Origin of the sequence: Novosphingobium rhizosphaerae, from assembly GCF_050920675.1 — a bacterium.
In the GTDB taxonomy this organism is placed as follows: domain Bacteria; phylum Pseudomonadota; class Alphaproteobacteria; order Sphingomonadales; family Sphingomonadaceae; genus Novosphingobium; species Novosphingobium rhizosphaerae.
In genome coordinates, this window is record NZ_CP137861.1 from 3,658,117 (window position 1) to 3,715,787 (window position 57,671).

Genomic DNA, 57,671 nt, shown 5'->3' on the forward strand with positions numbered 1-57,671 from the left:
GCGCGATCAGAACAGCGCCACCCGCCTTGCCACAGGCCGCTTCCTCACGTTCGACAACCAGGTGGATGCCACGACCGGCACGGTCAAGGCCAAGGCGCGCTTTGCCAATGCCGGCAACATGTTGTTCCCCGGTGCTTTCGTGAATGTCTCCATGCTGGTGCAGACGCTGCATGACGTGGTCACCGTGCCGGTCAGCGCGGTGCGCCACGGCAGCCAGGGCGATTTTGTCTTCGTGGTAAAGCCTGACAACACGGTGAAGCTCACCGTCGTCAAAGTCGGGCCCACGGCGGGTGATCGCCTTGCCATCCTGTCGGGCCTAGATGCCGGCACGCCGGTGGTGATCGAAGGCGCCGATGGCCTGGAAGACGGCGCCAGCATCAACAAGGGCGGCAAGCGCGGCGGCGCGGGCGGTAACGGCGGCAATCGCGGCGGCGGCAACGGCCAGCATCATCGCCGCGCCAATTCTGGCGCCAATTCCGGCAACGCGGGATGAACACGCCCGCGCCTGACGCGCCCGCCCCTGCCCAGCCCGGCGGGCCATCCCGCCTGTTCATCCTGCGCCCGGTGGCAACCACCCTGCTGATGGTGGCGATCCTGCTGGCGGGCTTGGTGGCCTATCGCATGCTGCCGCTCTCGGCCCTGCCGGAAGTGGATTATCCCACGATCCAGGTGACCACGCTCTACCCCGGCGCCAGCCCCGATGTGATGGCGCTGACCGTTACTTCCCCGCTTGAGCGGCAGTTCGGCCAGATGCCGGGTTTGACGCGCATGACCTCGGCCTCCTCGGCCGGGGCATCGGTGATCACCATGCAGTTCCGGCTCGACCTCTCGCTCGACATTGCCGAGCAGGAAGTCCAGGCGGCGATCAATGCGGCCAATACTTTGCTGCCCACCGACCTGCCGGCCCCGCCGATCTATGCCAAGGTCAACCCGGCCGACGCCCCAATCCTGAGCCTTGGCATCACTTCGAAAAGCCGGCCGCTGGGCGAAGTGCAAGGCATTGTCGAACGCCAGTTCAGCAACAAGATTTCCCAGGTTTCGGGCGTCGGCCTTGTCTCCATGTCGGGCGGGCAGCGCCCGGCCGTGCGCATCCAGGCCAATGTGCCCGCACTCGCCGCGCGCGGCCTGTCGCTGGAATCGATCCGCAGCGCGATTGCCAATGCCAACGCCAATGCCGCCAAGGGCAGTTTCGACGGGCCGACCAAAAGCTGGACGATCGATGCCAACGACCAGCTATCCGACGTGGCCAGCTATCGCAACCTGGTGGTGGCCTTTGCCAATGGTGCGCCGGTGCGGCTTTCCGACGTGGCCAACGTGGTCCAGGCCACCGAGAACACGCGTCTTGCTTCGTGGATGAATGGGCAGCCGGCCGTGGTGCTCGACGTGCAGCGCCAGCCCGGCGCCAACGTGATCGGCACGGTCGATGCGATCAAGGCCTCGCTGCCCGAACTGGAAGCGCAACTGCCGGCCGACGTGCACGTCACGCTGCTGACCGATCGCACCGCCGGCATTCGCTCATCCGTGGCTGACGTGCGGATGGAACTGGTTCTGGCGGTGGTGCTCGTCACGCTGGTGATCTTCCTGTTCCTGGGTTCGCTGCGCGCCACGGTGGTGGCGTCTATCGCCGTGCCGCTCTCGCTCGTGGGCGCCTTTGCGGCGATGTATTTCCTGAATTTCTCGATCAACAATCTCACGCTGATGGCACTGACCATCGCGTCGGGCTTCGTGGTCGACGATGCCATCGTCGTCCTGGAAAACATCGCCCGCCATATCGAGCTGGGCATGAAGCCGTTCGAGGCCGCGCTGAAAGGCGCCAGCGAGATCGGCTTTACCATCATCTCGCTCACCGTTTCGCTGATCGCGGTGCTGATCCCGCTGTTGTTCATGGGCGACGTGGTCGGCCGCCTGTTTCGCGAATTTGCCGTGACGCTGGCCGTCACCATCCTGATTTCCGCGCTGGTCGCGCTCACGCTGGTGCCGATGCTCTCGGCCCGCTGGCTCAAGCCCGAACATGAAGAACGCCAGTATCGCATCACCCGCGCCACCCGCGGCTGGTTCGATAACCTGGCCACCCGCTACGTGTCGGCGCTCGATTGGGTCATGGCGCGCAGCGGACTGACCATGGCGGTGTTCGCCGCCACCCTGGTCATCACCGGGGTGCTGTTCTGGGTGATCCCCAAGGATCTGTTTCCCGAGCAGGATACCGGGCAGATCGCGGTCACGACCGTTGCCGGCCAGGACATCGGCTATACCCGGATGAGCGCGCTGCAACAGCAGGTGGCGCAGGCGCTGCTGGCCGATCCGGCCGTGGACAGCCTGAGTTCCTCGGTGGGGGTGGACGGGCAGAACCCCACGCTCTCGCAAGGGCGCATGGTGGTGAACCTGAAAAGCGAAAGCGACCGGGGCAACCTTTCCAGCGTGATCGACAGCCTCACCCAGGCGACCAGCGGCATCGTGGGGGTGAAAACTTATTTCCGCCCGGTGCAGGACCTGACGATCGACACGTCAACCGGGGTCAACGCCTATCGCTTTTCGCTGCAAGGCGCAGACGAGGACCTGGTCAACCAGTGGGGCGAGAAGCTCGCCGGGGCTCTCAAGAACGATGCCCATCTGCAAAACGTCACGTCCAACGTGATGGGCGGCGGCCAGGCGGTGACGGTGGACATCAACCGCGACATCGCCGGGCGGCTCGGGCTGTCGGTGCTGACGATCGACAATGCGCTGTATGACGCCTTCGGCCAGCGCATCGTGTCCACGATCTATACCCAGTCCAGCCAGAACCGCGTGATCCTCGAAGCGCAGCCCGGCTCGGTCACCAGCCCGCAGGCGCTGGGCGAATTGCGCATTCCGCTAAGCAACGGCACCACAGTGCCGCTGTCCACCGTCGCGGCCATCCACACCGGCCCAACTGCCCTTGTCGTCAGCCGCGAGGCACAGTTCCCCGCCGCCACGATCGGCTTCGACCTGGCGCCGGGCGTCTCGCTGGGCAAGGCGGTTTCCGTGATCGAACGGGCCGAGCAGACCATCGGCATGCCGGCCGCCATCACCACCAATTTCTCGGGCGCGGCGTCGGCGTTCAAGTCCTCGCTCTCGAACGAATTGTGGCTGATCCTGGCCGCGATCGTCGTGGTCTATATCGTGCTGGGCGTGCTCTATGAAAGCTTCGTCCATCCCATCACGATCCTGTCCACCCTGCCCTCGGCCGGCATCGGCGCGCTGCTCGGCTTGTGGCTCACCGGATCGGGCCTTGGGGTGATCGGCATCATCGGCATCGTGCTGCTGATCGGCATCGTCAAGAAGAACGCGATCATGATGATCGACTTCGCGCTGGAAGCCATGCGCGAGGAAGGCGCCGATCCGGACCATGCCATCCGCCAGGCTGCGCACTTGCGCTTCCGCCCGATCATGATGACCACCTTTGCCGCGCTGTTTGCCGCGCTGCCGCTGATCTTTGGCGGGGGCATGGGCCATGAACTGCGCCAGCCGCTGGGCATCGCCATTGCCGGCGGCCTGATCTTCAGCCAGGTGCTCACCCTGTTCACCACGCCGGTGATCTTCCTGGGCCTGGAACGCTGGCGCGAGCGGCGCGAGAAGCACCGCGCCAACCCTGCGCCGCGCCCGGCATGACCATTTCCGCGCCTTTTATCCGGCGCCCGGTCGGCACGCTGCTCCTCACCATCGGCTTGATGCTGGCGGGCGTGGCGGCCTTCTTCAACCTGCCTGTAGCGCCGCTGCCGGCGGTGGATTTCCCCACGATCATGGTTCAGGCCAACCTGCCTGGCGCCAGCCCCGAAACCATGGCGTCGACCGTGGCGGCGCCGCTGGAACGGCATCTGGGCACGATTGCCGGGGTAACGGAAATGACCTCCCGCTCGGGCGTCGGGTCAAGCCAGATCACGCTGCAGTTCGATCTGTCGCGCAACATCGATGGCGCCGCGCGCGATGTGCAGGCCGCGATCAACGCCGCACGCGCCGATCTGCCCGCCACGCTCAAAAGCAATCCCAGCTATCGCAAGGCCAACCCCGCCGAAGCGCCGGTGCTGATCCTGGCGCTCACCTCGGACACGCGCAGCCCTTCGGAAATCTATGATGCCGTGTCCAACGTGGTGCAGCAGAAACTGCTCCAGGTGCAGGGCGTGGGCAATGTGGAACTGGGCGGCGCGGCGCTGCCGTCGGTGCGGATCGAGGTCAATCCGCTGGCCCTTTCGCGCGCCGGCATTGCATTGGAAGACGTGCGCACCGCACTGCAATCGGAAAGCGCCAATCGCCCGCGGGGCATACTCGATACCGGCAATGGCAGTTTCCAGGTCTATTCCAACCAGGCCGGGCGCCATGCGGCCGATTATCGCGATACGGTCATCGCCTGGCGCAATGGCGCGGCGGTCCGCCTGTCCGACATTGCCAACGTCACCGATGGCCCCGAAGATGTGCGCACCATGGGGCTGTTCAACGGCAAGCGCGCGGTGCCCATCCTGATCAGCCGCCAGCCCGGCGCCAATATCGTGGAAACGGTGGATGCGCTCAAGGCGCAGTTGCCCGCGCTCAGGGCGGCGCTGCCGCCCGACATTCATCTGTCGATCGGCTCCGATCGCACCGCCACGATCCGCGCCTCGCTGCACGAAGTGGAAGTGACGCTGCTGATCGCCACGCTGCTGGTCGTGCTGGTGGTGGGACTGTTCCTGCAATCCTGGCGCGCCACGCTGATCCCGGCGGCCGCCGTGGTCGCCTCGCTGCTCGGCACGCTGGGGGTGATGTACCTGGCGGGCTTCTCGCTCGACAATCTCTCGCTCATGGCGCTCACCGTCGCCACCGGGTTCGTGGTGGACGATGCCATCGTCGTGGTCGAAAACATCAGCCGCCATGTGGAAGAAGGCATGGCACCCATCCCCGCTGCGCTGCGCGGCGCGCGCGAGGTGGGCTTTACCGTCATGTCCATCTCGGTCAGCCTGGTGGCGGTGTTCGTGCCGCTGATCTTCATGGGCGGCCTCGTCGGGCGGCTGTTCCGCGAATTTGCCCTGACCATGTCGGTCGCCGTGGCGATCAGCCTGGTCGTGTCGCTTACCACCACGCCGATGCTCGCCGCGCGCCTGCTCGATGGCCAGGAAAGCAAGAGCTGGGTGATGCGCAAGGCGCGCGCCTGGGTCGAATGGTCCGAAGCGCGCTATGCCCGCAATCTCGATTGGGCGCTGGCCCATCGCGGCCTGGTCATGCTGGTGCTGGTGCTGACCGTGGCGCTCAATGTCTGGCTCATCGCCATCGCGCCCAAGGGCTTTTTCCCGCAGCAGGATACCGGCGGCCTGATGGGCGGCGTGCGCGCCGACCAGTCGATTTCCTTTGCCGATCTCCAGGACAAGCTCACCCGCATCACCCGCATCGTGAAATCCGATCCGGCGGTCGATACCGTGGTCTCGTTCGCCGGCGGATCGCGCGCGGGCGGCGGGTTCCTGTTCGCCACGCTCAAGGATCGTTCGCAGCGTCCGCCCGCCACCGAAGTGATCGCCCGGCTGCGGCCCAAGCTCGCGCGCGTGCGCGGGGTCAGCCTGTTCCTCAATCCGGTCCAGGATCTCCAGGCCGGTGGGCGGCAGACCAACAGCTCCTATCAATACGTGCTCAAGGCCGATCACGCCGATGTGCTCCAGGCCGCCGGGCAAAAGCTGGTCGACGCGCTCAAGACCCATGGCGACCTGATCACCGACGTCGATATCGACCAGCAGGATGCCGGCGCCGATGCCTTTGTCGAAGTAGACCGCGATGCCGCCGCGCGGCTGGGCATCCCGATGCAGACGGTGGACGCCACGCTTTATGACGCGTTCGGCCAGCGGCAGGTGGCCAATATCTATTCCGGCCTCAACCAGTATCACGTGGTGATGGAGGCCGATCGCCAGTTCAATGGTTCGCCAGAGGCGTTGAACAACATCTACCTGCCCGTGGGCAATGCGATCAGTTCGGCCAGCTCGGCCGCCAATCTCACCGGATCGGGCGGTGCAGCGGCCGGCGGCGCCCTGGTCGCGAGCGGCAGCGCCGTCAGCACAAGCGCCCGCACGATGACGCCGCTTTCAGCCATCGCCCGCTGGAACACCGGCTCCACCGATGCCTCGGTCAGCCATTCCGATGGCGAACCTTCGGCCACGATCTCGTTCAACCTGCCGCCGGGCGTTTCGTTGGGCCAGGCCTCGCAGCTTATCGCGCAAGTGCAGGCAAGCCTTGCCCTGCCCGCCACCGTGCACGGCGAATTCGGCGGCACGGCCAAGGTCTTTGCCCAGTCCACTGCCAGCATGCCGCTGTTGATCGTGGCCGCGCTGGTGGCGATCTACATCGTGCTGGGCATGCTCTATGAAAGCGCGATCCACCCGCTCACCGCGCTCTCCACCATCCCCTCGGCCGGGGTGGGGGCAATGATCGCGCTGATCGCCAGCGGCGGGCAGTTCGACATCATCGCCCTGATCGGGATCATCCTGCTGATCGGCATCGTGAAGAAGAACGCGATCATGATCATCGATTTCGCGCTGGAGGCCGAGCGCAACGAGGGCCTTGCCCCGGTGGACGCCGTGCGCGAGGCCTGCCTCAAGCGCTTCCGCCCGATCCTGATGACCACGCTGGCTGCCGCGCTCGGCGCCTTGCCGCTCGCCATCGGCTTTGGCGACGGGGCCGAACTGCGCCGGCCGCTGGGCATCGCCATCTTCGGCGGTCTTGTCGCCAGCCAGGTGCTGACCCTGATGACCACCCCGGTGGTCTATCTCGCCCTCGACCGCTTCCGCCGCCGCCCCCGCCCCCGCCGTGCGGCGCCGCCGGCCCCCATCCAAGGAGTACCCGCCTGATGCGCGCGCCTTCTTCCCGCCTTTCCGCGCTCGTCATTCCCGGCCTGCTGCTTACCGGCTGCTCGATGGCGCCGGCCTATCGCGTGCCCACCAGCGTGGCGATCCCGGCGCAGTTCAAGGAAGAGCCAGGCTGGGCCGTGGCCACGCCATCGGATGCGCTGGCCCGCGGCGCCTGGTGGGACTTGTTCCGCGATCCCGTGCTCGATGATCTGGAGCGGCGCGTTGCGGTCACCAACCAGAACGTGGCGAGCTATCGCGCCGCGTACCAGGCCGCGCGCGGCCTCGTCCAGGTGCAGCGCTCCGCCCTGTTTCCCTCGCTCACCGGTTCGGTCAGCGGCACCCGCTCGCAAACCTTCGAGGGTGAAACCGTGACCGGCGGCACCGGCGCGACCACCACCAACACCGGCGCTGCGGTTTCGCGCTATTCGCTGTCCATCGGCGCCAGTTGGGAGCCCGACCTGTGGGGTCGCCTCGGCAACACGCTGAGCCAGGCCAAAGCCAGTGCCCAGGCCAGCGAGGGCGACCTCGCCAACGCCACGCTTTCCGCCCAGGGCGAACTCGCCACGAACTATGTGCAGCTTCGCGGCATCGATGCACAGCGGGTGCTGCTCGATCGCACCGTGGCCGATTATACCCGCGCGCTGACCATCGCCACCAACAAATACAATGCGGGCACCGTTGCGCATTCCGACGTGTTCGAGGCGCAGACCACGCTGAGCAATGCCCAGGCCACGCGCGCCGATCTCGATCGCCAGCGCGCCGTGCTGGAACACGCCATTGCCGTCCTGGTGGGGGAAAATCCCTCCACGTTCGCGCTGGCGCCGGTCGAATGGCAGCCGGTCGTGCCCGAAATCCCGGCGCAAGTGCCCGCCGCCCTGCTGCAACGCCGGCCCGATATCGCCGCGGCCGAACGCCGCGTCGCTGCCGCCAATGCCAATGTCGGCATCCAGAAGGCCGCCTATTTCCCCCAGGTCACGCTGTCGGGCAGCGTGGGCACCAACAGCAGCGTGATCGACCAGCTGTTTCGCGCGGCCACCAGCCTGTGGTCGCTGGGCGTGAGTGGCGCGATGACCCTGCTCGATTTCGGCGCCCGCCACGGCGCGGTGGTGCAGGCGCGCGCGCAGTATGACCAGACCGTGGCCACCTATCGCCAGACCGTGCTCACCGCGTTCCAGCAGGTGGAAGACAATCTGGCCGGCACGCGGGTGCTGGCCCAGGTGGCGCAGCGCCGGACGGAAGCGACCGCTTCGGCAAGCAAGGCCGAAACCATCGCCAACAACCAGTACCGCAATGGCCTGGTCGATTATGCCTCGGTCATCACCGCGCAGACCGCGGCGCTTTCGGCGCGGCAGACGGAAATCCAGGCGGTGATCGATCGCCAGACCGCCGCCATTTCCCTGGCCCAGGCCGTGGGCGGCCGGTGGACCGATCAGCCGCCCCCGTCAGTGCCCCCCGCGCCCGCGTCAGCGCAGGAATAGCTTTCCGCCAGCGCCGGATCACCCCCGCGATACCGGGCGTAAGACGGCCAGGGGCAGAGCGGCCGCGCCGCCGTGCCCGCGCTGCGCGTGGCCACCACGCCAGCGGGCGCCTTGCCCTGTTCCACCCAATCGACCACGGCGCCCAGCAGATCGAACCGGTCGAACGCATCGCCGCCGCGGCAATGGGCCATGCCCGGCACCATGTAGAACCGGCTGCCCTGCGCCCAGGCCGCGCCGTTGCTCTTCCCCGCCCGCTGCCAGTAATCGAGCGTGTCGAGCGCGGAGAACCACGGGTCGCTGACACCATGGTAAAACAGCACCTTGCCCTGATGGCCCAGGAACGTGCCGAGGTCGGTCCAGCCATCGGTATCGGTCAGCGCCTGCATCCAATCGGCCCGGATCACGGCAGCGCGGGCATCGAGATCGATCGCCAGGTCACGATTGGGTGGCCCCAGGATATCGCTCCGCCCGTCGGCGATATAACCGGAAATCGGCCCTGCCGTATCGACCACGCCGGTATCGAACGGCACCGGGGCATAGAGCGGATGGCCGGCCGCGTCGCGTGGCCCGGCAAAGGCGCGGGTGAGCGCATTCACCTGGCCCGCGCTCAGGCATCCGCTCTGCTGGCCTTCCCGGCACTGCAGCGCGGCCGGGCGAAAGTGACACTGCGCCACGGCCATGATCATGCCATCGGCCCGCCCGTCCAGCGCATCGCATTGCGCCAGCAAGCCGTCACGGATCGTCTTGCGATCGGCCGGGGAAAAGGCCTTGTCGGGCATGGGCAGCCCCTGCGGATCGCGCGGCGCGGCCTGGTTGAACATGACCTTGGCATAAGACGTGCCCAGGTTGGAAAAGCCGGTGCGCATGGCCGGCGCGCCGATCACCAGGCCATCGAACAGCGTGGGATAGCGTTCCATGGCCAGCATCGTCTCGCGCCCGCCGGTGGAGCAGCCCGCCATGTAGCTGCGTGAGGGCGCCCGCCCATAGAACCGCGCGGCAATCGCCTTGCCCAGTTGCGCCACGGCCGGCACGGCGGCTTGCGCGAAATCGAGCGTGGCGCGCTGGTCGGCACGGAATGCGGCATCGAACACGGCGCCCTGGTGTCCGCTGTCATGGCTGGCCACGGCAAAGCCACGCGCCAGTGCCGGCACCGTGCCGGCCGCGTCGCTGCCCACTGCCGGCCGCACCATGCCGTTGAGCCCGCCCCCGCCCTGCAAGAGAAAGCGGCCGTTCCAGGCAAGCGGAAGGTTGACTTCGAAACGGATGCCATAGGGCTTCCCATGGGCGCCCGTGCGCGGATCGATCACGCCGGTCACCTGGCAATGGGCGGGCAATGCGGGCATCGTCTCGCCTTGCACCGCGGGCGCGGCGGCACTGGCCGGCACCAATCGCGCCGCCAGGATCTGCACGGGGCGGCCGCCGTCGGCTGGCGCAAACCGTGCGCCGGCCAGCGCGGGGCAGCGCTTGGCCAGGGCCGTCGTTGGCGCGCCATGGGCCAAAGCCACGCCTGGCACTGCCAGCATGGCCATCAGCATGGCAGGCCGTGCGGCCATCAGGCCCATTCGCTTGGCCATTCCCTATCTCCCGGTCATCCCAACCTTCACGTTTGTTAGGATTTCCCTGGCTTCATTTCATAAAAGGCCGTGGCCTTCAATCCCTTCGCCACTTTGCACCCGGCATGCCCGCCCGGCTCGTGTCTGCGCACGGCGTCAGGTACTCAGCCGATCGAGCAATTGGTGCAATGCAATATATCGGATCGCAAGCACATGCCGCCATTTTGGCAAGCAATTGCTTTTTGGCCCCAAACGTCTATGGTTTGGTCCGGGACCGCTTCTTTCGACTGGCAGAAAGTTTCATTTGGCACCGCAATAACACGGCGCCAACAACACGGGGGCCGCCATGCACATCGATTGGACGGAGCGCGCCTGGCTGGAATGGTCCGCACCCGACGCCGATCCAGGTGAGGATGGCCTGTCACCGTTCCCAAGCCCGACTTTCACGAGGGTGGAAAGCGTGCGCCCTGAACCCTTGGCCAAAATCGTCCGGCTGATGCTGCGCTGGGACCTGGATACCCGCAGAAGTTTTCGCGTCGTCACCGAAAAGGGCCTGGTGCTCAATGCCAGCAGCCTGGAAGAGACAGTCAAGGATGGACGGTTTCCCTTTCCCGTGCCGGCCATGCCAATCCCGATCGCGCCGCTTTCGCCCGGCGATTAGCGCGCTCTAAGCGTCAGGACGGATCGGCATCGGCCTGCGCGGCCGGATGTGCCATGGCAAAGGCGGCAAGGCCCGCGCAGCGGGCGTCGATCGCCACCAGACGGGGATAGGCGCCCAGGCCCACGCCAAACCGGCGCGCAGCGTAAATCTGCGGCACCAGGCAGCAATCGGCAAGGCCGGGCGCATCGCCAAAGGCGAAGGCCCCACCCCATTGTGCCACCATGGTTTCCAAGGCGGCGAACCCATCGCCCATCCAGCGTGCCAGCCACGCCGCAACCTGCGCCTCATCGGCACCCAGATCGCCGCGCAAGGCCTTGAGCACGCGCAAGTTGCCCAACGGATGGACGTCGCAGGCAATCACCTGGGCCATGGCCCGCACCCGCGCCCGCCCCAAGGGATCGGCCGGCAACAGCGCGGGCTGGGCCTGGGTTTCCTCCAGCCATTCGATGATCGCCAGCGATTGGGTAAGCGGCGCTTCCTGGCCCTCCCCCGTGTCCAGCGCCGGTACCAGGCCTTGCGGATTGCACGCGCGATAGGCCGCTGCGGCTTGCGCACCAGTGCGCAGATCGTGCGCCACGGTGGCATAGGGCAAGCCCTTGAGCGCCAGCGCGATGCGCACGCGCCATGCCGCGCTGGATCGCCAATAACCGTGCAGCGTCAGGTCAGGCATGGCGCGCCGCCGCGATCCGGCCCACGCACGGGCCAAAGCCGATCGTGGCATAACCGTCCCGCTCGGCCCGCGCGTGCAGCGCCAGTTCGTCCCCGTCCTCCAGAAACGTGCGGGTTTCCCCGCCGGGCAGGGCCAGCGGCGCCTTGCCCCCCTGGCTCAGTTCCATCAGGCTGCCTGCGCTGTCTGGCGTGGGCCCCGAAAGCGTGCCGGTGCCCAGCAGATCGCCCGCGTGCAGATCGCAGCCGTTCGAGGCATGGTGCGCCACGATCTGCGCGGGTGTCCAATACATCGCGTCAAACGCGTTGCCCTGGCTCAGCCGATGCGGCGCCAGCCCCGCCGCGCGCATCGCGGCGGTGTGCAGCGTGGTTTCCAGCGTGATCGACAGCGCGCCCTCCCAACCTTCGCGCAGATAGGGCAAAGGCTGCGGATCGCCGTCGGGCCGGGGCGCAGCGGCCATGCGAAACGGCGCCAGCGCCTGCGCGGTGATCACCCAGGGCGATACCGTGGTGGCAAAGTTCTTGGCCAGGAACGGCCCCAGCGGCTGGTATTCCCAGGCCTGGATATCGCGCGCAGACCAATCGTTGAGCAGGCACAGCCCGCCGATCCGGTCCCAGGCCGTGTCGATCGGCACCGGCTCGCCCAGCGCATTGTCCCCGGCGATCCACAGGCCCAGTTCCAGCTCGTGGTCCAGCCGGCGGCACGGCGCATGCACCGGCGCTGGCGCATCGGGCGCCTTGAGCTGGCCCCACGGCCGCGTCACCGGCGTGCCCGAAACCCGCACGGAAGAGGCGCGCCCGTGATATCCGATCGGCACGTGCTTGTAGTTGGGCAGCAGCGGATTGTCCGGCCGGAACAGCTTGCCGATGGCCGTGGCGTGGTGAATGCCCACGTAGAAATCGGTGTAATCGCCGATGGCAAAGGGCAGATGCAGCGCCACGTCCTCGCTGCGATGGAGGTGCGGCGTCACTTTCAGCCGGCACCGCTCGCTCGACAGCAGCGCAAACAGCGCATGGCGCAGCGCCACCCGCTCCGCCTCGTCCAACGCAAACAGCGCGTTGAGCGTGGGCTGGGCCAGCGCCGTGGCCAAGCCCAGCGGCAAAGCGCCATCGGCGGCAAGGCCCGCCAGGTCGAGCACATGGTCACCGATTGCCGTGCCGATGCGCCGGGGCTCGCCCTCGCCCAGGGAAAACACGCCAAGCGGCAAGTTCTGCACCGGGAAATCGGGATGGCCGGCAGCGCCCTCCACCCAGCTTTGCGCGCGGGGATCGTGGGTATGGTCGATCACGCCTGCGGCTCCTCGCCAGGCTGCTCGTGCAACCAAGCAGCGTGGCGCGGCGCACGGCGGGTCTGCGCCCATTCTTCCAGCATGGCCGGGGCCACCTCGCGCGCCTTGGCCACTTGTTCGTCCGTGCCGATGTCACACGCCAGTTCCAGCCGATGCCCATTGGGATCGAAGAAATAGATCGACTTGAACAGCCCGTGCCAGGTGGGGCCAAGCACATCGATGCCCTGCGCCTCGATATGCGCCTTGGCGCTCAGCAGCGCGGCCTCGTCCGCCACCTTGAACGCCAGATGCTGCACCCACGCGGGCGTGGCCGGATCGCGGCCCATCTCGGGCTGGTTGGGCAACTCGAAGAAAGCCAGCACATTGCCGCCCCCGGCATCGAGAAACACGTGCATGTAGGGATCGAACGCGCCGGTGGACGGCACGTGATCCTCGGCAAAGGCAGTGGTATAGGCCATGCCCAGCACGCGGGCATACCATTCCACGGTTTCCTTGGCATCGCGGCAGCGATAGGCCGCGTGGTGCACCCCGCCCAGCAGCGGGGCCTGGGTCTGGGCCATGGCCATCAGGCGTCCTCCCCCACTTTCAGCACGCCACGGCGCAGCTGGTCGCGCTCCATGCTTTCGAACAGGGCGGTGAAATTGCCTTCGCCAAAGCCCTCGTCCTTCTTGCGCTGGATGAATTCGAAGAACACCGGCCCGACCTGCGTTTCGGAAAAGATCTGCAGCAGCAGGCGCGGATCGCCCTGCAAGGTCGAGCCATCGAGCAGGATGCCGCGCTTTTGCAATTCGTCCACCGGCTCGCCATGGCCGGGCAGGCGTTCTTCCAGCATCTCGTAATAGGTGGCCGGCGGCGCGCTCATGAACGGGGTGCCGCTGACCTTGAGCGTGTCCCATCCGGCAATCAGGTCATCACAGGCAAAGGCGATGTGCTGGATGCCCTCGCCGTTGTAGGCGCGCAGGAATTCCTCGATCTGGCCGCCGCCCTTCTGCGATTCCTCGTTCAAGGGAATGCGGATCTTGCCATCGGGCGCGGTCATCGCCCGGCTGGTAAGGCCGGTATATTCGCCCTTGATGTCGAAATAGCGGATCTCGCGGAAGCCGAAGACGCGCTCGTAGAAGCTGGCCCAGTGCGCCATGCGCCCGCCATAGACGTTGTGTGTGAGGTGATCGATGGTGTGGAAGCCCGCGCCCTTGGGCTGGCGGTCCACGCCGGGCAGATACACGAAATCGATATCGTAGATCGAAAGATCGCCGAACTGCCCACCGTGATAGCGGTCGACCAAATAGATGATCGACCCGCCAATGCCGCGAATGGCGGGAATGCGCAGTTCCATCGGCCCGGTCTGCACTTCCACCGGCTCGGCCCCGCGGTCGAGCGCCGCGGCATAGGCCTTGGCCGCATCGCGCACGCGCCAGCCCATGCCGCAGGCCGAAGGGCCATGCTCGGCGGCGAAATAGGCGGCCGGGCTGCGGGTCTCATAGTTGGCGATCAGGTTGATGCCGCCCTGGCGCCACAGTTCCACATCCTTGCTGCGGTGGTTGGCGATGTGGGTAAATCCCATGCGCGCAAACACCGGGCCAAGGCTGCCGCGTTCGGCGCTGGCAAACTCGATGAACTCGAACCCATCAAGGCCCAGGGGATTGTCGAAAAGATCGGTCGATGCGGCCATGGCGCGTGTCTCTCCACCAGCAGGTGCCGGCCATCAACAGCGGCCGGCTTGACCCTGGCAGTCTACTCCAAAGCCGATGCACGTTCCGCGCGAAGTTACGAGAGAAAACCCCTAAATATGCGTGACTGACGCAGAGAAGCGCCATTCTACGCGTCAACCGCGCGGCAAGGGCAAGGCCGTGGTGCGCTTGATCCGGTCGAGCACGATGGACGAGCGCAAGTTCGCGACGTCACCATGGCCCAGGATCTCGTCGTTGATCAGGCGGGTGAACGCGGCAAGATCGATGGCGACGATGCGCAGGAGGTAGTCGGCGTCTCCGGTCAAGGCGCAGCAATCGACCACGGCGGTGAGCCCCGCGATGCGTTCGTGAAAGCCGCCCACCGCCTCGCGCGCATAAGATGCCATCGTCACCGTGACATAGGCTTCCACGCCCAGCCCCAGTGCCGCTTCGTCCAGCAAGGCCACCTGGCCCCGGATCACCCCCGTTTCGCGCAGGCGCGCAATGCGGCGCGAACATTGCGAGGGAGACAGGTGCACGGCCTCGGCCAAGTCGGCATGGCTGGCCGAGGCATCGGCCTGAAGCTGCGCAAGAATGCGAAGGTCTGTGCGATCCATGCGCCAATCGTGCATCAGGCGCGCAAGTTATGCAACTACCGAGCCGGCCCGAACCGCGCGACGAGTTCATAGGCGCCGGCCACGAAAACCTGGCGCACGAAGGTGACGCTGTCTGCCCCGCGCCAGGTGTGACGCGCCACCACCAGGCAAGGCGATCCGGCGGGAATGCCCAGCGCCTTGGCCTGTTCGCGGCTAGCGGCAAGCGCGCCGATGCGATTTTCCGCCTCGGTCCAGGGGATATGGCGCAAGAGCCAGCCACCGGGGGGATCGGCGGTAAAATCCACATCCGCCATCCCCGGCACCAGCGCCAGGTTGGTCACGCGCTCTTCCACGGCAAGCGGCGCGCCATCGGCCAGGTGCAGGCCTGAAAGCCGCAGGATCGGCCCAACGTCACCCAGTTCGGCCGCCGCCTCGCGGTCGCTGGCGGTGTCCCCCAGGCTGCGCGAAAGCAGGCGAAAGCCATAGACCTGCCCGCGCCCCTGCACTTCGAGCGCGAGGTCGGGAATGTCGAGCACCATCGAGACCGTGCGCGGCCGCGCCACGAACGTGCCCGCCCGCTTGCGCCGTTCCAGCAGGCCGCTTTCGGCAAGGCGCGAGAGCGCCTTGTTCACCGTCATCCGCGCGCAGCCATAATGCGCCATGAGTTCGAGTTCGGACGGGATGCGCTCGCCCGGACGAAGTTCGCCCGCCATGACGCGCGCCTCGATTTCCTGGCGGATGCGCTCGTGCATCGGCAGGGCGGCGGGCAATGGGGGCGTGGATGCGGTCATTGCCCCAGCACAGAGAGGGCCAGGGCGGCGCTGTCAAGATGCGAGGGCCGCTGGCCGCGCCGGGCTGCGCGCCATGGGCAGCGTCAGCAGCAGTGCCAGGGCGCAGCCGGCAAAGCCGACCAGGCCAACCCCGGCAAACGATCCGGTGGCATCGGCCAGTACGCCAGCGGCCAGCGCCCCCACCGATTGGGCCAGCAGCCAGGTGGCCGTCATCATCACCGCCAGCCGGCCGTCGGGCGCTTCGTCATAGGCCAGGCCCAACAGCATGGGATAGGCAATGAACCAGCTGGCGTTGAACACCACCAGGGCCACGGCAAAGACCCAGGCCAGGCTGGCCGTGGTAAGCAAAGCACAGGAAACCGCACAGGCCACCAACCCGCCCGCCAGCAGGGCCCGGCGCGGCAGCCGGGTGATCACCACGGCAAGCGCGGCATTGCCCAGCGCGCTGGCGATCGTGGCCAGCGATTGGTAGCGGCCAAACGTGGTGGCCGCCAGGCCAATGGCGTGGCCGGCGCGTTCCATGAACGGCCAGATCGACAGGCTTCCCCCGGCAAACAGGCCCATGGCGAGCAAGAGACGCCAGCCCGCCCGCGTCATCGGCTGGCGCGCCGCCATTGCAGCGTGGCCGGCGCGCGCCGCACCCGGCAGCGCCATGGCGCCCAGGCCCAGAACCGCCGAAAGCAAGGCCAGCGCGGCAAACATCGCGGCCAGGCCATGATGCGCGGAAACTTCGGGCAAGACGATGTTGACCACGGCAAACAGCACCGTCTGGCAGGCGATGCCAACCGAAATCGCCCGTGCCGGATGCGCCGTCTGCCCCGCTGCCAGGTTCACCGCGCCGTTCATCAGGCCAAAGCCGAAGCCGGTGACCAGCCGTCCGGCCAGGAGCAGCGGCAGGTTGCCCCCCAGCCCCGACAGCGCCTGCGCCAAGACCACCAGCACAGTGCTGGCCAGCGCAAGGCGGCGTGGCCCCCCGACCACGCCGCCCCCGCCGCCCCAGCGCGCCACGCCCAGCATGGCCGCGCCATAGGCGAGCGTTTCCAGCATGGCGAACAGCCCCATCGCGCTGGCGGAAAAACCGTAGGCGTCGATCAATCCACCCACGAGATAGGTGGTGAAATTGTTGCCGATATGCGCCGCTGCCGTGCCGGCGCCAATCGCTGCCAGAGTGAGGCCGGCGCGTGGTGCCTCCGGGCCCGGCGGGGCAGTTGCGGGGCCCTTGTCGGTCTGCTGCACCATGCCTGCCCCCATTGCCCCGTCCCCCCCTTGCGATCAATCGAAGCGCACGCGCGGGAAACGGGCAACCGCTTCCAGCAATTCCAGGTCCATGTGCGCGCGGATATATTCGCGTGACGCATCGCGCGGCACCTGGTGATCCCAATGGGTCAGCGTGCCGGTGGCATTGGCCTGGGCCACCAGATGGCGCCGGCGCTGGCTGGCCACGACTTGCGCAGCGATGGTGGGCAGGTCCCAGCGCGCGGCCACTTCCTCGCGCAGGCTGGCCACCAATGCGGCATGCGCCGGATCGTTGGCCAGGTTGCGGGTTTCGTCGCGGTCTTGCGCCAGGTTGTAAAGCTGGTCGGGATCGGCGGGGCAATGGATGAACTTCCAGTCCCCGCGCCGGATCATCACCACCGGCGCGATCGCCCCTTCGCCCAGGTATTCGGCCAAGGCCTCGTCATGGCCCTGCTCGCCCTGCAGGTGCGGCACCAGGCTCTGCCCGTCGACCGGGGCGGCATCGGCCGGCGGCAGGCCAGCGAGATCGAGCAAGGTGGGCAGGATGTCGAGTGTCGAGACAGCTGCATCCACCCGCGCTGGGGTAAAGCGCGCCGGGGCATGGACCAAGAGCGGAACACGTGCGGCGTTCTCGAAGAAGTTCATTTTGTACCACAGCCCACGCTCGCCCAGCATCTCGCCATGATCGCCGCAGACCAGCACCACGGTATTACTGGCCAGCCCGGTTTCCTCCAGCGTGTCGAGGATCAGGCCGAACTGCTCGTCGACGAAGCTGATCGCCCCGAAATAGGCGCGGCGCGCGGCGCGCACCTGGTCCTCGGTCACCGGCATCAGATCGGTGCCGCAAACATGGCGCAGGCGCTGCGCGTGGGGATCGTCGGCCACGTCGGCGCGCCCCAGGCGAGGCATGGGAATGTCGACGCCTTCATACAGATCCCAGTAGCGGCGGTGGATGGCAAAGGGATCGTGCGGATGGGTGAGCGAGGCAACCAGGAAAAACGGCCGTGCCGCCGGATCGCGGGCGATGTCGAACAGCTTGCGCCGCGTGGTAAAGACCACTTCTTCGTCGAAATCGATCTGGTTGGTGCGCACCGTGGGCCCGGCGGTGACCACCGAGTCCATCGAATGATACCAGGTGGGGCGGTGTTCGGGCCGCGTCCAATCCGGGGTCCAGCCATAGTCGGCAGGATAGATGTCGGTCGTCAGCCGCTCTTCAAACCCGTGCAACTGGTCAGCGCCCACGAAGTGCATCTTGCCCGACAGGATCGTGTGCCACCCGCCGGCACGCAGATAGTGGGCGATCGTGGGTGTGTCGCCGGCAAAATCGGCCGCATTGTCATACGCGCCGATGCGCGAGGGCAATTGGCTGGCCAAGAGCGAAAAGCGCGATGGCGCGCACAACGGGCTGGGGCAATAGGCATTGGCGAACACCACCCCGCGTTCGGCCAGCGCCGCCATCCGCGGGGCGTGCACCGGCCATTGCCCCAGGAACGGCAGCGCATCGGCCATCAACTGGTCTGCCATGAGAACGAGGAAGTTCGGCTTTTCGGTCATGCCCCGCAATCCACCCTGGCAAATCGGAAGGCATAAGCTAGAACGAAGGCAAAGCGGCGGGGAAGCCGCTGTCTGCTTAAGGGGGCATAAGTGGAGCTTTCGCCTGGGACCTATGCACGGCTGCCGCTCCGCGGCCTTCTGGTGTTCGAAGCGGCAGCCCGGCGGGGGACCTTTTCGGGCGCTGCGCGCGAACTGGCCATGACCCAGGCCGCAATCAGCCAGCATATCGGCCACCTGGAGGCCGAACTGGGCGTATCCCTGTTCGAACGCCATCATCGCGGCGTGGAACTGACCGCGGCGGGAGAGCGGCTTTTGCCCCGCGTGGAAGAAGGGCTGCAAGCGCTGGCCACCGGCGTTGCCAGCGCATCGCGCCACCGCGCCACGCGGACGGTCACGATCCTGACCGATTTCGGCTTTGCCGCCTGGTGGCTGATGCCGCGCATCGCGGAATTGACCGACCTGATGCCCGAGGTGGAAATCCGCCTTACCACCTCGCAGGGCACCACCGATGCCCTGGGCAGCGACTTCGACCTGGCCGTGCTGTTCGGCAATGGCCAATGGCCCGGATGCCGCGCGCACCGCCTGTTTGCCGAAGAAGTCCATCCGGTCTGCGCGCCAAGCTATCTGGCGCAGCGCCCCCTGCCCCCGGCCCTGCCCCTGGCCCCGGCCGATATCGCCCAGATGCGCCTGCTCCACTTGCGTGGTGGCGGCCCCACCCGCTGGTTCGACTGGCCAGACTGGTTTGCCGGCATGGGCGTGCCCGCACCTGCCGCGCGCCAGGACTTGGCATTCAACAACTATCAGATCGTGCTACAGGCCGCGATGCTCGGACAAGGCGTCGCGCTGGGCTGGGCCCCGCTGATCGACGACCTGGTCAGGGCGGGCAGCCTGGTACGGCTGACCGAACGCCCCTTGTCGAGCCCGCGGGGCTATCACCTGGTCGAGCCACTCACCCGGCCACAACTGACCGACACCGCGCGCGTCAATGCCTGGCTGCGCCAGACCGCCCGCGCCTAGCGCCCGCTCAGCAGCGTCCACGCCCTGTTTGCAGGGTCAGCCCATGTGCGCCAGCAAGGGATCAAGGTCGCAAGTGACGAAGCTCGCGAAATTGTCGGCAATGCCATAGGGCACCAGCAGGCGCCGCCCCAACGCCAGACTGCCGCAACTGTAGACGACATTGGGCACATAGCCATCGCGCTGTTCCGGGCCAGGGCGCAACAGCGGCAGGTTGGCCCGCGCCAGCACGCGCGAGGGGTCATCGCGATCGAGCAGCACGGCGCCGATCGTGTAATTGCGCACCGGCCCGACACCGTGGGTCATGAGCAGCCAGCCCTCGTCGATCTCGATCGGTGATCCGCAATTGCCCATCTGTACGAATTCCCACACATATTGCGGGCAAACGATCTTCTCGGCCTCGTCCCAGTGCCACAGGCTATCGGATCGCATCAGCCAGATGTTCTCGTTGTCCTGCCGGCCGATCATGGCATAGCGGCCACCCACTTTCCGGGGGAACAGCGCCATGCCCTTGTTCACCGCCACCCGCCCGGTCAGCGTGCGCATGTCGAACCGGCGGAAATCGCGGGTAGAGAGCATCTGCGTGCGGCCGGTCACGCCATCGAACGCGGTGAACGTGCCGTGATAGCAGATGCTGCCATCGTCCTGGGCAAACTGCACGAGCCGCAGGTCTTCCAGCCCGCGGGCCTGTGCCGCCGTGAGCGGAAAGAGCACGGCTTCGGACACATCCTGCACGCCATCGAAGTGCAGCCGCAGGGCATTGCCGTCTTCATCCTGCGCGTCGATCCGCGGGGACGCAGCCAGCCGCGCGGGGGAATCGATGGTCACTTGCGCCACGCCATCCCAGTCTCCGGTGCGGAACGTGATTGACGACACGTGCCCTTCACCGATCCCGCGCAACGCGCAGATGAAACGCATGCCCCCATCGGGCGCGCCCTCCTGCCGGGGCGCCGGCACGATCGACGGGTTGAACAGGGCGGCGGCCTCGAAGGCATATTCCTGCAGGAACATGCCACCGATCAACAGCCGGCGGTCCACTTCCAGCCGCGCGGCTTGCGGCGCGATCGCGATGATCTCTGCCGCGCGCCGCTCCAGCGTGCCCAGCACGTTGCGGTGCCGCGCATCGAGCAATTCCTTCATATAGGCCAAGGCCTGGGTCACGGCCGCATCGTCGAGGCCGATCACCCGGTCCACGATCGCGCGCACGCGGTCGCCCGGCTCGCTGGAATAGTCTTGCGGATAGGCCAGCTCGAACGGGCGCAGCACGGTTCGCGTGGCATCGGGCATCAGCCTGACATGCGCGCGCTGCCAGAATTCCACGATCGGCGGCGGCAATACGGCGGCGGCCACCCTGGCCCGCAGCGCCGTGGCATCGATGGGTAGCTCGGCATCGGGCATCGGGCATCCTTTCCGGCAGGGGCACCCCGGGTGCCCATCATTGCCGAACAAACGCCGCGCCAGGCATCAGGCTCCTGCACAAAAAGGCAAAATCGTCTCGGCCCACCGCGTCGTGCGAAACCAGGGGCGGGATGGTTCGTTGCCTGATCCGTAATTCGCCTGCCCGATCCCCCTCCCTGCCACGACGGGAAACCCTGCCATGCCCGATACCATCGACCACAGCCCGGAACGCCTGGCGCCCGACGTTCTGGCCATCGACACGATCCGCACCCTGGCGATGGATGCCGTGCAAAAGGCCAATTCCGGGCATCCCGGCACCCCGATGGCCCTGGCGCCGGTGGCCTATGCACTGTGGCACGATGTCTTGCGCACCGATCCGGCGTGCCCCGATTGGCCCAACCGCGATCGCTTCGTGCTCTCGGTTGGCCACGCCTCGATGCTGCTCTATGCCGTGTTGCACCTGGCCGGCGTGGAAGAAATCGACGCGCAGGGCGCCAAGACCGGCAAGCCCGCCGTCAGCCTGGAAGATATCGAGAATTTCCGCCAGTTGGGCTCCAAGACGCCCGGCCACCCGGAATATCGCATGACCACGGGGGTGGAAACCACCACCGGCCCGCTCGGCCAGGGGGTGGCCAATGCGGTGGGCATGGCCATGGCCGAGCAGGCCCTGGCCGCGCATTTCAACCGTGAAGGCTTCCCCCTGTTCGACCATGCCGTCTATGCCCTGTGCGGCGATGGCGACATGATGGAGGGCATCTCGGGCGAAGCGGCCTCGCTCGCCGGGCATCTGCGCCTGTCCAACTTGTGCTGGATCTATGACAGCAACACGATCTCGATCGAGGGATCGACCGACCTTGCCTTTACCGAAGACGTGGGCGCGCGGTTCCAGGCCTATGGCTGGCAAGTGCTGCACGTGGACGATGCCAACGATCTGGGCGCCTTGCACGGCGCGCTGGCGCAGTTCCAGGCCACCACCGACCGCCCCACGCTGATCGTGGTGCGCTCGGTCATCGGCTGGGGCAGCCCGCGCGCGGGCAGCGCCAAGGCCCATGGCGAGCCGTTGGGCGAGGACGGCGTGCGCGCCACCAAGGCCGCCTATGGCTGGCCACAGGACAAGTCGTTCTTCGTGCCCGATGGGGTCAAGGAAAGCTTTTCCGCCGCCGTTGCCGGGCGCGGCCGCCCGCTGCGCGAAGCGTGGGAAGCCCTGTTCGAACGCTATCGTGCGGTCTACCCCGCGCTCGCGGCAGAGTTCGACCTGCTGCGTGCCGGGCGCCTGCCCGAAGGCTGGCAGGATGCCCTGCCCAGCTTTGCGCCCGATGCCAAGGGCCTCGCCTCGCGCGAGGCGGGCGGCAAAGTGCTCAACGCCCTGGCCCCGCATATTCCGGCGCTGATCGGCGGCGCGGCCGACCTTTCCCCCTCCACCAAGACCGAGATCACCGGCGTCGCTTCGTTTTCCGTGGCCGATCGCGGCGGGCGCAACCTGCATTTCGGCGTGCGCGAGCATGCCATGGGGGCGATCGCCAATGGGCTCGCGCTGTCGTACCTGCGGCCCTACACCGCCACGTTCCTGGTCTTTGCCGATTACATGCGCGCGCCCATCCGCCTGGCCGCGATCATGGAATTGCCCACGGTCTTCGTGTTCACCCACGATTCCATTGGCGTGGGCGAGGATGGGCCAACCCACCAGCCGATCGAGCACCTGGCCACGCTGCGGGCCATTCCCGGCCTCGACACGATCCGCCCTGGCGATGCCAACGAAGTGAGCGTGGCCTGGCGGCTGGCGCTCGAAAGCACGCATACGCCGACGGCGCTGATCCTTTCGCGCCAGGCCATCCCCACGCTCGATCGCAGCAACCTTGCCAGTGCCGAAGGCGTGGTGCGCGGCGCCTATGTGCTGGGTGATTGCGAGGGTGAGCCAGAGGTCATCCTGATCGGCACCGGATCGGAACTGCCGCTCGTCGTCTCCGCCTGGGAAGAGCTGAAAAACCAGGGATTGCGTGCGCGGGTCGTGTCGATGCCCAGTTGGCACCGCTTCGAAGCGCAGGACGCCGCCTATCGCGAAAGCGTGCTGCCCCATGCCGTCAGGGCCCGCGTGGCGGTCGAACAGGGCGGCGCGCTAGGCTGGGATCGCTATGTCGGCCTCGACGGCGCCACCGTGACCATGGCCACGTTCGGTGCGTCTGCCCCGCTCGCCAAACTTCAGGAAAAGTTCGGCTACACCCGTGACAACGTGATCAAGCTGGCGCACGAGGCGATCGCGCGGGGCCGCTGAAATCTGCCGTGTGGCCACCCTCTACAGGATTTCGACAGGAGATTGCTTGCATGCATGTTGCCATCATCGGCCTGGGCCGCATGGGCGCCGGTATCGCCCGGCGCCTGATGCGCGCCGGCCATGAAATCATTGCCTTCGACGTTTCGGAAAAGGCCGTCGCCGCCCTGGTCGAGCAAGGCGCCAAAGGCGCGACGTCGCTGGCCGACGCCGCCGGACAGTTCGACGGGCAACGCGTGTTCTGGGTGATGCTGCCCGCTGGCGAGATCACCGAACAGACGATCGCCCAGCTTGCCGATCTGGCCCAGAGCGGCGACATCGTGATCGATGGCGGCAACAGCTTTTTCAAGGATGACGTTCGCCGCGCCAAGGCCTTGGCCGAAAAGGGCATCCATTATGTCGACGTGGGCACGTCGGGCGGGGTCTGGGGTTTTGACCGCGGCTTCAGCATGATGGTGGGCGGCGCGGCCGAAGCAGTGGCCACGATCGATCCGATTCTCGAAGCCCTGGCGCCGGGCATCGGCACGATCGAGCGCACGGCCGGCCGCGATGAACAAGCCGATCCGCGCCCCGAAAAGGGCTATCTTCACGCGGGCCCGGCCGGGGCCGGCCACTTCGTCAAGATGGTGCACAACGGCATCGAATACGGCATGATGGCGGCCTTTGCCGAAGGGTTCGATATCCTGAAAAGCAGGGCGTCGGACACGCTGCCCGAAGACGAGCGCTTCGATCTCAACCTGCCCGACATTGCCGAGACCTGGCGCCGCGGCAGCGTCGTTGCCTCGTGGCTGCTCGATCTCACGGCCGATGCCCTGGCGCGCGACCATGCGCTCGATGGCTTTGCCGGCAATGTTGCGGATTCGGGCGAAGGCCGCTGGACGGTGGAAGCGGCGATGGAACAGGCCGCCCCGGCCTATGTGCTCTCCGCCGCGCTGTTCGCCCGCTATCGCAGCCGCAACGAAACCACGTTTGGCGACAAGGTGCTCTCCGCCATGCGCTATGGCTTTGGCGGCCACGTCGAGGTGAAATGAACCGGTTGCGCCGCCAAGCGCAACCAGGATGCAATCCGGTCTTGATTTTACGCATCTGAATTGCACGGACGGCGGAAATGGCCGTCGTCTTTGCACCCTCCTGCGCCCCGCGCGCTGCTATGCTGCACACGGATTTGCCAGCAGGAGGGATTTTCGGGATGCACGCGCGCCAGATCGGCCAGGACCAGGACACCATCGCCCAACCGCGACGCTGGGCCGATTGGGCCATCGCCCGGATCGAGGCGGACTATGCCCGATCGGCTGATACCCACCTGATCCCGCTCGATCTGCCCGCGCTGCCCGGCATTGCCATCTACCTCAAGGATGAAAGCAGCCATCCCACCGGCAGCCTCAAGCACCGCCTCGCGCGCTCGCTGTTCCTCCACGCCTTGTGCAGCGGCTGGATCGGCGAAGGCACCCCGGTGGTAGAAGCCTCGTCGGGTTCAACCGCCGTATCCGAAGCCTATTTCGCACGAATGCTTGGCCTGCCGTTCGTGGCGGTGATCCCGGCCACCACGGCCGCCGAAAAGATCGCCGCGATCGAAGCCCTGGGCGGCCAATGCCATAAAGTGGACCAGCCCGGCGCCGTCTATGGCGCAGCGCAGGCCCTCGCGGCCGCGCGCGGCGGGCACTACATGGACCAGTTCACCTTTGCCGAGCGTGCCACCGATTGGCGCGGCAACAACAACATCGCCGAAAGCATCTTTGCCCAGATGGCGCGCGAGCCCGCGCCGGTTCCCACCTGGATCGTCTGTGGCGCGGGCACCGGCGGCACCTCGGCCACACTGGGCCGCTTCGTGCGCTATCACCGCCATGCCACGCGAATCTGCGTGGCCGATCCGGCGGGATCGGTGTTCCATCGCCACTGGCACGACCGCACGATCCTGCGCAAGGACGGCGCATGCAGCGTGATCGAGGGGATCGGCCGCCCGCGCGTCGAACCCTCGTTCGTGCCCGCCGTGATCGACCGGATGGAAGTGGTGGAGGATGCGGCCTCGATCGCCGCGGCCCGCGTGCTCTCCCGCCATCTGGGCCGCCGGGTGGGCGGATCGACCGGCACCAACCTGGTTGCCTGCGCGCGCCTTGCCAGCCAGATGGCGCAGGCCGGGCAACAGGGCTCGATCGTCACGATCCTGTGCGATTCCGGCGAACGCTATGCTTCGACGTGCTTCAACGATGAATGGCTGGCCGGTCGCAACCTCGACATCGCCGCCGAGGCAGCGCGCATGACGGAGTTTCTCGCCACCGGGCGATATTGATGGTAGCGCAACCACGGCAGATTTCCTATCTGCCATGCGGCAAAGGCGATAAGGGCGGTGCCCGTGGCGCGCCCCATCACAGCCGCGATTGCCATTGAAACTGCGAAGGAGCATGCGCCCATGGACGGTGCCTATCTGATCGGCGGCGAAAGCCGCACCAGCACCGAAACCTTCACCGGGATCGAGGCCGCCACCGGCCATGCCCTGGAAGGCGATTTCTCGATCACGCCGCTGGCCGATATCGCCCAGGCGTGCGCCCTGGCCGCCGCCGCGTTCGATACCTATCGCGAAACCGCGCCCGAAATTCGCGCCTCTTTCCTCGAAGCGATCGCCACCGCGCTCGAAGCACGGGCTGAGGCGATCATCGCCCGCGCCATGCTTGAAACCGGCCTGCCGCAGGGCCGCCTGGCGGGCGAACTGGGCCGCACCACGGGCCAGTTGCGCCTGTTTGCCACGGTCGTGCGCGAAGGGGCCTGGGCCGGCGCGGTGATCGAAGCCGCGCTACCCGATCGCCAGCCCCTGCCCCGCCCGGCTCTCGCCGCGCGGCAGATCCCGCTTGGCCCGGTGGCCGTATTCGGTGCCTCCAACTTCCCCCTGGCGTTCAGCGTGGCCGGTGGTGACACCGCCTCGGCCCTCGCCGCCGGCTGTCCGGTGGTGGTCAAGGCCCATCCCGCGCACCCCGGCACCTCGCGCCTGGCGGGCGAAGCCATTGCCGAGGCCGTGGCCAAGAGCGGGCTGCCCGGTGGGGTGTTCAGCCTGGTCCAGGGGCCGGGCAACGATATCGGCACCGCGCTGGTGGCTGATCCGGCGATCAAGGCGGTGGGCTTTACCGGCTCGCGCCGGGGCGGCGTGGCGCTGATGGGCGTGGCCGCGGCGCGCGCCGAGCCGATCCCGGTCTATGCAGAAATGTCGTCGATCAACCCGGTTCTGCTGTTCCCCGCCGCGCTCGCCGCGCGCGCGGAAGACCTGGGCAAGGCCTATGTCGGCTCGCTCAGCCTGTTTGCCGGGCAGTTCTGCACCAATCCGGGCCTGGTCATCGCGCTCGACAGCCCCGATCTCGAACGCTTCCTCGCCGCCGCAGCGCAGGCGCTGGCCGGTGTTGCGCCCCAGGTCATGCTGACCGGCGCGATTGCCGCCGCCTATGCCCAGGGCATCGAAACCCTGGCCAGCAGCGATGGCGTGAACGTCGTGGCCGCCGGTGCCGCCGGCAATGCGCAAACCGGCGCGGCGCGCCTGCTCACCGTGGATGCTGCGCGGCTGCTGGCCGGTTCCCGGTTGACCGAGGAAGTGTTCGGCCCCTCCTCGCTGGTGGTGCGCGCGCAGAGCACTGACGAGATCGCCCAATTGCTCGAAGCCCTCGAAGGCCAACTCACAGCCACGCTGCACCTCGATGAAGCGGACCACGCTTTGGCCGCGCCGCTGATCCCGGTGCTGGAGCGCAAGGTGGGACGCATCCTTGCCAATGGCTGGCCCACGGGCGTGGAAGTAAGCCGCTCGATGGTTCACGGCGGCCCTTATCCGGCCACCAGCGACGGGCGTTCCACTTCGGTCGGCGCCATGGCCATCCACCGCTTCCTGCGCCCGGTGTGCTACCAGGCGCTGCCCGATGCACTGCTGCCCGCCGCGCTGCAGGCAGCCAATCCGCAAGGCCTGCCGCGGCAGTCTTTCGCCTGACTTTTCCCGCGCCCGCCGGCACGATCGCCGGCGGGCGCATCTTCCCAAGCGCGACCAATGGCGTAAGGACGGGCCATGACGTTCACCGACATCGCCCGTCGCGCCTATGACCACAATTTCCGGCTCGATCCGATCGTACGCAGCCTGCTCGATACGGATTTCTACAAGCTGCTGATGTTGCAGATGATCCGGCATGTGCATCCGGACGTTGCCACCACGTTTTCGCTGATCAACCGAACCACGCGGGTGCGCCTGGCCGATGTGATCGACGAAGGCGAACTGCGCGCCCAGCTCGATCATGCGCGCACCGTGCGGTTCACCAAGAAGGAACTGATCTGGCTGGCCGGCAACAGCTTCTATGGCCGCCAGCAGATGTTCGCGCCGGATTTCATCGCCTGGCTCGCCGATTTCCAGTTGCCGGAATACGCGCTTCACCGCCGCGACGGACAGTACGAACTGCATTTCGCCGGGCCCTGGACGCACACCACGATGTGGGAAATCCCGGCGCTGGCGATCATCAACGAACTGCGTTCGCGCGCCGCCCTGCGCGACAAGGGCAAGTTCGCGCTCGATGTCACCTATGCCCGCGCCAAGGCCAAGCTGTGGAACAAGGTGGAGCGCTTGCGCACCCTGCCCGATCTGGTCCTCTCGGATTTCGGCACGCGGCGGCGCCACGGCTTCCTGTGGCAGCGCTGGTGCGTGGAAGCGCTGAAGGAAGGCCTGGGCGATCGCTTCATCGGCACGTCCAACGTGCTCCTGGCCATGGATGCCGATCTGGAGGCGATCGGCACCAACGCACACGAATTGCCCATGGTGGCCGCTGCCCTGGCCAAGGATGATGCGGAACTGGCCCAGGCGCCCTATCGCGTGCTGGAAGAATGGCGCCAGCACTACAACGGCAACCTGCTCATCGCCCTGCCCGATGCGTTTGGCACCACGGCGTTCCTGGCCCATGCCCCCGATTGGCTGGCAGGGTGGACCGGCTTCCGGCCCGACAGCGCCCCGCCCATTCCGGCCGGTGAGCAGATCATCGCCTGGTGGCGTGCCCACGGCGTCGATCCGCGCCAACGCCTGCTGATCTTTTCGGATGGCATGGACGTGGACACGATCGAGCAGACCTATCGCCATTTCCACGGGCGGGTGCGGATGAGCTTTGGCTGGGGCACCAATCTTACCAACGATTTCCGCGGTTGCGCGCCCGATGGAGACGCCGCGCTCGAACCGATCTCGCTGGTCTGCAAGGTCACCAGCGCCAATGGCCACCCGGCGGTCAAGCTGTCGGACAATCCCGCCAAGGCCACCGGCACCCGGCACGAGATTGCCCGCTATCTCCGCGTCTTCGGGGCAGAGGGCCAGGTGGCCCAGGCCGTCACGGTCTAGGTCGTGAACTCATAAATGGCGCCCCCGAGGTTTGAGGCCAAAGGCCCCGTCGCGAGGAGAAAGCGCGCAGGAATATCTTACATATTTCAAGTGCTTTCGACGCTGCCAAGGGGCCTTTGGGTCAAATCCCGGAGGGACGCCAAAATGGCTTCCATCTCAGCCCAAAGTGCCCTTGCAAAGGCTACCAGCCTTCGCGGCGGTCACTTTGGCCCGATATGTTCGCCATTTTGGCGCCTCGGGGGCGCCATTTATGAGTTCACGACCTAGCCATCGCCTGCGCCAGCGCGGCCAGGGCCGCATCGCTCGATTGCGCCACGTTCCAGCGCATGAACGCGCCCGCGCTCTGACTGGGGCTGAACACGTTGCCGGGCGCTAGCACCACGCCCAGGTCCAGGCAGCGTTGCGCCAGAACCGCGCTGTCCATCCCGGCGGGCAGGCGGCACCACAGGGTAAAGCCGGCGCCTTCGTCAGGGCGCGTCTCGATGCCCAGCCGGGCCAGTGCCTGCGCGGTGTGTCGCCGCGCGCGCGACAGGCGGCGGCGCAACTGCTCGACATGGCGACGATAGGCGCCCTGGCCCAGCACCAGGCCGATCGCGGCGGTGACCAGCGGGCTTGGCCCGCCAAACCCCGTCGCCAATTGCAGATCGGCCAGCGCGGCAATCCATTCGCCCCGCGCGGCGATATAGCCGCAGCGCACCGAGGCCGAAATCGTCTTGGAAAAGCTGCCCACGCGGATCACGCCCGATAGCCCGTCGAGCGCGGCCATGGTCGGGCGACCGGGGGCGAAATCGGCAAAGATGTCATCCTCCACGATCACCATGCCGTGCGCAGCGGCAATGCCGGGCAGGCGGTGCGCCGTGGGCAGCGACAGGCTGCCGCCGGTGGGATTGTGCAGGCTGGAATTGGTGAGATAGAGGCGCGGCCGTTCCGCGGCGACCACGGCGGCAAAGGCATCGGCATCGGGGCCGCCCGGGCCAAACGGCACGCTCACCGCGCGCACGGCATGGGCTGCCACCAGCGCCTGGTAATTGAAATAGCACGGGTCATCGAGCAGCACGGTATCGCCTGGGCGCAGCAGCAGACGGCAGATCAGGTCCACCGCCGCCGATCCCGAGGCGGTCAGCAGGATGCGATCGGGATCGCAGACCATGCCTTCGGCGGCAAAGCGCAAGGCGATCTGGCGGCGCAACGCCGGGTCGCCGGCAGTGGTGCCGTAATGCACCAGGTTGGCAGGGTCGCGCATCGCCTCGCGCAGCGCGCGCTGGAGTGCCGCCTGGGGCATCCACTCCGCCGGCAGCCAGCCGCAACCGGGCATCGCCACTGCGCCGCCGCCCTGGTCCAGCGACTCGCGCGAAACCCAGAAAGGGTCGATCGCATGGTCGCGCACCGGCGCGCGCGCCGATGGGCTTTGCGGCGCGCTGGCCAGGTGGCTGACGAAAAAGCCCGAGCGCGGCACCGCCTGGATCACGCCATCGGCCACCAGCCGGTCATAGGCCTCTACCACGGTTGCGGGCGACACGCCAAAGCTGGCCGCGCTTTGCCGCACCGAAGGCAGGCGATCGCCCGCGCACAGCAGGCGTGCGGCAATGCGGCTGCGTATGCCCGCAATCACACTGTCGATGCGCGTAGTCGTGGCCAACTGTATCACCCCTTTGACCGGTACAGAATAGCATCACTGTACCACCCTGTATCTGGCCGCACCAGCCCGTTTTCGCGAAACCGGCGCGCATCTGCAAAACACAGGGATGCAAACGATGGATGCAAGACAACGCGGCTGGGCCAACGGCATGCTCGCCGTGGCGATGTTTGCCGGATCGATGCCGGCCACGCGCCTGGCGATCATCGGCATTGCCCCGCTCTTGCTGACCAGCGCACGCGCCCTCATTGCCGGGCTGATCGGCGGCGCCCTGCTGCTGCTCGGCCGCCAGCCTCTGCCACAAGGTGGGCAATGGCGCGCGCTGGTGGTCGTCGCGGGCGGCTGCGTGCTCGGCTTTCCGCTGCTTTCCGCCCTCGCGCTCGAACATATCTCGGCCGCGCGCTCGCTGGTCTTCACCGGCCTGCTGCCGCTCAGCACCGCCACGTTTGGCGTGTTGCGCGCGCAAGAGCGCCCCTCCCCGGCATTCTGGGCCTTCGCCGCGCTGGGTGCGGCGGCCGTGGCCGGTTTTGCCCTGTCGCGCGGGGCGGCGGGCTCTGCCCTGGGCGATGGGCTGATGCTGGCGGCGGTGATCGTCTGCGGCCTGGGCTATGCCGAAGGCGCCGTGCTGACCCGCGCGTTGGGCGGCTGGCAGGTGATCTGCTGGGCCCTGGTGCTGAGCCTGCCCGCCGCGCTGCTCGGCACGCTGGCGCTGCACCCTGCCGCTGGCCTCGCAGGTGTGGGTTGGCAAAGCTGGGCGGGCCTTGCCTATGTCTCGCTGATCTCGATGCTGGTGGGCTTCATATTCTGGTATCGCGGCCTCGATCTGGGCGGCATTGCCAGCGTGGGCCAGCTGCAATTGCTGCAACCATTCCTCGGCCTGGGCCTCGCGGCGCTGGTCTTGGGCGAAAGCGTGAGCCCGGCCGCCTTGCCGGTGATGGCGGTGGTGGCAGCCAGTGCGCTGGGCGCCCGCCGCTTCGCCTGAACGCGCCCCGCCCATTGCGGCAATAACGGTATCCCAGGATCATTGCGGCCTGTTGCGCGTTCGAACCGGACAATCCCCCCAAGACGAGGCTTGCTTCCGGCCATGGCCACCAATCTGGCGACCGCCCAACTCACCGCGCCTGACAGCACGGCAAACGTCAATGGCACGCAGCATGCGCTGCCGACCGACCCCCGCCGCACCCTGCTTGATTGGCTGCGCGACGATCTTGGCCTGACCGGCACGAAGAAGGGCTGCGACCATGGCCAGTGCGGTGCCTGCACCGTGCTGGTCGATGGCCGGCGGATCAACTCCTGCCTGTCGCTCGCTGCATTGCACGGGGGCGACACGATCGAAACGATCGAGGGGATCGGCCAAGGGAGCGAATGGCCCGATGTGCTGGCCCCTTTGCAGCGCGCCTTCGTGACGCACGATGGGTTCCAGTGCGGCTATTGCACGCCAGGCCAGATCTGTTCGGCCAAGGCGCTGATCGAGGAACTTGCCCAGGGCTGGCCCAGCGCGGTCAGCGCCGACGTGGCTGCCCATCCCACCCCCACGCCCGATGAACTGCGCGAGCGGATGAGCGGCAACCTGTGCCGCTGCGGCGCCTATGCCAATATCATTGCCGCGCTGGAAGACGTCATCGCGGCGGAGGACGTGGCATGAAGGCCTTCACGCTCGACCACGCTCCCAGCGCCGACACCGCACTCGCCGCGATGGGCCAGGGCGCCACGGCGATTGCCGGTGGCACCAACCTGGTGGACCTGATGAAATTGCAGGTCGCCACGCCCGAACGGCTGGTCTCGATCCGCCGCACCGGGCTGGACACCATCGGCTATGACGGTGATGGCCTGCGCATCGGCGCGCTCGTCACCAATGCCGATTGCGCGGCCGACATGCGCGTGCGCCAGGATTGGCCGCTGCTCTCGCAGGCGATCCTTGCCGGCGCCAGCCCGCAATTGCGCAACCGCGCCACCACCGGCGGCAATTTGTGCCAGCGCACCCGCTGCGGCTATTTCACCGACACCACGCAAGCCTGCAACAAGCGGGAGCCTGGAACCGGCTGCGCCGCGCGCGAAGGGTTCAACCGCATCCACGCCGTGCTGGGCACCAGCGACGCCTGCATCGCCACGTATCCTGGTGACATGGCCGTGGCGCTGCTCGCGCTCGACGCGGTGGTGCTCACCCAAGGGCCCTTCGGCCTGCGCCAGATCCCGCTGGCCATGTTCCACCGCGAGCCGGGCGAAGACCCCAGCCGCGACAATGTGCTGCAACCGGGCGAGTTGATCACCGCGGTCAAGCTGCCCGCGCCCACCGGCGGCCGCCAGGTCTACCGCAAGGTGCGCGATCGCGCGTCCTATGCCTTTGCCCTGGTTTCGGTGGCCGTGGACCTGACGATGGAACACGGGCGTATCGCCCGCTGCGCGCTGGCCTTCGGCAGCCTTGGCACGGTGCCGTGGCGCGATCCGGCGGTGGAAGCCGTGCTGGTGGGCGAGGCCCCCTCGCCCGCGCTGTTCGCCCAGGCCGCCGATGTCTTGCTGCGCGATGCGCGTGGCTTTGGCGCCAACGACTTCAAGATTCCCCTTGCCGCGCGCGCCCTTGCCGCGACGCTGGCGCAAGCGACGAAGGGTTGAGCTGATGCACCTGCCCCTTTCCGACATGTACAACCAGCCCGACGAGCGCAACCGGCTCGACCACATGCGCCAGGGCGTGATCGGCAAGCCGCTCGATCGCCCCGAAGGGCCGCTCAAGGTCAGCGGCACGGCCACTTACGCTGCGGAATGGCGCATCGCCGGCTGTGTCGACGGCGTTCTCGTCCTCGCCTCGATCGCGCAGGGCCAGGTCAGCGCGATCCATCGCGACGACGTTCTGGCGCGCGAAGGCGTGCTGGCCGTGATCGCCGATCCGGCGATGACGCGCCGCTCTGCCCAGGGCATGGCCGCCAAGGCACCGCAACAGGACGCCGCACGCGTCGAATATTTCGGCCAGCCGGTGGCCCTGGTCGTGGCGCAAACCTTTGAACAGGCGCGCGACGCGGCGCTGGCGCTGCGTATCGACTATACCGATGCCAGCGATCCCGCACCCTTCGATCCGCACACCCCCGGCGTGAAGGTGGAAGCACCGTCCGACAGCAAGCCGGTGGAGGGCGGAGACCTCGACCAGGCGATGGAGACGGCCGCGTTCAGCATCGACGTGGAATACGATACGCCCGGCCACGCCAGCGCCGCGATGGAGCCGCATGCGACCATCGCGCAATGGCAGGGCGACAATCTGATCCTGCACGGCAGCTATCAGATGCTGGCATACAACGTGAAGGAAATCGCCGATTGCCTGGGCATTGCGGCGGACAAGGTGCGGATCATCGCGCCTTATGTCGGTGGCGGCTTTGGATCGAAGCTGGGCATCACGCACGAAGCCGTCTCGGCCGCGATCGCCGCGCGCGAACTGGGCCGCCCGGTGCGCGTGGTAATGACCCGGCAGCAGGTGTTCCAGACCGTGATGCGCCGTTCCGAAACGCGCCAGCGCGTGCGGCTGGCGGCTGATCCCGCCGGCCGGTTGATCGGCTTGGGGCATGAGGCGCTGGTATCCAACCTGCCGGGCGAAAAGTTTGCCGAACCCGTCACCCAGGCCACGGAATTCCTTTATGGCGGCGAAAACCGCCTGCTCAAGGTGGAGGTGGCACGCATCAGCCGCCTTACCGCCGGCTCTGTCCGCGCGCCGGGCGAAGCGGTCGGCATGCAAGTGCTGGAAGCGGCGATGGACGAACTGGCCGAGAAGATCGGCATCGATCCCATCGACTTGCGCAAGCGCAACCTGCCCGCCACCGTGCCGGTTGAAGGCACGCCCTATTCCTCGCGGATGTTGACCCAGGCGTTGGAAGAAGGCGCAAAAGCCTTTGGCTGGAGCGCGCGGCAAACCCGGCCGTGCCAGACCCGCGAGGGTGAATGGTGGATCGGCATGGGCATGGCCAGCGCCGCCCGTGTCAACATGATGGTGCCTGCCCAGGCACGCGTCACCCTGCGGGCCGATGGCAGCGCGCTGGTGGAAACCGACCAGACCGACATCGGCACCGGCACATATGCCATCCTGGGCCAGATTGCGGGCGAAATGCTGGGCCTGCCGATCGCGCAAGTGACTGTGAAGCTCGGCGATACCGCCTTTCCCGCCGGCGCGGGTTCGGGGGGCAGCTTCGGCGCGATCTCCACCGGCTCTGCCGTGATGCGCGCGTGCGAGGCCATCCGCGAAACGCTGGCCAAGCGCCTGGGCTGCGACGAAACCGACCTTGCCCTCAAGGATGGCAGCGCCAGTGCGCCGGGCGGCGAAAGCCGCGCCTTGCCCGATCTGCTCGATGGGCACGACTTGGTCGAAACCGGCTCGATCAAACCGGGCAAGACCGCCAAGGAATTTTCACAGGCAAGCTACGGCGCATTCTTTGCCGAAGTGGCCGTCCACGCCTTTACCGGCGAAGTGCGGGTGCGCCGCATGACCGGCGCTTTCGGCTTTGGCCGCGTGCTCAACGCCAAGACCGCCCGCTCGCAATGCCTGGGCGGGATGGTCTGGGGTATCGGCAGCGCCTTGACCGAGGAACTCGCCTTCGACACGCGCGATGGCCACCTGGTCAACCATGACCTCGCCGAATACCACGTGCCGGTCCATGCCGACGTGCCGGCGATCGAGGTGATCCTGCTGGAAGAGCGCGATGCGGCGGCCAGCCCGCTCCAGGCCAAGGGCGTGGGCGAACTGGGCATCTGCGGCGCGGCCGGGGCGATTGCCAACGCGGTCTACAACGCCTGTGGCGTACGCGTGTGCAGCTTCCCCCTCACGCTCGACAAGATCATCCCCGCCCTGCCCGATCCCTTTGCATCCGCCGTCTGAAAGGAAGGCTTTCGTGCTTACAGCCCCCATCCGCTATTCGCCCGATCTCGAACACGTGCAGGACAACGAAGCGGAAACCGACGCTTCCCTGGAAAAGTCGTTCGACCACATCCTGCACACCACCGCCAAGGATTATGGCCGGCCGGTGCGCGCCGTTCATGCCAAGGCCCATGGCCTGTTCGAAGGCACGTTTACCATCGACGCGCATTTGCCGCCGGAACTGGCCCAGGGTCTGTTCGCCACGCCGGGCAGCTATCGCGCCTCCTTCCGTGTCTCCACCAATCCGGGCGATATCCTGGATGACAATGTCGTGCTGCCGCGCGGCCTTGCGCTGAAGGTGGAAGGTGTGCCGGGCGAATTCGTGGCCGAGGCCGAAGGCGACGCGCAGGACTTCCTGATGGTCAACAGCCCGGTGTTTGCCGCGCCCAGCGCCGACAAGTTTGCCGGGAAGCTCAAGCTGCTCGCCGCAACGACCGACCGCGCGCCTGGTGCCAAGGTTGCGCTGTCCACGGTGCTCGGCTTCATCAACAGCGCCTTGGGCAAGGTCGGCCTGGAATCGGGCGCACTGGCCGCCATGGGTGGCGCGCCGCAGGTGCATCCCCTGGGGGAAACCTATTTTTCCACCACGCCGTTCCGCTTTGGCGATCACGTCGCCAAGTTTCGCCTGCGCCCGCTGTCACCGGCGCTGACGGCGCTGACCGGCCAGGTGATCGACACCAAAGGCCGGCCCGATGGCCTGCGCGAAACCATTCGCCAGGACGCCGCAGGCCTCACCGGCGAATGGGCATTCGAAGTGCAGTTGCTGCGCGATCTCGGGCAGCAGCCGGTCGAGGATGCCAGCGTGGAATGGCCCGAAGAGGTTTCGCCGTTCGTGCAGGTCGCCACGCTGCGCATGGAGCCGCAGGATAGCTGGAGCGCCGACAAGGTGCAGCGCATCGATGAAACGCTGCACTTCTCGCCCTGGAACGCCCTGGCCGCCCACCGCCCGCTCGGCGGCATCAACCGCGCTCGCCGCCGCGCCTATCGCCAGTCGTCCACTTTCCGCGTGGCCATGCAGCAAGGCTGCCCGGTGGCGCACGCGGAGGAAGCGGCCAACTGAGTTGAAAGCCCGCCGGTCAGGCCTCGACCCTGACCGGCACCCCCTTTGACGCCGGCGTGTCAGACAGCTTTTCCCGCAGGCCCAGCGGCACCAGCGCGTTGAGTTCGGGGAAATAGCCCGCCACCGTGCCGGCCGGCAGGTCATAGGGCACGACTTTCAGGCCGCCCACCGCGCGGCGCGTTGCCGTATCGGTGGCCGTCACCAGCGTGATCCGCTGCCCTTCAGCCAGTCCCAGCCGGGCAATCTCGCCCGGCGCCATCAATGCGATGGTGCGCTCGCCCGAAAGACCGCGCAGCCGGTCGTTCATGCCATAGACCGTGGTGTTGAACTGGTCGTTGGACCGCAGCGTGACAAGGCGCAGCGTATCGGCCGCTTCATCCTGTGGCCCTGCATTGAGCACGCTGGGATCGGTGAATTCCGCCTTGCCGCTCTGCGTGTGCCACACGCGGCGGCGCGCGTCGTTGCCCCGGAAAAAGCCGCCCGGCTCGTGCATCCGGCGGTCCATCTCGGCAAATTCCTTGGGAAAGGTCTGCGCGATCAATTCGCGGATGCGCGTGTAATCGGCGCGCCATTCGTCCCACAGCCAGCGCGGGTGGAACGGCAGGGTGGCCTTGGCCAGTTCGCACAGGATTGCCGTCTCGCTCATTACATGCGCGCTCGCCGGCTTGCGCCGGCCCATCGAGCTGTAGATGTGGCTGAAGCTGTCCTCGATGCTGACGAACTGGTTGCCGCTTTCCTGGATATCCTCTTCCGAGCGCACCAGGCAGGGCAAGATCCAGCTTTCCTTGCCCGGCAGCAGGTGCGTGTGGTTGAGGCGCGTGGCGATGTGCACCGTCAGGTCCATCTCCCGCCAGGCTGCGTGCACGGGCCCGTAGTCGGGCACCGCCATGGCCAGGTTGCCGCCCAGGCCCAGGTAGACGCGGTTCTTGCCCGCCAGCAGCGCTTCCAGGAATTTGGCGGTGTTGTGGCCATCTTCCTGCGGTGTTTCCAGGCCCAGCACTTCGCGGTACTTTTCCACCGGGGCGAGCGAAACCTTTTCGGTAATGCCCACGGTGCGCTGGCCCTGCACGTTGGAATGGCCGCGAATGGGCGAACAGCCCGCCCCCGGCCGGCCGATATTGCCGCGCAGCAACAGCAGGTTGACGAGCAGGCCAATCGCCTCGCTGCCATGCACCTGTTGCGTCAGGCCCATGCCGTAGATGCCCATCACCGCCTTGGCATCGGCATAGACGTCGCCCGCCGCTTCCATCTCGGCCCGCGTCACGCCGCTTGCCGCCTCCAGCGCGTCCCAGCCGGTGGCTTCCACTTTGGCGCGGAACGCCTCGAAACCATGCGAATGTTGCGCAATAAAATCTTGGTCCAGCATCCCTTCCTCGCGCTCGGCGCGCGCCAGCACATGCTTGCACACGCCCATCAGCGCGGCGATGTCACCGCCGGGGCGAACTTGCAGGTAGAGATGGCTCAACCGGGTCGCCTTGCCGGTGAGCATTTCGACCGGGCTTTGCGGGTTGATGAACTCGACCAGCCCGGCTTCTTTGAGCGGGTTGAACGTCACGATCTTGCAACCGCGCTTCACCGCCTGCTGCAAGGGATGCAGGATGCGCGGGGAATTGGTGCCGGGGTTCTGGCCGAGGTAAAAGATCGCGTCGCACTGCTCCAAGTCTTCCAACTGGCAGGTGCCGACCGGTGAACCGATCACTTTCTTGAGCCCCACCGACGTGGTCTCGTGGCACATGTTCGAACTGTCGGGTAGGTTGTTGTGCCCTAGCATCCGCGCGAAAGCGGCAAACAGATAGCTCGGTTCGAGCGCTGCCTTGCCGCTGGCATAGAATGTCATGGCATCTGGCGGCGTCTGCTTCAGCCGGCTGCCGATAGCGGCAAATGCCTCGTCCCACGTGGCGCGGACATAGCGATCGCTGGCAGGGTCATAGCGAAGCGGCTCGGTCAGCCGGCCTTCGCGCTCCAGTTCGTTGGCGCTCAATCCCCACAGTTCGCTGACCGTGTGCTGTTCAAAGAACGCCGGGGTGCAGCGCGCGCTGGTCAGGTCCCACAGCGTCGCCTTCGCGCCGTTCTCGCAAAACTCGAAAGCCGCCGGATTGGGCGGCTTGATCCAGGCGCAAGAGGTGCAGGCCGTGCCATCGGGCTTGTTGAGATGGCGCAACGTGTCCAGCGCACCTGGCCCGGCGGCTTGGGATAGCTCGGTCGCGACAATGCCCTCCAGCGATCCCCATCCCCCGGCCGCTTCGGGCACCTTAATCGCTTGTGCCGCTGCTTCCGGGGTCTGGCGCTGGGTCATTGTCGGCGTGTCCTGTATGGTTCGGCTTATGCTATACGTTCGTCACCCCGGACTTGATCCGGGGTGACGGATTTCATGCAGCGGACGGGCCCGGCATCACGCCAGCGCGCGCACCTTGGGCTCGCGGGCGAAATGGCGCACCGGGCCCACCTTGAGCAGGTCTTCGTTGGGCACCACGCCTTCGTCCTTCTCCACCCCGGCCTTGTCGAGGATAACTTGCGTGCCGGGGCAATGGGCAATGGTCTTGCAATGGCCATAGGCGTCCATGAACCACTGCACCGCGGCACCCTGCTGCGCCAGCTTGGCCGCTGCTTCGGGCATCAACACCGATGCCACGGCATCGAACATGACCGAGGGCGTACCGTCCAGCTGGCCATCCGCCTTTAGCGTCCCGCCCTTGACCGCGATGCCGCCAACCTTGGGCGCCACCAGGACCACCGCGCCGCCGGCCTTCTCGATCCCTTGCTTTAGCGTGTCGATCGTTGCCTTGTCCGAACCTTCGGCAAACAGGATGCCCACCTTGCGGCCTTCGAAGGTGTTCTTGGCCTGCTTCTGGATCGACAGCGCGTCGGACGGCTTCATCGCCACCGGCTTGCGGGCCGCAGGGGCCTTTTCCGGCAGGTCCACCGCCAGGCCATCGGCCACGCGCTGCGCCAGTGTCTCGTCCACATTGCGCAGCCGCGACAGTACGCGTGCCCGCACATGGTCGAGGCTCACCTTCGACAGTTCGAACACCAGCGCCGAGGCGATGTGCGCCTGCTCGCTTTGCGTCTGCGAATGGAAGAACAGCGCAGCTTGACTATAGTGATCGGCAAACAGCTCGGCGCGGACCCGCACCTTTTCCGTGGGATCGTTGCATTCGCCGTTTTCGCGGAACGAGGTGAAGCCGGTTTCGGGGCTGGCACGCGGGCCGCTGTCCTCACCCGCTTCGTTGAGTGAGTTGGGCTCGTAATTGGCGCGGCCGGTCGGCACCAGCGTCTGCATCAGGCCATCGCGCTGCATGTTGTGGAACGGGCACTTGGGCGCGTTGACCGGGATCTGGTGGAAATTGGTCGTGCCGAGGCGCGATTTCTGCGTGTCGAGGTACGAGAACAGCCGGCCCTGAAGCAGCGGATCGTTGGAAAAATCGATGCCCGGCAAGACGTTCGATGGCAGGAACGCAACCTGCTCGGTCTCGGCAAAGAAATTGTCCACGTTGCGGTTGAGCGTCATGCGGCCCACGATCTGCACCGGCACGTCTTCCTCGGGCACCAGCTTGGTCGCGTCGAGCACGTCATAGGGTTGCTTGGCGGCGAATGCCTCGTCGAACACCTGCACGCCCAGGTCCCAGGCCGGGAATGCGCCGCGCTCGATCGCTTCGAACAAGTCGCGGCGATGGAAATCGGGATCGGCCCCGGCAATCTTCACCGCCTCGTCCCAGATCAGCGATTCCAGGCCCTGCACCGGCTTCCAGTGGAACTTGACGAAGTGGCCTTCGCCCTTGGCATTGACCAGGCGGAAGGTGTGGACGCCAAAGCCCTCCATCGTGCGCAACGTGCGCGGAATGGCGCGGTCGCTCATCGCCCACATGATCATGTTGATGGATTCGGGCATCAGCCCGACGAAATCCCAGAACGTGTCATGCGCGCTGGCGGCCTGGGGATAGCCGCGATCGGCTTCCATCTTCACCGAGTGGACGAGGTCGGGAAACTTGATCGCATCCTGGATGAAGAACACCGGGATGTTGTTGCCCACCAAGTCCCAGTTGCCTTCCTCGGTATAGAACTTCACGGCAAAGCCGCGCACGTCGCGCGGGGTGTCCACCGATCCGGCGCCGCCGGCCACGGTGGAAAAGCGCACGAACACCGGGCAGGTCTTGCCCACTTCCTGGAACAGGCCGGCCTTGGTCAGTTCAGGAATCGCCTTGGTCACTTCGAACACACCATGCGCGCCCGATCCGCGCGCGTGAACGATCCGCTCGGGAATGCGCTCGTGATCGAAATGGAAGATCTTTTCGCGCAGGATGAAGTCTTCCAACAGCGCAGGCCCACGCTCTCCGGCCTTCAGGCTGTTCTGGTTGTCCGCCAGGCGATGGCCGAAATTGTCGGTGAGGTAGGCGGCCGGTCCGCCCTGCTGCACGTCCTGGTGCGTTTCGCCCGAATTGCCGGGCTCTGTCGCGTAATCGGCCTGGCCTGCGCCGGGCTGGTGATCACGCAGGGCGTTGTCCAGCGCAGGCGAATGTTCGGCGGGGGTCGACGGAGTCTGGGGCTTGCGTGCCATGGGAATGGGTCCTTGTGCCATTGGCGCCGCCCTGCGCAGCGCGCAAGCGGACACCCGGACCTGGCACCGATGCGCCCTGCCCGGAGATGCGAACGAAAAATGAAACGGTTTCGTTCAGTTATTGGCCGCGCGTGCAAGCGGCACGCGCGGCCCAGGAAATCAATAAGCCTGCTGTTGGCGGGCCTGCCGCTTGGCCAGGTGGCGCTTCACCAGCCAGCCGCCGGTTGCCGCAGCCACCATGCCCATCGGGCCCAGACGGCGCAGCGCCGTGGCCGCAGCCACGCCCAGCAGCGCGCCACCGCCTTCGCTCAGCCCGGGGGTACGTTCGGCGATCTTCTTGCCGATCACTGCAGATACGATCTTGCCAATCACGATGCGCCCTTTCGCTATGGGGAAATCACGGGCCTTAACGATTGCCGGCGGGCATCGTTCCATGGTGCCAAGCGTGCTAAGGTCTTCGCACATCGCCAAATCCTGTGGCACGGCGCTCGCCCCCCACGCGCATCAGGCCGGCGCGGAAAGGCTGGCGCCTATCGCCTGGGCGATGGGCGTTGCAGGCTCCTTGCCCAACAGCGCAACCAGCCGTGCATTGTCCAGCCGCACGGGGTGGCGCCAGAACTGCGCCACTTCGGCCACCTCGCGCGGGAAGCCACCCAGCGGCGCGGCCATCCGCATGAGCCACCAAGGAAACGCCCGTTCGGCAAGGTCTGGCTGCGCCAGTGCGGCCCGCACGTGCTGGGCCATCTGGCGGCCATCGTGGTCCCAAAACCCGCCGAATTGCAGGGTTTCGGCCGCGGCCAGTTTCCCTTCGGGCAATTCCAGCAGGCGGGCAAAGGTTTCGGCCAGATCGGGCAGATAGGCCCAGGTATGGCCAATGCCGGCGCGGCCCGGCTGGGTGATCACGCGGTAGGGCGGCTTGGCCAGCGCCTGGGAAAACCAGCTTTGAGCAGCACCGGGCCCAAAGAAATCCCCCGCCCGCAGGACGATGCTGCTCACGTCGGGCGCGGCGGCGGCCAGGCGGCGTTCCATTTCCACACGGATCGCGCCCTTGCGGCCGCGCGGATGCTGCGGCGTGGCAGCGTCGATCACCGGGGTTGCCGCCGCATCATAGTTGTAGATCGTACCGGGCAAGAGCAGGCGCGCGCCGTGGCGCCGTGCCGCTGCAAGGCTGGCATCGAGCATTGGCAGAACCAGGGTTTCCCAGTTGCGATAGCCCGGCGGGTTGACGCCGTGGAGCAGCGCCGCCGCGCCTTGCGCTGCGTCCATCACATCGTCGGCGCGCAGCGCATCGCCCTTAAGCCATTGCGGCGCCGCCCCCTGGCCCCACTGGGCTGCCGCCCGGCCGGTATCGCGCACCAGCGCCCGCACCGCCCAGCCCCGCGCCAGCATCGTGCGCGCAACCGCGCCGCCGATGCCGCCGGTGGCGCCCAAAATCAGGATGGTCTTGGTCATGGTCATGATCCTTCATTGTCGAAGGCCCAGACCTAGGCCCTGCATTGCATATCGAAAATTGACAGGAAGCTGCAAGCAGCTCATCATTTTTCAATGAACATGCGCACACTTGATTGGGACAGTCACCAGGCGTTCCTGGCCGTGATCGATACGGGCAGCCTATCGGCGGCGGCGCGCGCGCTGGGGTTGGCGCAGCCGACCGTACGCTTTCGCATCGATGCCCTGGAAAGGTCACTGGGCCAGCCGCTGTTCATTCGCGCCGCGGGGGGCATGGTGCCCACGGCGCAAGCCCTGGCCTTGGCCGAACCGGCGCGGCAGATGGCCCATGCCGCCCAGGCTTTTCACCGCGCCGCCAGCGGGGCGCCGGGGGAGATTGCCGGAACCGTGCGGCTGAGCGTGGCTGATTTCATCGGGATTGCCGTGCTGCCTGCGATGCTGGAACCCTTGCTGGCACGCCATCGCGCGCTCGATATCGAACTGGCGCTCAGCAACCAGTCGGCAGACCTGCTGCACCAAGAAGCCGACATTGCCATCCGCATGGTCCGCCCGAGCCAAGGTGCCCTGCGCGCGCAGCATGTCGGGCAGATCGCCCTGGGCCTGTTTGCGGCGCCTGCCTATGTCGCGGCCCATGGCCTGCCCGCCAGCCCGGCCGAACTTGTCGATCACCGCCTGATCGGCCCGGATCGCGCCAGCGCAGACCTGGCCCTGGCCGGCCGCCTGGCCGAATTCGTCGGCCGGCCGGTGCGCTTTGCCATACGCACCGACAGCCACCCGACCCAGCGCGCCGCCGTGGCCGCCGGCCTGGGGATCGGCGTAATCCAGGTGCCGGTGGGCCGGCAAGACCTGGTGCGCGTGTTCCCGCAGATCACCGTGGCCCATCTCGATGCCTGGGTGGTGACGCACGAAGACTTGCGCCATGCGCCGCGGATTGACGCGGTCTTTGCCCATCTGGTGGCGCAGATGCGCCGGTATTGCGCCGAAGGGTAAGCGAACAGCCGCCGCTGTCGTGGCGCAAAAGACCCGCCAAACCGGCTCGCAGGACTTTCGGCTCAGGCTCTCAGGCCAGCCAGTGGCGGGCCAGCGCGCAGTGCAGGCGAATGCCGGTTTCGAGCACGGCGTCGTTGAAATCGTAGTGCGGATTGTGCAACGGCGCGGGATGGTCGCCCACGCCCTGGCCCAGCCAGATATAGGCGCCGGGCCGCTGTTGCAGCATGAACGAAAAGTCTTCCGAAGTGGCCGCCGGTTCGGGCGCCAGTTCGGCATGGGCCACCGTGGCGGCCACGGCCAGGGCATCGGCAGCAGCGACCGGATCGTTGATCGTGGCCGGGTAATAGCGATCATAGGCAAGGTCGCACCGCACTTCGAACGCCGTGGCGATACCTGCCGCAATGGCCTGGATGCGCGCCTCGATCCGCGCCTGCACCTGCGGATCGAACGTGCGCACGGTGCCCCCCACCACGACATCGGACGGGATCACGTTATGCGCTTCGCCGCCGTGGATTTCGGTGACCGAGAGCACCGCTGCCTGCACGGGGGGCACTGCGCGTGATACGATGGTGTTGAGCTGTTGCACCAGGGCCGCTGCGGCCAGGATCGCATCGGGGGTATCCTGCGGGATGGCGGCATGCCCGCCCTTGCCCGTGATCACCACGCGAAACTTGTCGGCCGCGCCCATGATCGCGCCCGGCCGGGTGGCGATGGTGCCTGCGGGCAAACCCGGCCAATTGTGCAGGGCATAGACGCGATCGCAGGGGAAACGTTCGAACAGTCCTTCCTCGATCATCGCCCGCGCCCCGCCCTGCCCTTCTTCGGCCGGCTGGAAGATGAAATGGACGGTGCCGGCAAAATCGGGTTCGGCCGCCAGCACCCGCGCCGCGCCCAGCAGCATGGCGACATGGCCATCATGCCCGCAGCCGTGGAACGTGCCCGGCACGCGGCTGGCCCAAGGCAGATTGGTCTGCTCGGTAATCGGCAGCGCGTCCATGTCGGCGCGCAGGCCCACCGTGCGCGGGCCCGGCCGCGTCCCCTTGAGCACGCCCACCAGGCCGGTGCCGCCGATGCCCTCGTGCACGGCCAGGCCCAAGGCGCGCAGTTCCTCGGCGATGCGCGCCGCGGTGCGATGTTCGCAAAAGCCAAGCTCGGGATGCTGGTGAATGTCGCGGCGCAGGGCAACCAGGTCGGGCAGGATGGCGGCAATATCGGTCATGGTGGGGCTCCCTTGGCCGGCAATCAGCCGTGCTGCCCGAACGGATGCATGATGAACAACGGCGGCGTCACGGCTTGGGGCGGATCGGCACCGGCGCGTTGCAGATGTCCACCCCGCCCGCAGGGCGAATGTAGAACGGATCGCGCCGGTTGGCGCGGGCATCGACATAGCGGGCAAAGCTGTCGCTGCTGGTGGACAGGTATTGCCACGTCGGCAGGCCCGGCACCTCGCTGCCCAGGCGCACGCGCACGATCGGCGTGCGCTCTTTTGCCTGGCGATAGAAGCCCATCTCGCCTTTGCCACGCGGCAGGCTGGACAGCCACTCCATGCCGGAAATCACCCGCCCCACCACCGCGATATTGCGATCGAGCTGGCGCGGCGCGTCGCCGATCACCGCATAGAGTTCAGCCCCCGTGCCGCTGTCGGGCGGCATGTCGCGCCCCACGCCGACCGTGCCATAGCAATGCACCGGCCAGGTTTCCGGCGATGCGCCCGGCCCCGCCGCGATCGGCCAGCCCTGGTAGAACCGGCCCGACGCGGCATAGATGCCATCGGTCAGGCGCGGCCCTTCCAACCCCGGCGCAGCACCGGCCGCCAAGGTGTAGGCACTCTGTGGCACACTTTGCAGCCCCGCCGGCAAAGCCCGCGCGCGCGCCTTGTCCTCAGCAAAGGGATCACCCCATTGCACCACATAGCCGTCCTGCACGCGGTTGATTGCCGTGCCATCCCACCAATGCGCGGCGGCCAGCTTGCGGATATTGCCCACCCAGCCTTGCGACCAGGGCGCGGGCAAAAGCTGGATCACCACCCGCCGCGCGGCGCCATCCCGGCCCGGTGCCAGATCCATAACCAGCAGTTGATCGGCCGCGATCGCCACCCAATCCGCAGCCGGCGCCGCCGCGACGATCTGCGCGGGGCTGGGCGCCGAACTGGGCGCGGCAACAGGCGCAGCAGCCTGTCCCTGTGCAAAACCGGGGGCGGCAACAACCAGCGCAAGCGCGGCAACGGGGCGTATCCACATTTTGCTGTTGTGATCGCCAAACCGCCCTTGCGCAACCCCACACAGCCCGCTAGTGCGCGCCTTCCAGTGCACGCGGAGCGGTGGCCGAGTGGTCGAAGGCGCTCGCCTGGAAAGTGAGTATACGTCAAAAGCGTATCGAGGGTTCGAATCCCTCCCGCTCCGCCAGCTCCCTGTTTGCAGGGGTTCCCAGAAGTCCACTGGGATTGACAAAACCCTTATAAAATCGAGGATTTCCCGCTTCGGCTCGTTCCTACCGGTTCGTGCCCCTCCGCTGGTCGTGGGGTATGAAAACGGGGTATCGGGTCTCAGAAATGGGTATCCGGACGCCATGTTGAACGACGCCAAAATCCGCGCTGCGAAGCCCGGGCCAAAGGCCTGCAAGCTTGCGGATGCGCACCAGCCCTAATCTGTATGTTTCGCCCCAGGGCGCGACCCGTTAATCGATATCAGCCGATATAGCGAATTTGCCCTCGAAGGGGTACCGAACCTGCGGCGAACCGGTTGACTGCAACATCGAGCCAATGCGCAGCAGTTCAATAATTGAACGCATTGTAGGAATTGCGCTTGAAGATCGACGTTACGGAGTTGAGCAGCACCGCCAGCTTGCCCACCTGCACCGAAGGCGAGGTCGCGACATAAACGAGGTCCTGGTCGTGCATCTGGAAGTTCTGGGCCAGCAGCATGCCTTCGGCCGAGCGGAAATCGATGTGATAGACCACCGGCACGCTGTCTCCCAGCGTCAGGTAATCGGGCAAGGGCGTCGTGCGCAGCTTGGCGGCAACCTCGGTGCGTTCATAGCGCAGGACATAGATGCCATAAGGATCGGCCTGTCGGTCGGCCAACCCGCCGCCGTTGCCGATCGCCTCGGCCAGCGTGAGCCGCGCCTTGCCGAAGAACACTTCGCTCTGCTTGTTGGTGGCGCCCAGCACCACCACGCTTTGCGGTTCGTGATCCAGGGTGACGAGATCACCCGGCCGCAGGAAGATGTTCTGCGCCGGATCGCGCAAGACCGCCGCCATGCGCAGCGAGCGCACCTGCCCGCCGCGCGTCAATTGCACCAGCATGTCGCGCGCCTTGCCCGTGGTGCCGCCGGCCACGGCCACGGCATCGAGCAGGCGCGTGCCGCTGATCGCCAGCGGGAAGCGGCCCGGCTTGGCCACGTCGCCGGTCACGGTCACGGCGTTCTCGGTGGTCTGCACCACCTGGACGAGGGCCTGGGTTTCGTTGGCCTTGCCGCGCAGGGCCTGGATGATCGCGGCCTGCACTTGCCGGGGCGTGCGGCCCACCACGCGGATTTCGCCGGCAAAGGGCACGATGATCGTGCCGGATTGGTCCACCGTCTGGTTGGGCACGGTGGCCGATTGCGCGCCAGCGAGGCCCGGCTGCGCCTGGCTGACCGGCAGGGGGCCTAGCAGGCCGCTGCCGAATTCCCACAGCGTGACCGAAACCGTATCGCCCACGCGGATGGTGTTCTGCGGCGGGGCTTCGGGCGTGGCCATCGGCGTCAGGTCATCGCCGCTTTTGGTGGCCAGCGCGGTCAGCACGATGCGGTCGACCGGGACGGACAGGAAGGGTGGCGCATCACTCGTGCCTTCCCGGGCGATCGAGGGTGCCGATGGCCCCTGCGAAGGCATGGCAGCGCAGGCCGTCAGGGCAGCGGCCATCGCGGCCGCACCGGCCAGGCGTGCGGCGCGCTTGGCGAAACCGGGGTGATCGATCGTGTTCACGGCAAACCTCGGAAATGGGCAGGCAAGAAGGACGGACATGATCAGGCGCGCTGCAGGCCGGGGCGCAGCCGCGCCACTTCGGCGCTGGGCCGGCGCGGGCCGCCTGGCGGTGGCGCCGGCGGCGGGCTTTCCCGCAGCTTCCACAGCTTCAGGTTCTGCAGCCGCTCGGTCTGCGCCGGGTTGCCCGGCTCCACCTGGGCCAGGATGCGTTCGGCCTCGTCGTGGCGCTCGGTCGCGCGCAGCATCTCGGCATAGTCGAGCAGCGTCTTGGGCTCATCGTCGGCCAGAGCGATGGCGGCCTGGAACAGGCTGTCGGCCTCGTCCACCAGGCCGCGCGCGGCGCAGGCCACGGCCAGGCGGCGGAACGGCTCGGGCGTGCGCACGCTGAATTCGCTCCACGCCCGCGCCGCGCCGCGTGCCCCTTCCAGGTCATCGGCGGCAATCAGCGCGTCGAGCTTCATCGACCAATAGGTGTTCTTCACCGCGCGGCGCTTGGGCTCGCGTTCCAGCAGCAGCAGCGCCCGCTTGGCATTGCCCGCCGCCATCGCCACCCGCGCGCGCGCCAGCGTGATCTCGTCGCCCGGCACATGGCCGCGCAGGAACGGCAGGGTCTTGGCCAAAAGGTCCATGCGGTTGAGCCGGCCCGCTGCGGTGAACAGCGCCACGGCGAAATCGGCGTTTTCGGCAATCAGGTCGGGCCGCTCGCCCAATGTGGCGATCACCGCCTGGGGATTTTCCGCCATGGCCTCGCGGATCGCTTCGGCGTCCAGCGTTTCGGCGCCGACATAGCCACGCACCATGCGGCTGGTGTTCAATTCGATCACCGCCTTGGTCGGGTGCACCTGGTCCGGCTCCAGCGCATGGCTGCGTTCCGACAGCGTCACGCTTTCATAGCTGGGGTAATAGTCCACGAAATCATGGGTCAGCGTGATCGCTTCGGCCACGGTACGCAGCACGGCCTTGGAATAGGCATTGGCCACCATCACGTCTTCGTCGCGGAACGTGGCACCCAGCGGCACGGGCGAGACCGTGAGAATCACCCGCACATCGGGGTGGCCATGGCGCCGGATCAGGTCCACCGTCTCGCGCATGGCGGCCATGACTTCGTCGTGGCTCAGCACATGCAGTTGGAACCGGTCGGGAAAGGCGCGGATCATCGAACGGCGCGGCGCGGTGTTGAGATAGATGCCGGTCTGCTTGTCGAACCAGCATTCCGCCAGGCCCAGCGTGATGATCACCACCCGGCAGGTGCGCAGCGACTGGTAGGCCTTGAGGATCGCCCGCCGCCGCGCCTGCACCACATCGAGCGCGGTGGGCTTGAGCGCGTGGTTGAGATGCACGTCGATCCACTTGCCATCATAGATTTCGAAAAAGGCCTGGTCGGGCGCAAAGGCATGCGCGGGATCGAGCGCCCAGCGAATCTCGTTGAGAATGGCCGGCGCGCCATAGTTGTTGAGGATGTTGTGCCCGATCTTGGCGAATTCCGGATCGGCGCGGATGATATCGCGCGTCGGGATCACGAAGCCCTGGTTTTCCAGCACCTTTTCGATGTTGCGGGCAAAGCACGAACCGATCGTGAAGATCCGCTCGCCCGCGGCAAAGCGGAACGTCGGCGTGAAGCCGGGCCGCGCCAGCGGCTCCAGGCGATTGCCCAGTTCGCCGCGCTGCGGCCAGGAAGAAGCGGCATTGGCCTTGACGTTGACCATCGCGTCATCGCCGGAAAGAACCAGCAGCGGCATCACACTCTCCTAAAAAGCACGCTTTTGCGGCGGTTGGCCAAAGGCCACGATGGCGGTCTTGATCGCCACGTCGGTGTTGCAGGCGCCGCCCTGCACCGCCCGGTTGCGCCACAACATCGCGCCGGCCAGCCGGTCTTGCACGATGGCGCGGTGAACAAAGGCGGCATCGGCGGGGGTGGTCTGGTTGAGATCGAACAAGGCCAGGATACGCCGACCATCCACCGGGCCGCCCTGGCGCAGGATGTCCATCTGCCGGGCATAGCTGGCAGGCAGGCTGCCTTGCGCATTGCGGCCCCACAGCCAGATCGTGGTGAAATCGAACGTGGCCACCACATCGTGGGCCACAGCGCCGGTAATCCCGGTCCACTTCTGGCTGGGCGCATCGAGCGGGTTGATCATCACCCCCGCCTGTCGCCCGGCGCCGTGGACCAGCGCGGCAAAGCGGCGCAGGAATTGCAGGGAATCCTGCGGCGTGCGCCCATCGCCCACTTCGTAATCCAGGAATACCCCGCGCGCCTTGGCCGGCAGGCGCCCATCGGCCAGCACGCACCGGTCTGCCGGCCCCACCGCGCCCACGTCGGGCTGGCGGCCCTGGGCAATCGTGGCGATACCGCCTTCGCGGGCAAAGGCTTGCGCCGCGTCGTCCTGGCCCAAGAGGTGCGCAGTCTGGGCCAGCGTGCAGGCATTGGCCCGCGCCACGCTGGTAAACGGCGTGCGCTGCTGGCGCAGGGCGCCGGCCGATGGCTGGAAATTGGGCTTGCGCGGCAACTGCCGCCCGGCCGCGTTGAACAGCGGCGCGGTGGAGCGGTTGCCCCACTGGAAATACCAGCCACCCACATTGGGCGCAGCGCCGGCCAGCTTGCCCAGTTGCATGGTGGCCGCGTCAGTCAGCGGATAGGCCGGGTAATCGCGCGCGCCGGCAGAAGGTGGCGGCGCCTGCTGAAACAGGCGGAAAGACAGGCGCGCACTGTCCCGCGCACCGAAACAGCCCTGAGCAGCCGCCTGCCCGGCACGGGGCAGCAGCACGGCGCCGGCAACCACGGCCAGCACCAGCCCCACCCCGCCAAACCAGGCCACCTTGCGCGTCACGAAGCCGTGGCGCCTTCGGCAGGCGCCGCAGCGGCCGGCGCGATTTCGGACGCGTCGGCGGATACCGCCGGAACGCTGCCGTCGAACGCGGCCAGCGCATCGGCGATGCTGTCGAAAAATACCGCGCCATCGCCGATCAGCACGATCCCGCAGTCGCACAGCTGCTCGGCAATACGCGGCTGGCGCGTGGCCACGATCGCGCCGGCCTCGCGGGTGCGCGCTTCGAACAGGCGTGCGCACAGTTCGCGCACCTCGGGCTGCGGCGGCCCGATCACATTGTCGAACAGATAGCAGTCGAACGGCAGCGTATACGTCAGCACATAGCTGAAGCCGATGCGGGTCTGCACCGAAAGCTCGCGCAAGGGGCGGTCGAGCTCCGCCTCCAGCCCGCACATCGTGGCCAGGAAATCGACCACTTCATCGGGATCGGCACCATAGATGCGCGCCGCAAAGGTGGCGTTCTGGCGCACCGTGGCTGTCTGGCGAAAGCCGCGCTGGAACCCGGCGGGAAACGAAAGCTGCGCCTGGCGCTCGATCTGCCCCTGGGTCGGGGTTTCGATTCCGGCCAGCAGGTTGAGCAAGGTGGTCTTGCCGCTGCCGGTGGCACCCAGCAGGGCCACGCGGCGGTTGGTCGGAATGGCCAGGTCCAGCCCCTGGAAGATCGGCCTGCCCTTGGCATAGGCAAAGCCCAGTCCATCCACGCGGATCATCGTGTCATTCCTTTTCTTCAAGATAGCGCCGCGTGCCCGCTTCGAGCAGCAGGCCGAGCGTGAGCAGCACCAGCGCCACCATCACTAGGTAGAACCGGTCGGACAGCGCATGGGGATAGAACGGATAGAAGGCCTGGCGCAGCCAGTTGACCCCATGCATCACCGGGTTCAGCCCGAAATAGAAGCGTTGCGCCGGTGGCAGATAGGCGGCCACGAAATAGGGGCCGGAAAAGTGCAGCGACGCGCGCGCCACCGCCGGCCAGATAACATCCCACACCGGCACCAGTCGCGCGAACACGGCGTTGAAGATTCCCACCGCCAACCCCAGCACGAACAGCGTGGCCAGGGCGCCGATGGCGGTGACCGGATCATAGGGGATCGCCGCTTCCACCCCGCCGAACCAGTAGAGCGAAAAGAAGAACAGCGCCGCCACGGCCGCGCTGCTTACCACGTGCAGCACCGCATGGACCATCAGGTGGTCGAGCGGGCGCTCGATTGGAAAGCGGTTGCGCTGCGCCATGGCATTGAGCGGCTGGCGAATGCGCAGCGAGGTGTGGATGAACAGGTAGATTGGAAACACGCCGGTGCCCAGGAACAGCAGCAGGCTGTGACCATAGGGCGGCGTGCGGCTGAGCGCCGAAAACAGCACGCCGATGGTCGCCACGATCACCAGCGGCTCGATGCCGGCGGCGATATAGCCCAGGGCAAAGCTGTGCCCATGGCGGGTTTCTGCCTCGCGATAGAGCAGCGCGGAAAAGACATTGATCTGGTTGCGCCAGGCCAGGCGCACGGCAGACCAATGGCCTGCCGCGCTGCCCCCCGTGCTGCCAATCTGATTGGGAAAGGCGCGCGCGCCGCTGGTCACCGACCATGCTCCATGATCGAATTGCGCACCAGGAGGCCGATCAACCAGACCATGCCGGCAATCACCGTCACCAGCAGCAGATCAGCCCAGCGATCCGGCCCGCTCGGGCTTTCGCCCACGCGCGGCTTGACATAGGTGGTGAGGTAAAGCCGCTGCGCATCGGCCATGGCCTGGGCATTGCTGAGCGCGGCCTGCGCGTTGGACATGACCGCGAGCGAGGCCTGCAACTGTCCCTGAAGGTCGGCAAAGCGGTTCGACTGCACCGAATTGGCCACGTCCACCGAAGATGCCAGCGCGCGTTCGTTGGCGGCCAACTGTTCGCGCAGCATGCGGATCTGCGGCGCATCCGGGTTATGCAGTTGCGCCATCAGCACCTGGATCTGCGCCTGGATCTGCGCGATGTTGGTGCGGGTGTTCACCGAAAGGTCAGTGTTGGCGCGGAACACCCCGCTGGACGGGCTGTCGATGCCCTTGCGCTGTGCCGAAAGCCCGGCAATGTCGCGGCGCAGCTGCGTCACCTGCTGGCTGGCGCGTTCCACCTGCTGCTTGGCAAAGCGCACGGTATCCTGCTGCGATTGCTGGCCAATCTGGTTCACCAGATCGTTCGATTGCTGCAACAGCGCGTTGGCGATGGCATAGCTGTCTTGCGCGGTATAGGCCTTGACCCGTACCACGGCGAGGCCGGTGGTCACGTCATAGTCGGAAAAGACCATGCGTTTCCAATAGCGGGCCAGCCGTTCGGCCGAAGCCCCCTCGCCCACGCGGGCAAAGGGATCGGACGGCTTGTTGTACATCGCCTTCAGGTTGACCTTGCGATCGAGATCGACCGCCGCCTGCTGGCTGCGCACGTAATCGGCCACGGTGAAGTTGTCGAGCAGGTCGGTCCCCGGCGTGGGATTGCCGCCGAACAGTGCGGAAAGCGACGCACCGCCCGAAGCAACCGTTCCCGCCTGGCCCACCGGCACGCGCACGCTGAAGCGGAATTCGGTGGTATATTGATCGGGCGCCAGCGCGAGCAGATAGATCGCGCCAAGCACGACCGGCGCCACGAACGACACGCCGAACCAGATGCGCCGGCCCAGCGACTTGCGCACACGGCGGCGCGGCAGGCGGAAACGCTCCCGTGCCTCGTCCCCGGTATCGGGAATGCCGCTAGGGGTTTCGGGGCGGGTGAAGAACACGCCCTTGTCCGGATTTGGTCTGGCCGGACCGGGTCTGTCGATACCTGGCTCCTGAATGCCGGGGTCGGCAGCACCCGGTTCGGCGCGGAATTCGCGGGCCGAGCGCAGCGGGGCCTGGGCCGGCGCACCGGCTGGCCAATCCACGCGGCGGCGCGGCAGGCGCGCGGCCAGATCATCCGGCGTGGCGGGTGCCGGATCGGCCCCGCCGGTGGAATCGCCATCCATTTCGTCAAATTCCCTCAACATGGTCCCGCTCGCCCGTCACATCGCGATCGGCATGGGCACCGCATCGTCCGTGTTGACCAGCATCAGCGTGGGCGTGGCGCGCCCATCGCTGCGCGCCTCGGTCTTGGCCTTCTGCCATTGCGACACGCAGGGAATCTTGCTGCGGTCACAGCGGTCGGCATAGCGGCGGGCGATCTCGGCCACTTCGGCGGCCAGACCCTCGCGCAGGAACGTGGGCTTGAGGCCCAGGCGCAGGAACGAGGCGTTGCACACGTTGAGATCGTTTTCCGCCGCCTCGACGCGCGGGTTCGGCACGTGCTGGTAATCCACCCCGGTCATGGCCGAAACCATGCGGGCCAGATCGATCAACCGATGGGTTTCGGTCATCTGGTTCATGATCGCCACGCGCTCGCCCTTTTCGGGCGGGTTGGCGATGGCCAGTTCGATGCAGCGCACGGTATCCTGGATATGGATGAAGGCGCGGGTCTGGCCGCCGGTGCCGTGCACGGTCAGCGGATAGTCGATCGCCGCCTGCATCAGGAAGCGGTTGAGCACGGTGCCATAGTCGCCATCGTAATCGAACCGGTTGATCAGGCGCGGATCGCGCGAGGTCTGCACAGTCTGCGTGCCCCACACGATGCCCTGGTGCAGATCGGTGATGCGGCTGGCGTAGTTGCGGTTATAATACCAGAAGAACAGCGCGTCCTGCGCCTTGGTCATGTGATAGACACTGCCGGGATGCGCGGGATAGAGCACTTCGATCTGCTGCTCGCCTGCCGGCGTTTCCACCTTCACCGGCAGATAGCCTTCGGGAATGGTCATGCCCGCCGTGCCATAGCCATAGACGCCCATGGTGCCCAAATGCACCAGGTGCACGTCCAGCCCGGATTCGATGATCGCGGCCAAGACATCGTGCGTGCCATTCAGGTTGTTGCGCACGGTATAGCGCCGCTCGCGCGCACCCTTCATCGAATAAGGCGCGGCGCGCTGTTCGGCAAAATGCACGATGGCGCGTGGCCGTTCGCGGCGGATCACGTCGAGCAGGCTGGCGTAATCATCGCCCACGGTCAGATGCTCGAAGCGGATGCGCCGGCCGCTCACGTCGCGCCAGGCCTGCAGGCGCACGTCGATCGGCTGGATCGGTGTCAACGAGCCGGTGCCCAGATCGATGTCGATCTTGCGGCGCGAAAGATTGTCGACGATGACGACGTTATAGCCGATGTCGGACAGATGCAGCGCCGTTGGCCAGCCGCAAAAGCCGTCACCACCCAGGATGATGACCGTTTCCATGTGCGATCCCGAAGCTGAAGGATGCGGCGGGCGCAGTGGCCCGGACGAAGAACCGCTCAGGCAACAGCCTGGCGGTCGTGCCGGCGCACCACGCGCAGGCCTTCGAGCAGCGCACCCAGGATCCAGCGCTGTTCCACTGGCGTGGCGGTATCCTTGTAGAACGCCAGCACTTCGCGCACCGTGGTGGGGAATGCGGCAACCTGCGCCTTGATGCGCTGGCTTTCGCCTTCGGTGATCAAGTCGAACACGTTCTCGACTTCCTCGATCTCGTCGGGCTTAAGCTGCTCAAGCACGTCCTCGGGCAGGGTCAGGTCATGCTTCTTGACCTTGCCCAACACTTCGCGCGGGCCGTTGTCGGCCTGGCGCGCAATCTTGATCGTCCGCGAATCGTCGATGAACAGCAGCATATGACCTTGCCCCCACACGGCGCCCCTAGAACATTCCCCGTCCTGCAGGCGCACCAAATCGAATGAACGCAGCTAATCATGCCGCGAAATCGCGCAGCCTGAAAAACCACATGAAATTTTCATGGAAAGACTCGCCAAATTCCTAAATCCATCAAATCATTACGATTCAATGGATTGGCTTTGATTGCGAATCCTCCACCCCTCGTCTTCCGGCTTATATTAATTACTCATTATTACAGCGCCGCTACATTATACCTCTTAAGTTCGCTCTTGAATGGCAGACTATCGGACCTGCTGCAGAACCATTCCCAGGTCTGCGCCAAGCCCTGCGCCAGTGGCGTTGCCGGATCAAAGCCCAACAGCGAGCGGGCGCGGGTGATGTCGCACCATGTGTGCGCAATCTCGCCCTGACGTGCTTCCCGATATTCCACCCTGACCGGCAACGGTGCCACGAGCGGGCGAATGAGGTCGATCAGCGTGTTGACCGAAACCGGCACACCCGAACCAAGCTGGATCACGCTGGACACGTCGCAATCGAGCGAGTGCACGATCCCGCGGCAGAGATCGTCGACGAACACGAAATCGCGCGTCTGGTTGCCGTCGCCATAGATGATCAGCGGTCGGCCGCGCAGGATCTGCTTGAAAAACGAAGCAACGACGCTGCCCTTGTGAAACGAGCGCGGGCCATAGACATTGGCAAAACGCAGCGACAGCGTGCGCAGGCCATAGCTGCCGCTCCACGCCGAACAGAACCCCTCGACCGCCAGCTTCGATGCGCCGTAAGGGGCGATCGGCTGCGGCACCAGGCCCTCGTGCACCGGCGGCGTCACGTCGCCGATAATCGCGCCCCCGGTGGAGGCGTTGATCAGGCGGCCGATCCGCCGCGCGCGCATCGACTGGAGCAGGCGGAAAGAGCCGACCACGTTGACGTCGAAATTGTGCAGCGGATCGTTGATGGAATCGATCACGCGGGTATCGGCGGCCAGGTGGATGACCGCATCGACACCCTCCAGCGCATCGTGCAGCGCATCGGGATCGCGGATATCGCCCTTGACGAATTCACCGCCGAAATCGTCGAGATGCTCGCGCCGCCCCAGCGTCTCGGAATCGAGCACGCGCACCTGATGTCCTGCCTGCTCCAGCAGAGGCACCAGATTGGTACCCACGAAACCGCATCCGCCCGTTACCAGAATTCGCTTTCCCATCGCTTGCCCCCTGGCGATCCCCATCACCCTCGCGCGGGCGTGGCGCCCGCCATGTCCAGCGCCATCGCCGCCCGATTTTCGCTGACCCGGCCCTCCCCATCGGGCGGGCGTTTGGCACTGCGCCTTGCAATGCCGGCCATCATGCGGATCAGCAGGTTTTCCGGGCCGCCACCATCGCCGCCACGCCCCTTGGCCTCGCCCGCAACGGCGCGCAGATGCATCCCGCGCGAGAGCAGCAGCATGTCGCGCAGCGCCAGCGGCGTGGCCGCGAGCATCGGCCGGATCAGGCGGAAGCTGCTGGCCGCCAGGTCATAACCGCGCTGGCGCATCCAGGTGGGCGAACGGGCGACCACGGTGCCAAGGTCGGCCATCACGGTCTGGCATTCCAGCCCGGCAAGCTGGGCACGGGCAATGAATTCCCCTTCGTGCCCCAGCATGCGATAATCGGTGGTGAACCCGCCCAGCCTGCGGAAAGCGGCGCGATCGACCAGCAGCGGCATTTCCGCCAGATCGTTGCGCAGAAAACTGTCCGACGGGCCGCTGATCACCACGGCACGCAACTTGCCCGCTTCCGCCAGGCCCGCCTTGCCCAGCCGTTCGGGCGCCACGCCCCGGTGCATGTAGTGCAGCACCGCTGCTCCCGTCCGCGCGGCGCAGCCCAGCAGCGTGGCCAGCGCGCCGGGGTGCAGCGTGGCCCCTTCCCACAGGAACAGGATGTGCGCGGCGGTGGCCTCGTGCGCCAGGCGGTTGAACGCGGCGCCGGCGTCCAGGTCGAACGCGTCCACCACGCGCCCCGGCAGGCCATGCGCGTGGAGCGCGGCCTGCGCCGCCTCGCCCGCCCCGGCATGTTCGGCGTCGATGGCCACCAACACTTCATCCAGCGCAGTGCCCTGCGCCGCCAGGCTGGCCAGCGTGCCGTCGAGCGCAGCGGCATCGCCCGTGAAATAGATGCCGATTGTGGCAGGCGCCGGTTCGGCCTGCCCGGGCGCCGCCACGCTCTGTTCCAGCAACGCGCGATGCAGCGGGCCGCCCAGCTGGCGATGGAACCGCCGCCAGGTTTCCAGATTGGCGGCATTGTCGAAGCTGGGGCGCGGCACCATGCCGCCCAGGCGCAGCGCCTCTTCCAGCTTGTCGCCCAAGGCAACCGGATGCGGATCGCACAGCACCGCGGCGTGGTCTTGCGTATCGATCAGTTCGGCATTGCCGCCCACATTCGTCGCAACACAGGGAATGCCGCAGATCGCCGCTTCATAGACGGCCATAGAACTGTTTTCGATGATCGAGGGCATTACCGCCAGGCGCGCCCCGCCCAATAGGTATTCCACTGCCTCGTATTGTTGGAAGCCGGTGAGAATTTGCACCTCGATCGGCCAGCCTTGCGAAACCTCGCGGATGAAATCGGGGGTTTCGTGATCGGGGTGCGAAGGCATGCGCCCGCCGGGCTTGCCCATGAAGGTGATACGCTTTGGCAGTGGGGCGCCCTTGCGGATCAGCCGGCGGATCGCCTGGCAGAAGATGAACAGCCCCTTGCGCGCTTCCAGCCGGCCGAAGAACACGATCTCGTCCACCGGGGTGCGCGCGCCCCGTGGCAGAGCGCGGCTGTGCATCAGCGGCTCCAGCTTGGCGAACGTGGCCACGTTGGGCTGCACGAAACAGCGCCCCTGCGGCAGGGCATAGCCCTGGCTCGCCATCCAGCGCAGCAGGTGCAGGCTGCCGCCGATCACCACGTCGGCCATTTCCACACTGCGCCGCTCGGCGTGGATCTTCACCAGGTCATCGGCCCGTTCCAGCGTATGCGAACCATAGAGCCGGTTCCACATCCACGGCGAAGAAGTCTTTACCAGGAACAGCGTCTGGGCAAAGGCCAACCCCTGCCGCTTGGCCAGCAGGCACAAGTAAGAAGTCCCGCGCCATTCCGAAACGTGGACTACGTCCATCGGATGGTCGATCAGCCAGCGCATCATGTTGTAGGGAATACGCAACCAGCGATCGGCGTTGGAGGCAAAACCGATTTCGTCGGCATAGTCCGGGCACGGCACCAGCCTGACCCCGCGCTGGGCATAGTGATCGAT

At 66.8% G+C, this 57,671-nt stretch carries 44 protein-coding genes and 1 tRNA gene (2 of these 45 only partly in view); 18 read left to right on the top strand and 27 right to left on the bottom strand.

Annotation, left to right across the window (positions count from 1 at the left end; genetic code table 11):
• The 4 genes in view from R9J51_RS16620 to R9J51_RS16635 are tightly spaced (each overlapping or abutting the next) and all read left to right on the top strand, a layout consistent with a single transcriptional unit that may run on beyond the window.
• Nucleotides 1–493, top strand: partial view of an efflux RND transporter periplasmic adaptor subunit gene (locus R9J51_RS16620; protein ID WP_179505130.1) — the 3' portion only. The gene continues 791 nt to the left of window position 1, outside the view; the window shows 493 of its 1,284 coding nt (coding positions 792–1,284); its start codon lies off the left edge, out of view; the stop codon is at nucleotides 491–493.
• Nucleotides 490–3,627, top strand: coding sequence for an efflux RND transporter permease subunit (locus tag R9J51_RS16625; protein WP_179505131.1), 3,138 nt, complete (start codon nucleotides 490–492; stop codon nucleotides 3,625–3,627). The genes R9J51_RS16620 and R9J51_RS16625 overlap by 4 nt, the downstream gene beginning before the upstream one ends.
• On the top strand, nucleotides 3,624–6,818 hold the full coding sequence (locus tag R9J51_RS16630; RefSeq protein ID WP_179505132.1) for an efflux RND transporter permease subunit: 3,195 nt from the start codon (nucleotides 3,624–3,626) through the stop codon (nucleotides 6,816–6,818). Before R9J51_RS16625 ends, R9J51_RS16630 begins: the two co-directional genes overlap by 4 nt.
• Entirely contained in the window at nucleotides 6,818–8,296 is a 1,479-nt protein-coding gene (locus R9J51_RS16635; protein WP_179505133.1) for an efflux transporter outer membrane subunit, read from the top strand. The genes R9J51_RS16630 and R9J51_RS16635 overlap by 1 nt, the downstream gene beginning before the upstream one ends.
• Here R9J51_RS16635 and R9J51_RS16640 read toward each other — a convergent pair.
• Nucleotides 8,248–9,870 carry a tannase/feruloyl esterase family alpha/beta hydrolase gene (locus R9J51_RS16640; protein ID WP_179505134.1) on the bottom strand — a complete coding sequence of 541 codons (1,623 nt, stop codon included), beginning with the start codon at nucleotides 9,868–9,870 and terminating at the stop codon, nucleotides 8,248–8,250. The two genes, R9J51_RS16635 and R9J51_RS16640, sit on opposite strands and share 49 nt — an antisense overlap.
• Nucleotides 9,871–10,195: 325 nt before the next feature.
• On the opposite strand from R9J51_RS16640, the gene R9J51_RS16645 reads away from it, so the two are divergent.
• The gene (locus tag R9J51_RS16645) at nucleotides 10,196–10,510 is read left to right on the top strand and encodes a hypothetical protein (RefSeq protein WP_218847393.1); all 315 of its coding nucleotides are present in this window, start codon (nucleotides 10,196–10,198) and stop codon (nucleotides 10,508–10,510) included.
• Nucleotides 10,511–10,523: 13 nt separating this feature from the next.
• On the opposite strand, the gene maiA is transcribed toward R9J51_RS16645, so the two are convergent.
• The 8 genes from maiA to betC all read right to left on the bottom strand — a co-directional run bounded on the left by maiA (nucleotide 10,524) and on the right by betC (nucleotide 18,312).
• Complete coding sequence (gene maiA / locus R9J51_RS16650; RefSeq protein WP_179505136.1) at nucleotides 10,524–11,180, bottom strand: maleylacetoacetate isomerase; 657 nt, start codon at nucleotides 11,178–11,180, stop codon at nucleotides 10,524–10,526.
• On the bottom strand, nucleotides 11,173–12,465 hold the full coding sequence (fahA, locus tag R9J51_RS16655) for a fumarylacetoacetase (RefSeq protein ID WP_432787597.1): 1,293 nt from the start codon (nucleotides 12,463–12,465) through the stop codon (nucleotides 11,173–11,175). Before fahA ends, maiA begins: the two co-directional genes overlap by 8 nt.
• Nucleotides 12,462–13,031: a VOC family protein gene (locus tag R9J51_RS16660; protein WP_248290555.1), complete on the bottom strand. Its 570-nt coding sequence runs from the start codon at nucleotides 13,029–13,031 to the stop codon at nucleotides 12,462–12,464. The genes fahA and R9J51_RS16660 overlap by 4 nt, the downstream gene beginning before the upstream one ends.
• Complete coding sequence (hppD, locus tag R9J51_RS16665; RefSeq protein ID WP_179505138.1) at nucleotides 13,031–14,137, bottom strand: 4-hydroxyphenylpyruvate dioxygenase; 1,107 nt, start codon at nucleotides 14,135–14,137, stop codon at nucleotides 13,031–13,033. Before hppD ends, R9J51_RS16660 begins: the two co-directional genes overlap by 1 nt.
• 153 nt (nucleotides 14,138–14,290) lie before the next feature.
• Nucleotides 14,291–14,752 carry an Lrp/AsnC family transcriptional regulator gene (locus R9J51_RS16670; RefSeq protein ID WP_218843498.1) on the bottom strand — a complete coding sequence of 154 codons (462 nt, stop codon included), beginning with the start codon at nucleotides 14,750–14,752 and terminating at the stop codon, nucleotides 14,291–14,293.
• 35 nt (nucleotides 14,753–14,787) lie between these two features.
• Nucleotides 14,788–15,522, bottom strand: a complete 735-nt coding sequence (gene hutC / locus R9J51_RS16675; protein ID WP_168557702.1) for a histidine utilization repressor — start codon at nucleotides 15,520–15,522, stop codon at nucleotides 14,788–14,790.
• Nucleotides 15,523–15,555: 33 nt separating this feature from the next.
• Entirely contained in the window at nucleotides 15,556–16,761 is a 1,206-nt protein-coding gene (locus R9J51_RS16680; RefSeq protein WP_179505140.1) for an MFS transporter, read from the bottom strand.
• A gap of 33 nt (nucleotides 16,762–16,794) precedes the next feature.
• On the bottom strand, nucleotides 16,795–18,312 hold the full coding sequence (betC, locus tag R9J51_RS16685; protein ID WP_179505141.1) for a choline-sulfatase: 1,518 nt from the start codon (nucleotides 18,310–18,312) through the stop codon (nucleotides 16,795–16,797).
• 90 nt (nucleotides 18,313–18,402) lie between these two features.
• Between betC and R9J51_RS16690 the strand changes: the two genes are divergently transcribed.
• Nucleotides 18,403–19,329 (top strand): choline sulfate utilization transcriptional regulator, encoded by a 927-nt coding sequence (locus R9J51_RS16690; protein WP_179505142.1) that lies wholly within the window; start codon nucleotides 18,403–18,405, stop codon nucleotides 19,327–19,329.
• Nucleotides 19,330–19,365: 36 nt separating this feature from the next.
• On the opposite strand, the gene R9J51_RS16695 is transcribed toward R9J51_RS16690, so the two are convergent.
• Nucleotides 19,366–20,724, bottom strand: a complete 1,359-nt coding sequence (locus tag R9J51_RS16695; protein WP_179505143.1) for a glycoside hydrolase family 130 protein — start codon at nucleotides 20,722–20,724, stop codon at nucleotides 19,366–19,368.
• 199 nt (nucleotides 20,725–20,923) lie between these two features.
• On the opposite strand from R9J51_RS16695, the gene tkt reads away from it, so the two are divergent.
• From tkt to pncB, 5 genes are all read left to right on the top strand, one after another.
• On the top strand, nucleotides 20,924–22,996 hold the full coding sequence (gene tkt, locus R9J51_RS16700; RefSeq protein WP_179505144.1) for a transketolase: 2,073 nt from the start codon (nucleotides 20,924–20,926) through the stop codon (nucleotides 22,994–22,996).
• 8 nt (nucleotides 22,997–23,004) lie between these two features.
• Complete coding sequence (gnd, locus tag R9J51_RS16705) at nucleotides 23,005–24,024, top strand: phosphogluconate dehydrogenase (NAD(+)-dependent, decarboxylating) (RefSeq protein ID WP_432787598.1); 1,020 nt, start codon at nucleotides 23,005–23,007, stop codon at nucleotides 24,022–24,024.
• A gap of 158 nt (nucleotides 24,025–24,182) precedes the next feature.
• Nucleotides 24,183–25,283, top strand: a complete 1,101-nt coding sequence (locus tag R9J51_RS16710; protein WP_179505146.1) for a PLP-dependent cysteine synthase family protein — start codon at nucleotides 24,183–24,185, stop codon at nucleotides 25,281–25,283.
• Between the two features lie 120 nt (nucleotides 25,284–25,403).
• Nucleotides 25,404–26,957 (top strand): aldehyde dehydrogenase (NADP(+)), encoded by a 1,554-nt coding sequence (locus tag R9J51_RS16715; RefSeq protein ID WP_179505147.1) that lies wholly within the window; start codon nucleotides 25,404–25,406, stop codon nucleotides 26,955–26,957.
• A gap of 75 nt (nucleotides 26,958–27,032) precedes the next feature.
• Nucleotides 27,033–28,337 (top strand): nicotinate phosphoribosyltransferase, encoded by a 1,305-nt coding sequence (gene pncB, locus R9J51_RS16720; RefSeq protein WP_179505148.1) that lies wholly within the window; start codon nucleotides 27,033–27,035, stop codon nucleotides 28,335–28,337.
• A gap of 256 nt (nucleotides 28,338–28,593) precedes the next feature.
• Here pncB and R9J51_RS16725 read toward each other — a convergent pair whose 3' ends face one another.
• A complete protein-coding gene (locus R9J51_RS16725; RefSeq protein ID WP_248290556.1) occupies nucleotides 28,594–29,985 on the bottom strand; it encodes a PLP-dependent aminotransferase family protein in 1,392 nt (463 codons plus the stop codon).
• Nucleotides 29,986–30,091: 106 nt separating this feature from the next.
• Between R9J51_RS16725 and R9J51_RS16730 the strand changes: the two genes are divergently transcribed.
• The 5 genes from R9J51_RS16730 to R9J51_RS16750 all read left to right on the top strand — a co-directional run bounded on the left by R9J51_RS16730 (nucleotide 30,092) and on the right by R9J51_RS16750 (nucleotide 35,927).
• The gene (locus R9J51_RS16730; protein ID WP_179505149.1) at nucleotides 30,092–30,955 is read left to right on the top strand and encodes a DMT family transporter; all 864 of its coding nucleotides are present in this window, start codon (nucleotides 30,092–30,094) and stop codon (nucleotides 30,953–30,955) included.
• A gap of 102 nt (nucleotides 30,956–31,057) precedes the next feature.
• Entirely contained in the window at nucleotides 31,058–31,618 is a 561-nt protein-coding gene (locus R9J51_RS16735) for a 2Fe-2S iron-sulfur cluster-binding protein (protein ID WP_179505150.1), read from the top strand.
• Nucleotides 31,615–32,586: an FAD binding domain-containing protein gene (locus tag R9J51_RS16740; RefSeq protein ID WP_179505151.1), complete on the top strand. Its 972-nt coding sequence runs from the start codon at nucleotides 31,615–31,617 to the stop codon at nucleotides 32,584–32,586. Before R9J51_RS16735 ends, R9J51_RS16740 begins: the two co-directional genes overlap by 4 nt.
• 4 nt (nucleotides 32,587–32,590) lie before the next feature.
• A complete protein-coding gene (locus R9J51_RS16745; RefSeq protein ID WP_179505152.1) occupies nucleotides 32,591–34,828 on the top strand; it encodes a xanthine dehydrogenase family protein molybdopterin-binding subunit in 2,238 nt (745 codons plus the stop codon).
• Between the two features lie 13 nt (nucleotides 34,829–34,841).
• Nucleotides 34,842–35,927 carry a catalase family protein gene (locus R9J51_RS16750; RefSeq protein ID WP_179505153.1) on the top strand — a complete coding sequence of 362 codons (1,086 nt, stop codon included), beginning with the start codon at nucleotides 34,842–34,844 and terminating at the stop codon, nucleotides 35,925–35,927.
• 16 nt (nucleotides 35,928–35,943) lie between these two features.
• Here the strand turns inward: R9J51_RS16750 and R9J51_RS16755 are convergent, their stop codons facing one another.
• From R9J51_RS16755 to R9J51_RS16770, 4 genes are all read right to left on the bottom strand, one after another.
• The gene (locus R9J51_RS16755) at nucleotides 35,944–38,223 is read right to left on the bottom strand and encodes an FdhF/YdeP family oxidoreductase (protein WP_179505154.1); all 2,280 of its coding nucleotides are present in this window, start codon (nucleotides 38,221–38,223) and stop codon (nucleotides 35,944–35,946) included.
• Between the two features lie 96 nt (nucleotides 38,224–38,319).
• On the bottom strand, nucleotides 38,320–40,482 hold the full coding sequence (locus R9J51_RS16760) for a catalase (RefSeq protein WP_179505155.1): 2,163 nt from the start codon (nucleotides 40,480–40,482) through the stop codon (nucleotides 38,320–38,322).
• 159 nt (nucleotides 40,483–40,641) lie between these two features.
• A complete protein-coding gene (locus tag R9J51_RS16765; RefSeq protein WP_168557685.1) occupies nucleotides 40,642–40,854 on the bottom strand; it encodes a hypothetical protein in 213 nt (70 codons plus the stop codon).
• 132 nt (nucleotides 40,855–40,986) lie between these two features.
• On the bottom strand, nucleotides 40,987–41,934 hold the full coding sequence (locus R9J51_RS16770; RefSeq protein WP_179505156.1) for an NAD(P)H-binding protein: 948 nt from the start codon (nucleotides 41,932–41,934) through the stop codon (nucleotides 40,987–40,989).
• 93 nt (nucleotides 41,935–42,027) lie between these two features.
• Between R9J51_RS16770 and R9J51_RS16775 the strand changes: the two genes are divergently transcribed.
• Nucleotides 42,028–42,921 (top strand): LysR family transcriptional regulator, encoded by an 894-nt coding sequence (locus tag R9J51_RS16775; RefSeq protein ID WP_168557683.1) that lies wholly within the window; start codon nucleotides 42,028–42,030, stop codon nucleotides 42,919–42,921.
• A 70-nt stretch (nucleotides 42,922–42,991) separates the two neighbouring features.
• On the opposite strand, the gene R9J51_RS16780 is transcribed toward R9J51_RS16775, so the two are convergent.
• A complete protein-coding gene (locus tag R9J51_RS16780) occupies nucleotides 42,992–44,140 on the bottom strand; it encodes a M20 aminoacylase family protein (protein WP_179505157.1) in 1,149 nt (382 codons plus the stop codon).
• A gap of 67 nt (nucleotides 44,141–44,207) precedes the next feature.
• On the bottom strand, nucleotides 44,208–45,161 hold the full coding sequence (locus R9J51_RS16785; protein WP_179505158.1) for a peptidylprolyl isomerase: 954 nt from the start codon (nucleotides 45,159–45,161) through the stop codon (nucleotides 44,208–44,210).
• Between the two features lie 74 nt (nucleotides 45,162–45,235).
• Here R9J51_RS16785 and R9J51_RS16790 point away from each other — a divergent pair.
• Nucleotides 45,236–45,326: transfer RNA gene (locus R9J51_RS16790), tRNA-Ser, on the top strand.
• A gap of 368 nt (nucleotides 45,327–45,694) precedes the next feature.
• Here the strand turns inward: R9J51_RS16790 and R9J51_RS16795 are convergent.
• The 10 genes from R9J51_RS16795 to R9J51_RS16840 form a co-directional block, all read right to left on the bottom strand.
• Nucleotides 45,695–46,888 (bottom strand): polysaccharide biosynthesis/export family protein, encoded by a 1,194-nt coding sequence (locus tag R9J51_RS16795; protein ID WP_179505159.1) that lies wholly within the window; start codon nucleotides 46,886–46,888, stop codon nucleotides 45,695–45,697.
• Between the two features lie 41 nt (nucleotides 46,889–46,929).
• On the bottom strand, nucleotides 46,930–48,627 hold the full coding sequence (locus R9J51_RS16800) for a GSCFA domain-containing protein (RefSeq protein WP_179505160.1): 1,698 nt from the start codon (nucleotides 48,625–48,627) through the stop codon (nucleotides 46,930–46,932).
• Between the two features lie 9 nt (nucleotides 48,628–48,636).
• The gene (locus R9J51_RS16805; protein ID WP_179505161.1) at nucleotides 48,637–49,716 is read right to left on the bottom strand and encodes a hypothetical protein; all 1,080 of its coding nucleotides are present in this window, start codon (nucleotides 49,714–49,716) and stop codon (nucleotides 48,637–48,639) included.
• A complete protein-coding gene (locus R9J51_RS16810) occupies nucleotides 49,713–50,426 on the bottom strand; it encodes an ATP-binding cassette domain-containing protein (protein WP_179505162.1) in 714 nt (237 codons plus the stop codon). Before R9J51_RS16810 ends, R9J51_RS16805 begins: the two co-directional genes overlap by 4 nt.
• Nucleotides 50,427–50,430: 4 nt before the next feature.
• Nucleotides 50,431–51,291 carry an ABC transporter permease gene (locus tag R9J51_RS16815; protein ID WP_179505163.1) on the bottom strand — a complete coding sequence of 287 codons (861 nt, stop codon included), beginning with the start codon at nucleotides 51,289–51,291 and terminating at the stop codon, nucleotides 50,431–50,433.
• Nucleotides 51,288–52,697, bottom strand: a complete 1,410-nt coding sequence (locus R9J51_RS16820; protein ID WP_218847392.1) for a hypothetical protein — start codon at nucleotides 52,695–52,697, stop codon at nucleotides 51,288–51,290. Before R9J51_RS16820 ends, R9J51_RS16815 begins: the two co-directional genes overlap by 4 nt.
• Nucleotides 52,698–52,733: 36 nt before the next feature.
• Nucleotides 52,734–53,987: an NAD-dependent epimerase/dehydratase family protein gene (locus tag R9J51_RS16825; RefSeq protein ID WP_179505165.1), complete on the bottom strand. Its 1,254-nt coding sequence runs from the start codon at nucleotides 53,985–53,987 to the stop codon at nucleotides 52,734–52,736.
• A 56-nt stretch (nucleotides 53,988–54,043) separates the two neighbouring features.
• On the bottom strand, nucleotides 54,044–54,394 hold the full coding sequence (locus R9J51_RS16830) for a hypothetical protein (protein WP_179505166.1): 351 nt from the start codon (nucleotides 54,392–54,394) through the stop codon (nucleotides 54,044–54,046).
• A gap of 233 nt (nucleotides 54,395–54,627) precedes the next feature.
• Nucleotides 54,628–55,623 carry an NAD-dependent epimerase/dehydratase family protein gene (locus tag R9J51_RS16835; RefSeq protein ID WP_432787600.1) on the bottom strand — a complete coding sequence of 332 codons (996 nt, stop codon included), beginning with the start codon at nucleotides 55,621–55,623 and terminating at the stop codon, nucleotides 54,628–54,630.
• Nucleotides 55,623–57,671, bottom strand: partial view of a glycosyltransferase gene (locus tag R9J51_RS16840; protein WP_179505168.1) — the 3' portion only. Its footprint extends 336 nt past the window's final position; 2,049 of the gene's 2,385 nt are visible here — the last part of the coding sequence; the start codon falls outside the window, past its right edge; the stop codon is at nucleotides 55,623–55,625. Before R9J51_RS16840 ends, R9J51_RS16835 begins: the two co-directional genes overlap by 1 nt.

Excerpts from the sequence above, each read along its gene's own strand:
- R9J51_RS16625 (WP_179505131.1), top strand. The coding sequence starts at position 490 with ATGAACACGCCCGCGCCTGACGCGCCCGCCCCTGCCCAGCCCGGCGGG.
- R9J51_RS16630 (WP_179505132.1), top strand. The coding sequence starts at position 3,624 with ATGACCATTTCCGCGCCTTTTATCCGGCGCCCGGTCGGCACGCTGCTC.
- R9J51_RS16635 (WP_179505133.1), top strand. The coding sequence starts at position 6,818 with ATGCGCGCGCCTTCTTCCCGCCTTTCCGCGCTCGTCATTCCCGGCCTG.
- R9J51_RS16640 (WP_179505134.1), bottom strand. The coding sequence starts at position 9,870 with ATGGCCAAGCGAATGGGCCTGATGGCCGCACGGCCTGCCATGCTGATG.
- R9J51_RS16645 (WP_218847393.1), top strand. The coding sequence starts at position 10,196 with ATGCACATCGATTGGACGGAGCGCGCCTGGCTGGAATGGTCCGCACCC.
- maiA (WP_179505136.1), bottom strand. The coding sequence starts at position 11,180 with ATGCCTGACCTGACGCTGCACGGTTATTGGCGATCCAGCGCGGCATGG.
- R9J51_RS16660 (WP_248290555.1), bottom strand. The coding sequence starts at position 13,031 with ATGGCCATGGCCCAGACCCAGGCCCCGCTGCTGGGCGGGGTGCACCAC.
- hppD (WP_179505138.1), bottom strand. The coding sequence starts at position 14,137 with ATGGCCGCATCGACCGATCTTTTCGACAATCCCCTGGGCCTTGATGGG.
- R9J51_RS16670 (WP_218843498.1), bottom strand. The coding sequence starts at position 14,752 with ATGGATCGCACAGACCTTCGCATTCTTGCGCAGCTTCAGGCCGATGCC.
- hutC (WP_168557702.1), bottom strand. The coding sequence starts at position 15,522 with ATGACCGCATCCACGCCCCCATTGCCCGCCGCCCTGCCGATGCACGAG.
- R9J51_RS16680 (WP_179505140.1), bottom strand. The coding sequence starts at position 16,761 with ATGGTGCAGCAGACCGACAAGGGCCCCGCAACTGCCCCGCCGGGCCCG.
- betC (WP_179505141.1), bottom strand. The coding sequence starts at position 18,312 with ATGACCGAAAAGCCGAACTTCCTCGTTCTCATGGCAGACCAGTTGATG.
- R9J51_RS16695 (WP_179505143.1), bottom strand. The coding sequence starts at position 20,724 with ATGCCCGATGCCGAGCTACCCATCGATGCCACGGCGCTGCGGGCCAGG.
- tkt (WP_179505144.1), top strand. The coding sequence starts at position 20,924 with ATGCCCGATACCATCGACCACAGCCCGGAACGCCTGGCGCCCGACGTT.
- R9J51_RS16710 (WP_179505146.1), top strand. The coding sequence starts at position 24,183 with ATGCACGCGCGCCAGATCGGCCAGGACCAGGACACCATCGCCCAACCG.
- R9J51_RS16715 (WP_179505147.1), top strand. The coding sequence starts at position 25,404 with ATGGACGGTGCCTATCTGATCGGCGGCGAAAGCCGCACCAGCACCGAA.
- pncB (WP_179505148.1), top strand. The coding sequence starts at position 27,033 with ATGACGTTCACCGACATCGCCCGTCGCGCCTATGACCACAATTTCCGG.
- R9J51_RS16730 (WP_179505149.1), top strand. The coding sequence starts at position 30,092 with ATGGATGCAAGACAACGCGGCTGGGCCAACGGCATGCTCGCCGTGGCG.
- R9J51_RS16735 (WP_179505150.1), top strand. The coding sequence starts at position 31,058 with ATGGCCACCAATCTGGCGACCGCCCAACTCACCGCGCCTGACAGCACG.
- R9J51_RS16740 (WP_179505151.1), top strand. The coding sequence starts at position 31,615 with ATGAAGGCCTTCACGCTCGACCACGCTCCCAGCGCCGACACCGCACTC.
- R9J51_RS16745 (WP_179505152.1), top strand. The coding sequence starts at position 32,591 with ATGCACCTGCCCCTTTCCGACATGTACAACCAGCCCGACGAGCGCAAC.
- R9J51_RS16755 (WP_179505154.1), bottom strand. The coding sequence starts at position 38,223 with ATGACCCAGCGCCAGACCCCGGAAGCAGCGGCACAAGCGATTAAGGTG.
- R9J51_RS16760 (WP_179505155.1), bottom strand. The coding sequence starts at position 40,482 with ATGGCACGCAAGCCCCAGACTCCGTCGACCCCCGCCGAACATTCGCCT.
- R9J51_RS16770 (WP_179505156.1), bottom strand. The coding sequence starts at position 41,934 with ATGACCAAGACCATCCTGATTTTGGGCGCCACCGGCGGCATCGGCGGC.
- R9J51_RS16775 (WP_168557683.1), top strand. The coding sequence starts at position 42,028 with ATGAACATGCGCACACTTGATTGGGACAGTCACCAGGCGTTCCTGGCC.
- R9J51_RS16780 (WP_179505157.1), bottom strand. The coding sequence starts at position 44,140 with ATGACCGATATTGCCGCCATCCTGCCCGACCTGGTTGCCCTGCGCCGC.
- R9J51_RS16785 (WP_179505158.1), bottom strand. The coding sequence starts at position 45,161 with ATGTGGATACGCCCCGTTGCCGCGCTTGCGCTGGTTGTTGCCGCCCCC.
- R9J51_RS16800 (WP_179505160.1), bottom strand. The coding sequence starts at position 48,627 with ATGCCGCTGCTGGTTCTTTCCGGCGATGACGCGATGGTCAACGTCAAG.
- R9J51_RS16810 (WP_179505162.1), bottom strand. The coding sequence starts at position 50,426 with ATGATCCGCGTGGATGGACTGGGCTTTGCCTATGCCAAGGGCAGGCCG.
- R9J51_RS16820 (WP_218847392.1), bottom strand. The coding sequence starts at position 52,697 with ATGGATGGCGATTCCACCGGCGGGGCCGATCCGGCACCCGCCACGCCG.
- R9J51_RS16825 (WP_179505165.1), bottom strand. The coding sequence starts at position 53,987 with ATGGAAACGGTCATCATCCTGGGTGGTGACGGCTTTTGCGGCTGGCCA.
- R9J51_RS16830 (WP_179505166.1), bottom strand. The coding sequence starts at position 54,394 with ATGCTGCTGTTCATCGACGATTCGCGGACGATCAAGATTGCGCGCCAG.
- R9J51_RS16835 (WP_432787600.1), bottom strand. The coding sequence starts at position 55,623 with ATGGGGATCGCCAGGGGGCAAGCGATGGGAAAGCGAATTCTGGTAACG.